Origin of the sequence: Schinkia azotoformans (assembly GCF_035811335.1) — a bacterium.
Classification (GTDB): domain Bacteria; phylum Bacillota; class Bacilli; order Bacillales; family Bacillaceae_J; genus Schinkia; species Schinkia azotoformans.
On record NZ_JARSMD010000026.1, the window covers coordinates 115,344 to 162,111 of the forward strand.

48 protein-coding genes and 1 tRNA gene (1 of these 49 running past the window's edge) are annotated in these 46,768 nt (G+C 37.7%); 43 read left to right on the forward strand and 6 right to left on the reverse strand.

Translation table 11 applies throughout. The features are described from left to right. From P9E47_RS16495 to glnA, 33 genes are all read left to right on the forward strand, one after another. Positions 1-165, forward strand: the end of a protein-coding gene (locus P9E47_RS16495; RefSeq protein WP_326164059.1) for an FtsK/SpoIIIE family DNA translocase. 2,199 nt of this gene lie to the left of the window's left edge; the window shows 165 of its 2,364 coding nt (coding positions 2,200-2,364); its start codon lies beyond the left edge, outside the window; the stop codon is at positions 163-165. Between the two features lie 95 nt (positions 166-260). Then, the gene (locus P9E47_RS16500; RefSeq protein WP_003333443.1) at positions 261-986 is read left to right on the forward strand and encodes a GntR family transcriptional regulator; all 726 of its coding nucleotides are present in this window, start codon (positions 261-263) and stop codon (positions 984-986) included. 58 nt (positions 987-1,044) lie between these two features. Next, positions 1,045-2,136: a BMP family lipoprotein gene (locus P9E47_RS16505; protein ID WP_003333445.1), complete on the forward strand. Its 1,092-nt coding sequence runs from the start codon at positions 1,045-1,047 to the stop codon at positions 2,134-2,136. A 225-nt stretch (positions 2,137-2,361) separates the two neighbouring features. Further along, on the forward strand, positions 2,362-3,873 hold the full coding sequence (locus P9E47_RS16510) for an ABC transporter ATP-binding protein (RefSeq protein WP_326164080.1): 1,512 nt from the start codon (positions 2,362-2,364) through the stop codon (positions 3,871-3,873). Continuing rightward, positions 3,870-4,913, forward strand: coding sequence for an ABC transporter permease (locus tag P9E47_RS16515; protein ID WP_035193684.1), 1,044 nt, complete (start codon positions 3,870-3,872; stop codon positions 4,911-4,913). Before P9E47_RS16510 ends, P9E47_RS16515 begins: the two co-directional genes overlap by 4 nt. Then, the gene (locus P9E47_RS16520) at positions 4,914-5,879 is read left to right on the forward strand and encodes an ABC transporter permease (RefSeq protein WP_003333448.1); all 966 of its coding nucleotides are present in this window, start codon (positions 4,914-4,916) and stop codon (positions 5,877-5,879) included. 334 nt (positions 5,880-6,213) lie between these two features. Then, positions 6,214-7,488, forward strand: coding sequence for an EF-P 5-aminopentanol modification-associated protein YfmF (gene yfmF, locus P9E47_RS16525; protein ID WP_039957073.1), 1,275 nt, complete (start codon positions 6,214-6,216; stop codon positions 7,486-7,488). Between the two features lie 2 nt (positions 7,489-7,490). Further along, positions 7,491-8,774: an EF-P 5-aminopentanol modification-associated protein YfmH gene (gene yfmH / locus P9E47_RS16530; RefSeq protein ID WP_003330375.1), complete on the forward strand. Its 1,284-nt coding sequence runs from the start codon at positions 7,491-7,493 to the stop codon at positions 8,772-8,774. 52 nt (positions 8,775-8,826) lie between these two features. Continuing rightward, positions 8,827-9,546: an elongation factor P 5-aminopentanone reductase gene (gene ymfI, locus P9E47_RS16535; protein ID WP_003330376.1), complete on the forward strand. Its 720-nt coding sequence runs from the start codon at positions 8,827-8,829 to the stop codon at positions 9,544-9,546. A 58-nt stretch (positions 9,547-9,604) separates the two neighbouring features. Beyond that, the gene (locus tag P9E47_RS16540; RefSeq protein WP_003330377.1) at positions 9,605-9,853 is read left to right on the forward strand and encodes a DUF3243 domain-containing protein; all 249 of its coding nucleotides are present in this window, start codon (positions 9,605-9,607) and stop codon (positions 9,851-9,853) included. Between the two features lie 174 nt (positions 9,854-10,027). Then, positions 10,028-10,822, forward strand: coding sequence for a DUF3388 domain-containing protein (locus P9E47_RS16545; protein WP_003330378.1), 795 nt, complete (start codon positions 10,028-10,030; stop codon positions 10,820-10,822). A gap of 26 nt (positions 10,823-10,848) precedes the next feature. Beyond that, positions 10,849-11,784, forward strand: coding sequence for a helix-turn-helix domain-containing protein (locus tag P9E47_RS16550; protein WP_235786709.1), 936 nt, complete (start codon positions 10,849-10,851; stop codon positions 11,782-11,784). A gap of 133 nt (positions 11,785-11,917) precedes the next feature. After that, positions 11,918-12,496 (forward strand): CDP-diacylglycerol--glycerol-3-phosphate 3-phosphatidyltransferase, encoded by a 579-nt coding sequence (gene pgsA / locus P9E47_RS16555; protein WP_003330380.1) that lies wholly within the window; start codon positions 11,918-11,920, stop codon positions 12,494-12,496. 17 nt (positions 12,497-12,513) lie between these two features. Beyond that, positions 12,514-13,755, forward strand: a complete 1,242-nt coding sequence (locus P9E47_RS16560; protein WP_326164061.1) for a competence/damage-inducible protein A — start codon at positions 12,514-12,516, stop codon at positions 13,753-13,755. A gap of 179 nt (positions 13,756-13,934) precedes the next feature. Continuing rightward, on the forward strand, positions 13,935-14,978 hold the full coding sequence (gene recA / locus P9E47_RS16565; protein WP_003330382.1) for a recombinase RecA: 1,044 nt from the start codon (positions 13,935-13,937) through the stop codon (positions 14,976-14,978). A gap of 294 nt (positions 14,979-15,272) precedes the next feature. Next, a complete protein-coding gene (gene rny, locus P9E47_RS16570) occupies positions 15,273-16,832 on the forward strand; it encodes a ribonuclease Y (RefSeq protein ID WP_003330384.1) in 1,560 nt (519 codons plus the stop codon). A gap of 105 nt (positions 16,833-16,937) precedes the next feature. Next, entirely contained in the window at positions 16,938-17,738 is an 801-nt protein-coding gene (locus P9E47_RS16575; protein WP_326164063.1) for a TIGR00282 family metallophosphoesterase, read from the forward strand. Positions 17,739-17,848: 110 nt separating this feature from the next. Next, positions 17,849-18,109 (forward strand): stage V sporulation protein SpoVS, encoded by a 261-nt coding sequence (spoVS, locus tag P9E47_RS16580; RefSeq protein WP_003211281.1) that lies wholly within the window; start codon positions 17,849-17,851, stop codon positions 18,107-18,109. A 146-nt stretch (positions 18,110-18,255) separates the two neighbouring features. Further along, the gene (locus tag P9E47_RS16585; RefSeq protein WP_326164065.1) at positions 18,256-19,188 is read left to right on the forward strand and encodes a dipeptidase; all 933 of its coding nucleotides are present in this window, start codon (positions 18,256-18,258) and stop codon (positions 19,186-19,188) included. Between the two features lie 220 nt (positions 19,189-19,408). Then, positions 19,409-21,148, forward strand: a complete 1,740-nt coding sequence (locus tag P9E47_RS16590; protein ID WP_003330387.1) for a 2-oxoacid:acceptor oxidoreductase subunit alpha — start codon at positions 19,409-19,411, stop codon at positions 21,146-21,148. A 1-nt stretch (position 21,149) separates the two neighbouring features. After that, positions 21,150-22,016: a 2-oxoacid:ferredoxin oxidoreductase subunit beta gene (locus P9E47_RS16595; RefSeq protein ID WP_003330388.1), complete on the forward strand. Its 867-nt coding sequence runs from the start codon at positions 21,150-21,152 to the stop codon at positions 22,014-22,016. Positions 22,017-22,226: 210 nt separating this feature from the next. Next, positions 22,227-23,774 (forward strand): tRNA (N6-isopentenyl adenosine(37)-C2)-methylthiotransferase MiaB, encoded by a 1,548-nt coding sequence (miaB, locus tag P9E47_RS16600; protein ID WP_003330389.1) that lies wholly within the window; start codon positions 22,227-22,229, stop codon positions 23,772-23,774. Further along, positions 23,767-24,234 (forward strand): RicAFT regulatory complex protein RicA family protein, encoded by a 468-nt coding sequence (locus P9E47_RS16605; RefSeq protein WP_003330390.1) that lies wholly within the window; start codon positions 23,767-23,769, stop codon positions 24,232-24,234. Before miaB ends, P9E47_RS16605 begins: the two co-directional genes overlap by 8 nt. Before the next feature lie 214 nt (positions 24,235-24,448). Next, entirely contained in the window at positions 24,449-25,012 is a 564-nt protein-coding gene (locus P9E47_RS16610; protein ID WP_003330392.1) for an outer spore coat protein CotE, read from the forward strand. A 195-nt stretch (positions 25,013-25,207) separates the two neighbouring features. Continuing rightward, a complete protein-coding gene (mutS, locus tag P9E47_RS16615; RefSeq protein WP_326164066.1) occupies positions 25,208-27,829 on the forward strand; it encodes a DNA mismatch repair protein MutS in 2,622 nt (873 codons plus the stop codon). An 8-nt stretch (positions 27,830-27,837) separates the two neighbouring features. Continuing rightward, positions 27,838-29,712, forward strand: a complete 1,875-nt coding sequence (gene mutL / locus P9E47_RS16620) for a DNA mismatch repair endonuclease MutL (RefSeq protein WP_003330394.1) — start codon at positions 27,838-27,840, stop codon at positions 29,710-29,712. A 108-nt stretch (positions 29,713-29,820) separates the two neighbouring features. Next, entirely contained in the window at positions 29,821-30,777 is a 957-nt protein-coding gene (miaA, locus tag P9E47_RS16625) for a tRNA (adenosine(37)-N6)-dimethylallyltransferase MiaA (RefSeq protein ID WP_326164067.1), read from the forward strand. A 32-nt stretch (positions 30,778-30,809) separates the two neighbouring features. Beyond that, positions 30,810-31,046: an RNA chaperone Hfq gene (hfq, locus tag P9E47_RS16630; RefSeq protein ID WP_003330396.1), complete on the forward strand. Its 237-nt coding sequence runs from the start codon at positions 30,810-30,812 to the stop codon at positions 31,044-31,046. Positions 31,047-31,179: 133 nt separating this feature from the next. Further along, complete coding sequence (spoVK, locus tag P9E47_RS16635) at positions 31,180-32,130, forward strand: stage V sporulation protein K (protein ID WP_003330397.1); 951 nt, start codon at positions 31,180-31,182, stop codon at positions 32,128-32,130. 108 nt (positions 32,131-32,238) lie between these two features. After that, complete coding sequence (gene hflX, locus P9E47_RS16640) at positions 32,239-33,534, forward strand: GTPase HflX (RefSeq protein WP_326164082.1); 1,296 nt, start codon at positions 32,239-32,241, stop codon at positions 33,532-33,534. Between the two features lie 18 nt (positions 33,535-33,552). Next, complete coding sequence (locus P9E47_RS16645; protein WP_003330399.1) at positions 33,553-34,821, forward strand: methionine gamma-lyase family protein; 1,269 nt, start codon at positions 33,553-33,555, stop codon at positions 34,819-34,821. A 106-nt stretch (positions 34,822-34,927) separates the two neighbouring features. Continuing rightward, positions 34,928-35,323, forward strand: coding sequence for a MerR family transcriptional regulator (locus P9E47_RS16650; RefSeq protein WP_003330401.1), 396 nt, complete (start codon positions 34,928-34,930; stop codon positions 35,321-35,323). Positions 35,324-35,376: 53 nt separating this feature from the next. Next, entirely contained in the window at positions 35,377-36,711 is a 1,335-nt protein-coding gene (gene glnA, locus P9E47_RS16655; protein WP_003330402.1) for a type I glutamate--ammonia ligase, read from the forward strand. 25 nt (positions 36,712-36,736) lie between these two features. Here glnA and P9E47_RS16660 read toward each other — a convergent pair whose 3' ends face one another. Beyond that, on the reverse strand, positions 36,737-37,027 hold the full coding sequence (locus P9E47_RS16660; RefSeq protein ID WP_003330403.1) for a hypothetical protein: 291 nt from the start codon (positions 37,025-37,027) through the stop codon (positions 36,737-36,739). Between the two features lie 94 nt (positions 37,028-37,121). Beyond that, entirely contained in the window at positions 37,122-37,745 is a 624-nt protein-coding gene (lexA, locus tag P9E47_RS16665; RefSeq protein WP_003330404.1) for a transcriptional repressor LexA, read from the reverse strand. Between the two features lie 167 nt (positions 37,746-37,912). Here lexA and P9E47_RS16670 point away from each other — a divergent pair, with 167 nt between their 5' ends. The 8 genes from P9E47_RS16670 (at position 37,913) to P9E47_RS16705 (ending at position 44,456) form a co-directional block, all read left to right on the forward strand. Beyond that, positions 37,913-38,155, forward strand: coding sequence for a DUF896 domain-containing protein (locus tag P9E47_RS16670; RefSeq protein WP_326164068.1), 243 nt, complete (start codon positions 37,913-37,915; stop codon positions 38,153-38,155). 136 nt (positions 38,156-38,291) lie between these two features. After that, positions 38,292-40,298 carry a transketolase gene (gene tkt, locus P9E47_RS16675; protein ID WP_326164070.1) on the forward strand — a complete coding sequence of 669 codons (2,007 nt, stop codon included), beginning with the start codon at positions 38,292-38,294 and terminating at the stop codon, positions 40,296-40,298. Between the two features lie 171 nt (positions 40,299-40,469). Further along, positions 40,470-40,922: a sporulation inhibitor of replication protein SirA gene (sirA, locus tag P9E47_RS16680; protein ID WP_003330407.1), complete on the forward strand. Its 453-nt coding sequence runs from the start codon at positions 40,470-40,472 to the stop codon at positions 40,920-40,922. Between the two features lie 88 nt (positions 40,923-41,010). After that, positions 41,011-41,223: a YneF family protein gene (locus P9E47_RS16685; protein ID WP_003330408.1), complete on the forward strand. Its 213-nt coding sequence runs from the start codon at positions 41,011-41,013 to the stop codon at positions 41,221-41,223. Positions 41,224-41,345: 122 nt separating this feature from the next. Further along, positions 41,346-42,416 carry a tRNA 2-selenouridine(34) synthase MnmH gene (gene mnmH, locus P9E47_RS16690; protein WP_003330409.1) on the forward strand — a complete coding sequence of 357 codons (1,071 nt, stop codon included), beginning with the start codon at positions 41,346-41,348 and terminating at the stop codon, positions 42,414-42,416. 312 nt (positions 42,417-42,728) lie between these two features. Continuing rightward, entirely contained in the window at positions 42,729-43,436 is a 708-nt protein-coding gene (locus P9E47_RS16695; RefSeq protein WP_326164072.1) for a cytochrome c biogenesis CcdA family protein, read from the forward strand. Positions 43,437-43,529: 93 nt separating this feature from the next. Next, positions 43,530-43,892, forward strand: a complete 363-nt coding sequence (locus tag P9E47_RS16700) for a response regulator (RefSeq protein WP_003330411.1) — start codon at positions 43,530-43,532, stop codon at positions 43,890-43,892. Positions 43,893-43,964: 72 nt separating this feature from the next. After that, positions 43,965-44,456, forward strand: coding sequence for a CcdC family protein (locus P9E47_RS16705; protein ID WP_233276076.1), 492 nt, complete (start codon positions 43,965-43,967; stop codon positions 44,454-44,456). 45 nt (positions 44,457-44,501) lie between these two features. Here the strand turns inward: P9E47_RS16705 and P9E47_RS16710 are convergent, their stop codons facing one another. Further along, positions 44,502-44,927 carry a DUF2621 family protein gene (locus P9E47_RS16710; protein WP_003330414.1) on the reverse strand — a complete coding sequence of 142 codons (426 nt, stop codon included), beginning with the start codon at positions 44,925-44,927 and terminating at the stop codon, positions 44,502-44,504. Positions 44,928-45,073: 146 nt separating this feature from the next. Between P9E47_RS16710 and P9E47_RS16715 the strand changes: the two genes are divergently transcribed. Together P9E47_RS16715 and P9E47_RS16720 are read left to right on the forward strand one after the other, a co-directional pair. Further along, positions 45,074-45,226 (forward strand): hypothetical protein, encoded by a 153-nt coding sequence (locus tag P9E47_RS16715; protein ID WP_326164074.1) that lies wholly within the window; start codon positions 45,074-45,076, stop codon positions 45,224-45,226. Between the two features lie 128 nt (positions 45,227-45,354). Further along, positions 45,355-45,451 (forward strand) — tRNA-Sec (locus P9E47_RS16720). Positions 45,452-45,835: 384 nt separating this feature from the next. Here the strand turns inward: P9E47_RS16720 and P9E47_RS16725 are convergent. From P9E47_RS16725 to P9E47_RS16735, 3 genes are all read right to left on the reverse strand, one after another. Further along, entirely contained in the window at positions 45,836-46,111 is a 276-nt protein-coding gene (locus P9E47_RS16725; protein ID WP_326164075.1) for an N-terminal phage integrase SAM-like domain-containing protein, read from the reverse strand. Between the two features lie 71 nt (positions 46,112-46,182). Further along, complete coding sequence (locus P9E47_RS16730; protein WP_326164077.1) at positions 46,183-46,308, reverse strand: hypothetical protein; 126 nt, start codon at positions 46,306-46,308, stop codon at positions 46,183-46,185. 115 nt (positions 46,309-46,423) lie between these two features. Next, positions 46,424-46,603, reverse strand: coding sequence for a helix-turn-helix domain-containing protein (locus P9E47_RS16735; protein WP_326164078.1), 180 nt, complete (start codon positions 46,601-46,603; stop codon positions 46,424-46,426). Positions 46,604-46,768 lie beyond the last annotated feature (165 nt).

Sequence of the window (46,768 nt, forward strand, 5' to 3'; positions counted from 1 at the left end):
ACTGCTTCCGTATCGATGCTGCAAAGACGATTCAGAATAGGCTATACAAGGGCAGCAAGGCTTATCGACGCTATGGAAGCTAAAGGAATAGTCGGACCCTATGAGGGTAGTAAGCCGCGGGCTGTATTGGTATCAAAAATTAAAGATGAGGTATCAAATCAATAAAGAGTGAGCATCATGTTCACTCTTCTTTTTTTATGGTATAGTTAAGAATACAGGTCAGAGGTCTGATGTCTCATCATTAACCATGGAGGAAACCAATGAATATTAAACCGGATACTAGACATCTTTATTTACAGGTAGTCGATAAAATTAAAAATGATATAGATAGAGGGCTTTATAAAGAGGATGAGAAGCTTCCGCCGGAATTTGAATTAGCAAAACAGCTGGGAATTAGCAGGGCAACATTAAGAGAGGCATTACGTGTGTTGGAAGAAGAAAGTATCATCATTCGTAGACACGGGGTAGGAACATTTATCAATCCGAAGCCGCTTTTTACTTCAGGCATTGAGGAATTATTTAGCGTAACAGATATGATTAACCGGGCTGGTAAAAAACCAGGGACCATTTTCGTCTCTTCCACATCTAGACAAGCAACAGCAGACGACGTGAGTAAATTTAATTGTTCCTATGACGAGGAAATTGTTGTAATTGAACGTGTTAGAACTTCTGATGATGAGCCTGTAGTCTATTGTATTGATCAAATTCCAAGTTCCATTTTGCCGAAAAATTACACTCATGAATTGGGTTCTATTTTTGAATTATTTGAAAGAGAAGTAGGCTGTCATATTACGTATGCGGTCACAAATATTGAGCCTTTAGGATTTTCTGAGAAAATTTCACCCAGCCTACATTGTGAGGTAGATGCATCTTTATTAGTTATGAAACAAATGCATTTCGATCAAAATGATCGGCCAACTTTTTACTCTTGCAATTATTTCAGAGCGGACAAGTTTAGTTTCCATGTCTTAAGAAAAAGGGCGTAATAATTACATAATTCTTGTGCAAAATAAGAACGAAAATCTATTAAAGGGAGGACTGAACTTGGCTAGAAAAAAAGCTGGTCTTTTGATTTCCGTTCTATTTGCAGCAAGTACGATCCTCGGTGGTTGTGGAACTGCCGATAAAGGAAAAGACAATAAAGAAAACGCAGGTGAAGGAGCACCCGCCGAAGAGGAAAAAGGATTTAGTCTAGCAATGGTAACTGATATGGGTGGGATTGATGATAAATCATTCAACCAGCTAACTTGGGAAGGGATCAAGGAATTTGCTAAGGAAAATAATCTTAAAGAAGGCGAAGGCGGTTATGCATATCTGCAGTCTACTAGTGATGCAGATTATGCCCCAAACTTGAATAAGCTAGTAAGAAGTGGCTACAAGCTAGTGTTTGGCGTAGGCTATTTAGTGACGGATGCGATTTCGGAAATTGCCGACCAAAAGCCTGACGCCCAATTTGCAATCATTGATAGTGTTGTTGAAAAGCCCAATGTAGCCAGCCTCACCTTTAAAGAGCATGAAGGCTCCTTTTTAACTGGTGTGGTTGCCGGATTAACAACGAAAACGAATAAAATTGGATTTGTCGGTGGTGTTGAGTCTCCATTAATCGAGAAGTTCGAAAGTGGTTTTAGAGCCGGTGTTAAAGCTGCAAATCCCAATGCAACGGTTGAAGTTCAGTATGCTGGATCATTCACCAAAGCCGATTCCGGTAAGCAAATAGCTGCGAGCATGTATGCTTCTGGAATTGACATCATTTACCATGCTTCAGGTGGAACTGGAAATGGAATATTCTCTGAAGCAAAAGATTTAAAAACAAAAGATCCTAACCGTGAACTATGGGTGATTGGTGTCGACAAAGATCAGGCACTTGAACATGGAAATGAGGTCACCCTTACTTCTATGGTGAAGCGGGTAGATACTGCTGTTCAGGATCTTGCGAAACGTACAATGGAAGGGGATTTCCCTGGCGGTCAGGTTCTCGAATATGGTCTTGATGTCGATGGTGTTGGCATTGCTGATTCAAAAGAAAATCTTTCAGATGAAGTGCTGAAAGCTGTTGATGATTGGAAACAGAAAATTGTCAACGGGGACATTAAAGTACCACACACTCGTGCGGAGTACGATAAATTTGAAGTATGATGATAATCGGAAAATAGGAAGCGCCTAAGGGATAACTAGGCGCTTTATCTCTTTCGATTAACTTTATTCTGCGAATAAAGTTAAAGCCTCCGGCGGATGCCTCGGATTTTCAAATGTAGTTTTTCGAGCAAGCTCGAAAAAATCCGGGCACAAATACGCCAAGGCGTATTTGATTACACTGTACTTTTAAGAGGAGTGAGGTACTTGAGTGAATATGTAATCGAAATGTTAAATATCCGTAAAGAATTCGGCGGCTTTGTGGCCAATGATAATATTACCTTACAGTTGAAACAGGGAGAAATCCATGCGCTTTTGGGAGAAAATGGAGCTGGGAAATCAACACTAATGAATGTCTTATTTGGATTATACCAGCCGGATGGCGGGGAAATCCGTGTTCAAGGCGAAAAAGTCAACATATCGAATCCGAATATTGCCAATGACCTTGGAATTGGTATGGTGCACCAGCATTTTATGCTTATCGATATCTTTACTGTAACCGAAAATATTATATTAGGGAGTGAACCTTCAAAGGCTGGCAAAATTAATATAAAAAAAGCAGAAGAGGAAGTTAGAGCTTTATCCGAGAGATATGGGCTCGCTGTAAATCCATCCGCAAAAATAGCAGATATTTCGGTCGGTATGCAGCAACGGGTCGAAATTTTGAAGACCCTTTACCGTGGAGCAGAAATTTTGATCTTTGATGAACCTACGGCTGTATTGACACCGCAGGAAATAAAAGAGTTAATTCAAATTCTGCGGAACTTAATTAATGAAGGAAAGTCGATTATTTTAATTACTCACAAACTAAAAGAAATTATGGAAGTATGTGATCGCGTAACAGTTATTCGAAAGGGTAAGGGGATTAAGACTGTAAATGTTTCCGAGACGAATCCGAACGATTTAGCGTCCTTAATGGTAGGGCGTGAGGTTACCTTTAAGACAGAGAAGATATCCACAATCCCCGGAAAAGAAGTTTTAATCATAGAAGATCTAGTTGTTAAAGATTCAAGAAATGTAACAGCTGTTGATCACTTGAATTTAACAGTCCACGCAGGCGAAATATTGGGGATTGCCGGTGTCGATGGCAACGGGCAAACAGAATTATTAGAAGCGATTACAGGATTAACGAAGGTTGATGCAGGGATCATCACGCTAAATGAAAAAAACATAACGAACCTTCCACCAAGGAAAATAACCGAAATAGGGATGGCTCATATTCCGCAAGACAGACACAAACATGGCCTTGTTTTAGATTATCCAATTGGTATGAATATGGTGTTGCAAACGTATTATAAACGGCCTTTTTCGAATAAGGGCATCTTAAAATTTGATGTAATAAGCAAAAAGGCTCGGCAGCTTATCGAAGAGTTTGATGTCAGAACCCCTGATGAATTCACAATAGCTCGAGCATTATCGGGCGGAAATCAACAAAAGGCGATTATTGCCCGTGAAGTAGACCGTAATCCTGAATTATTAATTGCTGCCCAGCCCACACGTGGTCTCGATGTAGGTGCGATCGAATTTATTCACAGACGGTTAATTGAGCAGCGGGATCATGGCAAGGCTGTCTTATTAATTTCTTTTGAGCTTGATGAAATTATGAATGTAAGTGACCGAATTGCCGTTATCTATGAAGGGAAAATTGTCGCCACAGTTGACCCGAAAGAAACAACGGAACAAGAATTGGGTTTATTGATGGCTGGGAGTAAGCGCACGGAAGAAGGTGTTCCTTCATGAATAACCGCTTAACAAATGTACTTGTACCTGTATTCGCTGTTTTATTAGGAATTATTGTCGGAGCCATTGTCATGCTTGTTAGTGGGTTTAACCCCATTAGTGGCTATAGTGCTTTACTATCAGGTGCATTTGGTGACCAGTATTATATCGGTGAAACAATTAGACAAGTCACCCCTTATATCTTAGCTGGTCTTGCTGTCGCCTTTGCTTTTCGTACAGGCTTATTTAACATTGGAGTGGAAGGACAGTTAATGGTAGGGTGGCTTGCTGCCGTATGGGTTGGAGTGAGTTTCGAGGCACCGAAAATAATCCATCTACCGCTGGCGATCCTTGCCGCAGCCCTTGCAGGAGCAATTTGGGGAGGAATTCCCGGATTTTTAAAAGCTCGGTTTAAGGTTCACGAGGTTATTGTGACGATTATGATGAATTACATTGCATTGCATGTAGTAAACGCCATCATTCGCTCCGTTTTATCAGATCAAGGATATAAATCTGAGAAAATATTAGCTTCAGCATCATTAAGGTCGTCACTCTTACAAGCACTTACAGATTATTCTACCATGCACTATGGCATTCTTGTTGCGATTTTAACAGCTCTCATTATGTGGTATTTGCTTGAAAAAACGACAAGAGGCTATGAATTAAAAGCCGTTGGTTTTAATCAACATGCATCAAAGTATGCTGGTATGAATGTTAGTCAAAACATTATATTATCAATGGTCATTTCTGGAGCATTTGCAGGTATGGCAGGTGCAATGGAGGGTTTAGGAACCTTCGAAAATATTTCTGTTAAATCTGGCTTTACAGGAGTTGGCTTTGACGGGATTGCCGTTGCTTTATTAGGTGGGAATACAGCCTTTGGCGTTATTTTAGCCGCAATCCTTTTTGGAGCACTTAAGGTAGGCGCGTTAGAAATGCCTTCAGCTGCTGGTGTGCCTATTGAATTAGTGGATATTGTCATCGCTTTGATTATTTTCTTTGTTGCATCCAGCTACTTAATTCGTCTCGTACTGACTCGCTTGAAGAAGGAGGGAAAGTAAATGAGTTTGATGGACATTTTAGCAATCATCATCCCTTCTGCACTTTTCTTTTCTGCTCCGCTTATTTTTACAGCTTTAGGTGGAGTGTTTAGTGAACGGTCAGGTATTGTCAACATTGGGCTAGAAGGCTTAATGGTCGTTGGAGCCTTTACAGGTATTGTTTTTAATTTAACATTTGCGGATCGTTTAGGGGAGCTTACCCCATGGTTATCTGTCTTAGCGGCGATGATTATTGGTGCACTGTTTTCTTTAATACATGCAGTCGCATCGATTACGTTTAGAGCTGATCAAGTTGTCAGTGGGGTCGCCATTAATTTCCTTGCTCTTGGGGGCGCTTTATTTTTAGTTAAAAAAATATATGGCAAAGGACAAACTGATCAAATTTCCTCTGATGCCGTTTTTAATAAAATTGATGTTAAGTTTCTTTCTGATATTCCAATAATAGGACCATTATTATTTAGCAATGCCTATGTAACCTCTTATATTGCCATATTAGTTGCGATTATTTCCTGGTATGTGATTTATAAAACCCCTTTTGGTCTCCGGCTACGGTCAGTTGGGGAACACCCCCTTGCTGCGGATACAATGGGTATTAATGTTTCGAGGATGCGCTATATTGCAGTAATGATCAGTGGTGCTCTAGGTGGGATTGGAGGGTCCATATATGCCTTGATTATATCACGAGACTTTAGTCATGCTACCATTAGTGGACAAGGCTTTATGGCACTTGCAGCCATGATTTTCGGGAAATGGCATCCGATAGGTGCTTTAGGGGCGGCGCTTTTTTTTGGATTAGCCCAAAGCTTAAGCTTTACCGGACAAATGATTCCAGGATTAAGAGACTTGCCCACTGTCTACTTATTAATTGCCCCCTATGTATTGACGATCTTGGCATTAACCGGTTTTATCGGTAGAGCGGATGCGCCTAAGGCCTCAGGAACACCCTATATAAAAGGGAAACGGTAGGTAGAAAAGCGGAAGTGCCTTGCTCATCGCCGTACAAATTGGAGGGCACAACGACAGCGATAAAGGAAACTTGAATTGCGTTAGCAATTCTTAGTTGACTTATCGTAGGGAGGAGACCTGAAGTTTGCTAGGCGATAGGCGCTGGAGCTAGACAATGATGTGAACTCCATTCGGGGTTCTTTTTTGCTTTCACTAGAAATAATTAGTAAGATAGCATTATATTGGGAATACTTATGAGTTTATTTTCGTAAATTTAGACAAAACATAGTGACATATAAGTTAGTAATAGTTATTGAAGCGTGTAGCTAAAAGAGGAGGAAATTAGATGAATCTTATGAAGGAAGAAAGTGTACAATTGGATGGATTTACACTTCATGGGATCGAAACGTTAAAATATAAAACGAATACAATCGTTCTTAAGATGAAGGCCCCACTACAGGAAGATACAGTAACGACAAGAGCGCTTCTTCCCTATGTTCTACAAAGTGGTACTGAAAAATTCCCTTCCACTCTTAAACTGCGAACGAAACTAGATGAACTATATGGTGCATCATTAAATATTGATGTAGCTAAAAAGGGTGAATACCAAATCATTACGATTAGAATGGATATCGCCAATGAAAAATATTTAACAGATCAAACACCATTATTAAAAAACGGATTGGAACTTATCGCTGAGATTCTTTTATCACCTGTTATGGAAAATGGCGTTTTCTTAGGTTCCATTGTTGAAAAAGAAAAAAGAGCACTGAAATCTCGGATCCAGGCTGTATATGATGATAAAATGCGATATGCCAATATGCGCCTCATTCAAGAAATGTGTGAAGAAGAGCCCTATCGCTTAAATGCTCACGGAAATATCAATGACCTAGATAAAATATCAGCCCAAGTATTATATGATTATTATCAAAATGCATTACAAAATGATGAAATCGATCTTTATATCGTTGGTGATATCAATTTAAATTCTGTGAAGGAAGCAGCTGAAAAGGCATTTCGTTTACCGGCTAACCGTGAAAAGCGATTCGTTAAAACGAATGTCGCTCACAAAAAAGTAAGCGATGTAAAAGAGATTATCGAGGAACAGGATATTAAACAAGGAAAACTGCATATTGGCTGCCGTACAAATGTAACGTACCATGATGATGATTACTTTGCCCTGCAGCTCTATAATGGTATTTTTGGCGGTTTCTCTCACTCTAAGCTATTTATCAATGTACGGGAAAAAGAAAGTTTAGCGTATTATGCTGCATCCAGGTTCGAAAGCCATAAAGGGCTATTAATGATCATGAGCGGGATTGAGTTTGCCAATTATCAAAAGGCCGTCAATATTATTAAAGAACAAATGGAGGAAATGAAAAAAGGCAATTTTACGGATGATGAATTCTCCCAAACAAAAGCAGTCTTAAAAAATCAAATTTTAGAAACGATTGACACTCCGAATGGATTAATAGAAGTGCTTTATCATAATGTTGTTGCGGGATTCAGCCGCCCTTTAGATGATTGGCTAACAAAAATTGATGAAGTTACTAAGGATGAAGTGGAAGCGGTCGCTAAAAAAGTCAATCTTGATACGATTTACTTCCTTAGGGGATTGGAGGGAGCATAAACATGGAGAAAATTGTTTTTGATCAACTTAAAGAAACCCTTTTTCACGAAAAAATGGCCAATGGATTAGATGTCTATCTCCTGCCTAAAGAGGGTTTTAATAAAACCTATGCTACGTTTACAACGAAATACGGTAGTATTGATAATCGCTTCGTACCAATAGGTGGGTCGGAGCAATTGAAAGTACCGGACGGAATTGCTCATTTTTTAGAGCATAAGCTTTTTGAAAAAGAAGATGGCGATGTATTCCAGCAGTTTAGCAAACAGGGTGCCTCTGCCAATGCTTTTACATCATTTACGAGAACGGCCTATTTATTTTCAAGTACTTCCAACGTGAAGGAAAATTTAGAAACCTTAATAGATTTCGTGCAAAGCCCGTATTTCAGTGATCAAACCGTTGAGAAGGAAAAAGGGATCATTGGTCAAGAAATTACGATGTATGATGATAATCCTGATTGGCGTGTTTATTTTGGCTTGATTGAAAATATGTATAAAACGCATCCTGTTAAAATTGACATTGCCGGTACGATTGAATCGATTTCGAAAATTAACAAGGATCTGTTATATACTTGTTATGAAACGTTTTATCATCCGAGCAATATGCTCCTGTTTGTCGTTGGTCCTATTAATGAAGAGGAAATGATGAAGTTAATCAGAGATAACCAAAACAAAAAAGAGTTTAAGGAAGCAAAAGAAATTAAACGCTTTTTTGAGGACGAACAAGTTGAGGTGGCAACGGCGAAACAAGTATTAGAAATGCCGGTTCAAACCCCAAAATGTCTTGTTGGTTTTAAAGCAAAGAATCCTACGCGTTCTGGGAAAGAGTTATTAGAGCGGGAGTTAACAATAAATGTTTTATTTGATTTATTATTCGGAAAAAGCTCGGAAAATTATGAGCAGCTTTATAATGATGGTTTAATCGATGATAGTTTTTCTTTTGATTACACGGAGGAATACGGCTTTGGTTTCGCGATGATCGGTGGCGATACAGAAAATCCAGAGCAGCTTGCGGGCCGTCTAAAGGATACCATGCTTCATTTTGATATTAACAGCATTTCTGAGGATTATTTATCAAGAATTAAAAAGAAAAAAATTGGTTCCTTTTTGCGTGCTTTGAATTCACCTGAGTACATTGCCAACCAATTTACAAGGTATCAATTTAATGAAATGAATTTATTTGATATCGTGTCTGTATTAGAAGGGATTCAAATATCCCACTTACAAGAAGTGGCTAATGATCTTTTTGATGAGAAGTGTTTTACCATTTGTGAGGTAGTACCTAAATAAAGAAAAGTGCGCCCATGATATATTTGGGCGCTTTTTTGACGGAGGAACCTATATGGAAAAATGGGCGTTAATTACAGGGGCCAGTGGCGGAATTGGCCAAGCCATTGCACGGACTTTAGCGAATGAGGGGGGATATAATCTTTACTTACATTATCATCAAAATGAACAAGGAGTTCATGAGTTGGCAGGCAGTTTGTCAGTACAATCTAAATTCATCCGTGCCGATTTATCAAGTGTAGAGGGATTTTATCAGTTAACTAAAGCTATCACTCATTCCGTCGATGTGTTAATTTTAAATGCCGGTCTCAGCCATGTTGGATTAATTACGGATGTAACTGATGAGGAAGTACAAAAAATGGTTCAGCTCCATATTACAAGCCCTTTTTTAATCGCAAAGCATACTATCCCTTCTATGGTAAGGAAAAAGTATGGAAAAATCATTGTGATTTCTTCTATTTGGGGTTCAGTTGGTGCGTCCTGTGAAGTCCTTTATTCAATGGTAAAAGGCGGTCAAAATACATTTGTTAAAGCATTAGCGAAGGAATTGGCACCTTCGGGTATTAATGTGAATGGCATTGCCCCAGGAACGATCGATACAAATATGCTGACGTTTTTTTCCGATCAGGATAAACAAGCGATGTTAGATGAAATACCGATGGGGCGATTTGGGAGACCAGAAGAAATTGGCCATGCCGTTTCCTTTCTAATCTCAGAAAAATCCTCCTATATAAACGGTGAAATTTTAAACATAAATGGTGCATGGTTTACGTGAATAATTTCTTGAGAACTTGGCATTATATAAAAGAACAAATCCTTAAGGAGTGATTATGATGTCAGTACTCGATAATTTTGAACAGTGGAAAGACTTTTTGCAAGACAGAATGAACCAAGCTAAGAACAACGGTATGGATCAAAACACAATTTCAGACATTGCAGCTGAAGTTGGAGACTATTTAGCTGGTGAGGTTCAGCCAAAAAATCCAGAGCAAAAACTGTTAGCAGAGCTTTGGAATGTTGCTTCTGAAGAGGAGCAACAGGCAATTGCTAATATAATGGTAAAATTAGTGCAAAAGTCATAATGAGCTCTTTTTTACAGGCTCATCCTTTTAAGAGAGGCTTCTAAAATAGAACCTCTCTTTTGCGTTTTTTGTCGGGATTTGTTTATTATTCTTTTCTATTCCAATAAAATCATTTATTATAGTAGTAGTTGAAAAGCAAACAGGAAAAATCAACCAGAATAAAGGAGGAAGTCCATGGAAAAAGAAGAGTGGTATTTAGAGTATGAGATTGTTGTCAATCGTCCAGGACTCCTTGGTGATATCTCGTCTTTATTAGGTATGTTATCCATTAATATTGTTACAATAAATGGTGTAGAAACTATGCGCCGCGGACTTTTAATTAAATGTGAAAAACAACAGCAAATTGAACGGCTCGAATCCATTCTTAATACAATTGAAAATATAAGAGTAACGAAATTGCGAAAGCCCACATTAAGAGACCGTTTGGCAGTAAGGCACGGCCGCTATATTCATCGTGAAAAGGATGATAAAAAAACATTTCGGTTTGTGCGTGCTGAAATTGGAATTCTCGTTGATTTTATGGCTGAACTGTTTAAGAAAAACGAGCATAAGTTAATTGGCATTCGTGGAATGCCAAGGGTTGGAAAAACTGAATCAATCGTTGCTGCAAGTGTGTGTGCTAATAAAAGGTGGGTATTTGTGTCTTCAACATTATTAAAACAAACCATCCGCAGTCAATTACTTGAAGACGAGTATTACAATGACCATCTGTACATAATTGATGGGGTTGTGTCTTCTAAGAGAGCACCGGAAAAGCATTGGCAGTTAGTCCGGGAAATTATGCGAATGCAGGCAGTAAAGGTTGTGGAACATCCTGATATTTTTGTAAGGCATTCTGAATATACGCTAGACGATTTTGATTACATTATTGAACTTAGAAATGATCATGATGAGGAAATCACATATGATGTTGTCGACCAACAACTTTCTACTGATTCCGGCTTTGGCTTCTCAGCCTTTGATTTTTAACTTTATTCACGAGAAATAAATGGATGGTGTTATCATTGACTGAACTGGGAAAACGTTTAGAGGAAGCTCGAAAACAAAAAAACATGACCCTAGATGAATTACAAACGATTACTAAAATACAAAAAAGATACTTACAAGCAATTGAGGCTGGAAAATATGACATCCTTCCCGGGAAGTTTTATGCAAGGGCCTTTATTAAGCAGTACGCTGAAGCTGTTGGGATAGACCCAGATAAACTTTTTGATGAGTATGCCTCAGAAGTTCCGAAAACTGAAGCAGAAGTGTCAAGTGGACTATCAAGAGTCCAAAAGAAACAAACCTCTGTTTCGAATACTTCTTCCCTGTTTTTTTCCTTGCTACCAAAGATATTGGTTGTTGTCTTAGTGATTAGTGTGCTCGTTTTTATTTGGTTATTTTGGCAAAAACTAGATCTAGCAGATAAAGACGAAGGAAATGCCAGTGGGCCTGTTGTTGAAAGTCAAGAGGATGAAAATGTAACCATTGTAAATCCAAATGATGCAAATGAGGCCCCTGAAGAGCCACAACAGTCGGAAGAAGTACCGGCTGATCTTGATGAAACACCGAATGGAACAGAGCAAGAAGTACCAGAAGTAGAAACGGTACAGCAACAATTAGTACAGGTTGACCAGCGAAATGGGAATTCCCCTACGACGACTTATGAATTGAAAGGTGCGGAACAATTTACAGTTGAATTGACCTCAACAGGTAGAAGTTATGTCGGGATTAAAAATGGTATGGGGAAATCCTTTTATGGCGCTGAACTAAAAGAGGGAGAGAAAGTTTCTTATGATTTCTCCGCAGAACAAGAAATTGAATTTAACATTGGGCGGACTTTAGACGTGGCTGTTAAAATTAATGGACAGGATTTTGAATACCCATTTCCACCAAATGAAAAGGTACATCAAAAAATCAAGATTATATTTAATAAAGCAACACAATAATGGTGATTTAGGCTGTCTAAAATGTGTCTGGCATCCACGAGTAATACCAAATGTAGCTACGTACTGGTATTGTGGATGTCAAAGTTTTTAGGCAGCCCCTTTCATGCACAAATAAATGAACGGAGGAACAATCTTGAATTTACCTAACAAAATTACAATTTCAAGAATCATACTTATTCCAATTTTTTTAATTTTTATGCTGGTTCCTTTTAATTTTGGTGAAATATATATTATTAATGAATCCACCCCTGTTTCTCATTTCATTGGTGCACTTATTTTTATACTCGCGTCTACAACAGATTGGATCGACGGCCATTTAGCGAGAAAGCATAACCTTGTTACGAATCTGGGAAAGTTTCTGGATCCATTGGCTGATAAACTGCTTGTTTCTGCTGCGTTAATAGTATTAGTTGAATTACAGCTTGCTCCTTCATGGATGGTTATTGTTATCATTAGCCGTGAATTTGCTGTTACAGGGTTACGATTAGTGGCCGCCGGGGAAGGGGTAGTAATGGCAGCGGGACAAATGGGGAAATTGAAAACTGTTTTTCAAATTATCGCGATTTCCGCTCTTTTACTTCATAATGTTCCTTTTATTGGCTTTGGAATTCCTTTAGGTGATATCACTTTATGGATCGCTGTTATTTTAACAATTATTTCTGGTTGGGATTATTTTGCTAAAAATATGCACGTTTTTAAAAGCTCAAAGTAAAAGGGGGGAATACTTTAATGAATGCTGAGATTATTGCTGTTGGAACGGAGCTGCTTCTAGGTCAAATTGCCAATACGAATGCTCAATTTCTTTCGATAGTGCTTGCCCGTATTGGAATAAACGTATTTTATCATTCTGTTGTCGGTGATAATCAAGCACGGTTAATTGAAGTGATTGAAACAGCAAACAAAAGGTCGGATTTAATTATTTTTACAGGTGGACTTGGGCCGACCAAAGATGATTTAACGAAAGAAACAGTGGCTTCAGTTCTATCCCTAAGGCTAGCCGAGGATTCAAATGTTCTCAATAAGATTGATAGCTATTTTAAGAGACAAAATAGGCAGATGACTGAGAACAATAGAAAACAAGCTTTAGTTATTGAGGGTTCAACCGTTCTTCAAAATGATTTTGGAACGGCGCCCGGTATAGCTTTATCTAAAAATGATCGAATTTATATGCTTTTTCCTGGACCACCATCTGAATTAAAACCGATGTTTAACAATTATGGTCGGCCTTTTTTGCTTGAACAACTCGAAATTAAGGAGCATATCGAATCAAGAGTCTTAAAGTTTTTTGGTATTGGTGAGTCACAGCTTGAAACTGAGGTTTTGGACTTAATTGATGCCCAGTCCAATCCTACAATCGCCCCTTTAATAGAGGATGGGGAAGCGACTTTAAGGCTAACGGCTAAGGATTTATCCTTCGAGAAAGCTACAAAGATGCTCGATGAGGTTGAAAGGGCAATTCAAAATCGTGTCGGTCAGTATTTTTATGGATATAACGGCTCGACCCTTTATAAGGAAGTCTTTGAGTTATTGAAAACAAAGAAGATGACAGTTTCAAGTGCTGAAAGCTTAACCGGCGGTGGTTTTGCAAATGAATTAACTAATTTTGCGGGTTCCTCTAGTATCTTTAAGGGAAGCATTGTCTGCTACGATACAGAGGTTAAACGAAATATCTTGAAGGTCCCAAATGACGTTATTGCGGCTCACGGAGTTGTAAGCCAGGAATGCGTCCAATATATGGCCGAAAATGTTAGACAATTATTAAATACCGATATTGGAATTAGCTTTACGGGGGTAGCAGGACCTGATAAACAAGAAGGGAAGCCGGTTGGAACTGTATTTGTTGGTATAGCTATCAATGGGAAAAAGACAAAAATTTTTACGCTAAACTTAGCAGGGAGCCGCAGCGGGATTCGAACAAAATCCGTAAAGTATGGATATTTCCATTTATTAAAAATTTTATCGAGAATCTGAAAAATTAAAAATTCAGAGGGTTTTCCTTCTGAATTTTTAATTTTGCTCTAGAGAAAATTGGATTTCTTTATACTTTTTACCATGAAAATTTAACGAATAAACGTTCGATAAAAAGTTGGCAAAATGAAAAAAAACAGGTATGATAGTGGTAGTTTAGTAGAAGGAGGAATTAATTTTAAATGAGTGATCGTAAAGCTGCCCTCGAAAGGGCATTAAAAGACATTGAAAAACAGTTTGGTAAAGGCTCGATTATGAAACTAGGAGAGCAAGCTGAAAGAAAACTAGCAACGGTATCAAGCGGTTCATTAGCACTTGATATTGCGCTTGGAGTAGGCGGATATCCGCGTGGAAGAATTATCGAAGTGTATGGACCAGAAAGCTCAGGGAAAACAACTGTAACTCTCCACGCGATTGCAGAAGTACAAAAGCTAGGTGGTACAGCGGCGTTTATCGATGCCGAACATGCGCTTGATCCTGTTTATGCAGAAAAGCTAGGTGTAAATATTGATGAGCTGCTTTTATCCCAACCGGATACAGGGGAGCAGGCATTAGAAATTGCTGATGCTCTAGTACGCAGCGGTGCAGTTGATATAATCGTAATTGACTCTGTTGCGGCATTAGTGCCAAAAGCTGAAATCGAAGGCGAAATGGGTGACTCCCACATGGGGTTACAAGCGCGTTTGATGTCACAGGCATTACGTAAATTATCAGGTGCCATTAACAAATCCAAAACAATTGCTATATTCATTAACCAAGTTCGTGAAAAAATTGGAGTTATGTTTGGAAACCCCGAGACTACTACTGGAGGTAGGGCGTTGAAGTTCTACAGCTCTATTCGTCTGGAAGTTCGTCGTGCTGAAACAATTAAACAAGGCAACGAGATGGTCGGAAGCAAAACAAAAATAAAAGTAGTAAAAAATAAGGTAGCGCCACCATTTAAAACAGCAGAAGTAGATATTATGTATGGAGAGGGTATTACTAGAGAAGGAGAACTGATAGATATTGCATCAGAGCTTGATATTATTCAAAAAAGCGGTGCATGGTACTCCTATAATGAAGAGCGCTTAGGTCAAGGTCGAGAAAATGCAAAGCAATTTCTTAAAGAAAATCCTGACCTTTATGTAGAAATACGCGATCTAGTGCGTGCTCACTATGGATTAGATAATCCGGTGGCAGTAGCAGAAGCAGAAAACGCAGCTGCCCAAGAAGAATTATTTGAATAATTGTATTGCAAAAGAAGCGTTCGTTACAGGATGCTTCTTTTTTGTTGTCTAGCGCAAGCAGCAGGCGCTTACGCTTTTCTATGCTGCCTATAGACATTACTTGACAATGGCCATATCCACAATTACAATTAGTATGTATAATTTCACTATTTTTAGATATTGAAAATTATGGAAACTATGTGCTGTATGTTGAAATTATGATGTAAGGAGCGCAAAACTTACATCGGAAAAAGAATGAATTTGATCATTCATGAAAGAAAGATGTACAAGTCGATAGCAAGAGGAGGTGAAATGATGGACCTAATTACTATCATCTCCATTTTGCTGGCCATACTTGTCGGTGCAGTTGTTGGTTATTTTGTTAGAAAATCCATTGCGGAAGCTAAGATTACAAGTGCAGAGCATGCGGCGCAGCAAATTATCGAAGATGCTAAACGTGATGCTGAAGCATCTAAGAAAGAAGCGCTTCTTGAAGCAAAGGATGAAAATCATAAAATTCGTACAGAAGCGGAGCGAGAAATCCGTGAACGAAGGAGCGAGTTACAGAAGCAAGAAAATCGTTTGATGCAAAAGGAAGAGACTCTTGACCGGAAAAGTGAAAGCTTAGATAAACGCGAAGCAACACTTGAAAAGAAAGAAGATTCTCTTGTTAAAAGACAACAGCATATTGAAGAGTTGGAAAGCAAAATGGATGAAATGGTTCGTCAACAACAAGCGGAACTCGAACGAATTTCTGGATTATCTAAGGATGAAGCTAGACACATTATCATTGAAAATCTTGAAAAAGAGCTTTCATATGAAACTGCAGTTATGATAAAGGAAAACGAGAATCGCATTAAAGAAGAATCAGACAAAAAAGCGAAGGAAATCCTATCATTAGCCATCCAAAGATGTGCTGCGGATCATGTTGCAGAGACAACAGTTTCTGTTGTTAACTTACCTAATGACGAAATGAAAGGACGTATTATCGGACGTGAAGGACGAAATATACGGACGATTGAGACGTTAACAGGAATCGATCTGATTATTGATGATACTCCGGAAGCTGTAATTTTATCCGGCTTTGATCCGATTCGTCGTGAAACTGCAAGATTGGCTTTAGAAAAACTAGTTCAAGATGGACGTATTCATCCAGCTCGAATTGAAGAAATGGTAGAGAAATCTAGACGAGAAGTTGATGAATATATTCGTGAAGTCGGAGAACAATCTACGTTTGAGGTTGGTGTTCATGGTTTACATCCTGATCTAATCAAAATCTTAGGTAGATTAAAGTATCGGACAAGTTACGGGCAAAACGTATTGAAGCACTCTATGGAGGTAGCTCACCTAGCTGGTTTAATGGCTGCTGAATTAGGTGAAGATATCACTCTTGCCAAACGAGCAGGTCTACTTCATGATATCGGAAAAGCAATTGACCATGAGGTCGAAGGAAGTCACGTTGAAATTGGTGTTGAACTTGCAACGAAGTATAAAGAACATCCAGTAGTAATCAACAGTATTGCATCCCACCATGGTGATACGGAAGCTACATCAATCATTGCCATTTTGGTAGCTGCTGCTGATGCCCTCTCTGCTGCAAGACCAGGTTCTAGAAGTGAGACACTCGAGAACTATATTCGCAGATTAGAAAAGCTAGAAGAAATTTCTGAGTCATATGAGGGTGTAGAAAAATCATTTGCAATTCAGGCTGGTCGTGAAATTAGAATCATGGTGAAACCTGATACGGTTGATGACCTACAAGCCCATAAATTAGCTAGAGATATTCGAAAGAGAATTGAAAGTGAATTGGACTATCCTGGTCATATTAAAGTGACCGTTATACGTGAAACTCGAGCAGTCGAGTACGCAAAATAGAAAGAAGTGGTGAATTTATTCACCGCTTCTTTTGTTTTTGACAATAATAAAACATTATGTAAAACTTACAATTATTATGACTTGAAAGAAGATAGGAGTTACTAAATGAGAATTTTGTTTATTGGAGATGTTGTAGGTTCACCCGGAAGAAATATGATTAACACTTACGTACTTAAATTGCAAAAAAAATATAAGGCCCATGTAACCATTATTAACGGAGAAAATGCAGCCTCGGGAAAGGGAATAACCGAAAAAATATATCGTTCATTTTTAGAAGTTGGTGCCAATGCTGTAACACTTGGAAACCACTCTTGGGATAATAAAGAAATCTTTGAGTTTATTGAAGACGCAAAATATTTGGTAAGGCCTGCTAACTTCCCTGATCAAACACCAGGAAAAGGCTATTGTTTCTTAAACCTGAATGGAATCGAAATAGCTATCATAAATTTGCAGGGAAGAACGTTTTTGCCGCCGCTCGATTGTCCATTTCAAAAAGCGGATGAATTAATAAAAGAAATACAAAAGAGAACCAATATTATTTTTGTAGATTTTCATGCTGAAGCAACAAGTGAAAAACAGGCCATGGGCTGGTACTTGGATGGGAAGGTTTCCGTAGTAGTTGGGACCCATACACATGTGCAAACGGCGGATAACCGAATTCTTCCCAATGGAACTGCCTACATAACAGATGTAGGGATGACAGGGCCGTATGACGGCATTCTTGGGGTCGAAAGGGAGGCTGTATTAAAAAGATTCTTGACGAGTCTTCCGGTAAGATTTGAAGTAATGAAAGGCCGAGAGCAACTAAGCGGGGTTGTTGTCGACGTAGATCCGAAAACAGGAAAAGCACAAAAAATCGAACGAATATTAATAAACGAAGATCATCCGTTTTTGAGTGAATTTTAAAACTTTTTAGAAAAATAATAGGGATTAAGCAGGAATAACTGGGAATTTCGTGAATATAGTAGAGAGGAAAGATTAAATGATCTACTTATTCATACGAGGAGGAACCAGGAATGGAAATATTAAAAGTTTCAGCAAAATCTAATCCTAATTCTGTAGCTGGAGCACTTGCGGGGGTTTTACGTGAACGAGGCGCCGCTGAGATACAAGCAATTGGTGCAGGTGCCCTAAACCAAGCCGTAAAGGCGGTTGCGATCGCACGAGGGTTCGTTGCACCAAGTGGAGTCGATTTAATATGTATTCCTGCTTTTACAGATATTTTGATTGACGGCGAAGAGAGAACAGCAATTAAATTAATTGTTGAACCTCGCTAGATTTTTTTGAAAACTAAAAATAATAATTTCCGTAGGGGCGTCTATTGACTTGCAGCCAAATAAATACTAATAGTTGTTTATTAGTATGGGGTGCTTGGAGAGTTTAGACAGCCCCTTATTTTGCATGGAAAAAGGAGGACTTCCTTATGATGAAAATCTTTGATGCCCACTGTGATGTTTTGTATAAAATGTGGCTTAATAACAAAATTTCTTTCAAAGACAGTGATATCCTTCATGTAAACTATGAAAATTTAGTGTTTGCAGGAAGCAAAGTCCAATGTTTCGCCATTTATATACCGGAAAGCGTCAGGTTTGAAGATCGGTTTAATGTTGCCTTAGAAATGGTTGATATTTTTTATGAAAGAGTTTTAAATGACATCTGTCCAAAGATGAAACTGGTGCTGGAAAAAAAAGATATACTTCAACTGCATGAAGATGAAATTGGTGCAATTTTAACTTTAGAAGGTTGTGATGCAATCGGCCATGACTTGGTAAGACTAAAAACACTTTATAGGCTCGGAGTCCGTTCAGTTGGTTTGACTTGGAATTTCGCAAATGCCGTGGCAGATGGATGTCGTGAACAGAGAAATGGAGGTCTTTCGAATTTCGGGATCGAGGTGGTGCAATTAAATAATGACTTAAAAATGTGGACAGATGTTTCCCATTTAAGCGAAAGATCCTTTTGGGATACAATTGAGCTAGCACAGTTTCCAATCGCCTCACATTCCAATGTTTATTCCTTATTTCAACATCCACGCAATTTGAAGGATGACCAAATAAAGGCAATAATTGAGAAGAAGGGGATAATTGGCATCTCCTTTGTTCCGTATTTTCTTAGTGAAAATTATCAGAATACACATATTAAAGATATCCTCAACCATATCGATTACATTTGTTCTTTAGGGGGCGAAAAAAATATTGGCTTTGGTTCTGATTTTGATGGAATTGATGATACTATCAATGGTTTAGAGGATTATCGAGGCTATAAGGTGCTTGTTGAAGAGTTACAAAAACAATATTCAAATGAGCAGATTTCTAAATTTTGCTATCAAAATTTTGTAGATACCTTTCCAAATTAAACCCTACGAAATTTATATACACAAAATTGTCAAAAATGTGTTTCTAAGGGTTGATTTTTTCATTTTATACGTCTAGAATTGAATACGTTTAGTACCCTTCCATACACTGAATATTAATCAAATAGCTTAGTTAATTTTACATAGGTGCTATATGGAATCGTGCTACACTTAAAATCGTTGAAACATTTATCATAAATGTACATCAAAAGGGGTGTAAGAGATGATCAATCAACTTTCATGGAAAGTTGGCGGACAACAAGGGGAAGGAATCGAGAGTACTGGGGAAATTTTTGCTATTACTCTTAATCGATTAGGTTACTATTTATACGGTTATCGCCACTTTTCTTCCCGTATCAAAGGCGGCCATACAAACAACAAAATTCGTGTAAGCACGACCGAAGTTCGATCTATCTCTGATGATCTTGATATCTTAGTAGCATTTGATCAAGAGACAATCGATGTGAACTTTCATGAATTACGTGAAGGCGGCGTTGTAATCGCTGATTCAAAATTTAACCCTGTAATACCTGAAAACTCAAATGTAACTTTCTATTCAGTGCCGTTCACAGATATTGCTACTGAATTAGGTACTTCTTTAATGAAAAACATGGTTGCAGTTGGTGCATCATGTGCTGTACTTGAATTAGAGGTTGAATCATTCAGAGAAGTAGTTGAAGAGATTTTTGGCAAAAAAGGGCAACAAGTTGTTGAAAAAAATATGGAAGCCATCCAAAAGGGCTATCAATATATTAAGGATCAAGCAGGTGAATCGCTATCTACAATGAAGCTTGATAAGGCTGATGGTAAGAAGCGCTTATTTATGATTGGTAATGATGCAATCGCAATGGGCTTTGTTGCCGGTGGCTGTCGTTTTATGTCTGCCTATCCAATTACACCAGCTTCAGAAATTATGGAGTATTTAATCAAAAAGCTTCCAGAATACGGTGGTACTGTAATTCAAACAGAAGATGAGATTGCTGCGATTACAATGGCAATCGGTGCTAACTATGGTGGTGCTCGTGCCATTACTGCTTCTTCAGGCCCTGGACTTTCATTAAAGGCTGAAGGTATTGGTCTTGCAGGTATGACTGAAACACCTGTCGTTATCGTTGATACACAACGTGGGGGTCCAAGTACAGGATTGCCGACTAAAGTTGAACAATCTGACTTAATGGCCATGATCTATGGAACTCACGGGGAAATTCCTAAAATCGTTCTTGCACCAAGTACTGTTGAAGAAGCGTTTTTTGATGCAGTTGAATCATTAAACCTTGCTGAAGAATATCAATGTCCTGTTATCTTATTAACAGACCTTCAATTATCTTTAGGTAAACAGACAGTTGAACCTTTAGATTTCTCTAAAGTAGAAATTCGTCGTGGGAAGCTTGATCTTAATGCTGAGCTTGTTGCTGATGGGCCAGATGGAAACTTCAAGCGTTACCGTGTAACTGAAGATGGAATTTCACCACGTGTAGTGCCTGGAATGAAAAATGGTCTTCACCATATGACTGGTGTTGAACACAGCGAGATCGGTAGACCTTCGGAAGCTCCGAAAAACCGTAAAGAGCAAATGGACAAGCGTTTCCGTAAGCTCCAAAACTTAAAAGTTAAAAATCCTGTTCATAAAAATGTAAAACATGATGAAGCTGATGTATTAGTGCTTGGATTTAACTCAACTCGCGGTGGTATCGAAGAAGCAATGGTTCGTCTTGAAAATGACGGTCTTAAAGTAAACCATGCTCAAGTACGTTTAATTCACCCATTCCCAGTTGAAGAAATTCAACCGTTAGTTGATTCAGCTAAGAAAGTTGTCGTTGTTGAACATAATGCGACTGGGCAGTTAACACAAATCCTTAAGTTAAACGTAGGAAATCACAACAAGGTAGAAAGCTTATTAAAGTATGACGGAAATCCATTCCTACCTAGTGAAATTTACAACAGTATTAAGGAGTTGTTATAAGATGGCAACATTTAAAGATTTTCGAAATAGTGTAAAACCAAACTGGTGTCCAGGATGTGGAGATTTCTCCGTTCAAGCTGCAATCCAACGTGCTGTTGCCAATGTAGGTGTCGAGCCGCATGAATTTGCGCTTGTCTCAGGAATCGGATGTTCCGGACGTATTTCAGGATATATTAATTCTTATGGAATTCATGGAATCCATGGCCGTTCATTACCAATTGCCCAAGGTGTAAAAATGGCTAATAAAGATTTAACAGTTATTGCTGCCGGCGGTGACGGTGATGGTTTTGCAATTGGTATGGGTCATACTATTCACGCAATCCGTCGTAATATTGACATGACATACATTGTAATGGACAACCATATTTATGGTTTAACAAAAGGTCAAACATCACCTCGCAGTGATTTTGGTTTTAAAACAAAGAGTACGCCTAAAGGTTCTATTGAACAATCTATCCAAGCTATGGAAATGGCGTTAACAGCTGGTGCAACATTCGTAGCACAAAGCTTCTCAAGTGATTTAAAAGAATTAACTGCTATCATTGAAGCAGGTATTCAACATAAAGGTTTCTCTTTAATTAACGTATTCAGTCCTTGTGTAACTTACAATAAGGTGAACACATACGATTGGTATAAAGAAAACCTTAAGAAATTAAGTGATATTGAGGGTTATGATCCTTCAAATCGTAATATGGCAATGCAAACATTGATGGATAATCATGGTCTTGTAACTGGAATTATCTATCAAAACAAAGAACAAAAATCTTATCAAGAGTTAGTTCATGGTTATAGTGAAACACCACTTGTTCATGCTGACCTTAAGATTTCTGAAGACCAGTTCAATGAATTAGTAAAAGAATTCATGTAATATAGAAAAGCTCAAAGCTAGTTTAGCGAAGTTTACGAGTCGCTGGGTGCTGGAGCTAGACAAAAAGCTGATCCTTTGGGTCAGCTTTTTTGGTTACTGTGATGTGTGGTATTGTTAATTTGCGGTTAAACATATATACTATGTAATTGGTGTATTATTTATTCTAAAAACTTCAAAATAGGGTTCAATAAATATAGGAAGGAGATTTACATGAACGAACAACAAAGATTGCAAGGTCAACAAATAAAGACAGCTGATCCTTCGGACAAAAAATCCGAAAAGGATTATGCTAAATATTTTGAGACAACCTACCAACCACCATCATTGAAGGATGCTAAAAAACGTGGTAAAGAAGAGGTTATCGTCCATCGTGGCTACGATATCCCTGAAGATATGATGGAAGTCGGTAAAGAAAAGAAGTTCTACATTCGTACGTACGGCTGCCAAATGAATGAACATGATACTGAGGTCATGGCCGGTATTTTAACAGAAATGGGCTTTGAAAACACGGATTCTACTGAAGAAGCAGATATTATCCTATTAAACACTTGTGCAGTTCGTGAAAACGCTGAAAATAAAGTGTTTGGTGAAATTGGACATTTGAAACAATTAAAACGAGAAAAACCGGATCTAATTTTAGGTGTTTGCGGCTGTATGTCCCAAGAAGAAGGTGTTGTTAACCGACTCCTTCAAAAACATCAGCAAGTAGACCTGATTTTTGGAACACATAACATTCACCGTCTTCCACAGCTTCTAAAAGAAGCGATGTTTGGCAAGGAAAGAGTAGTTGAGGTTTGGTCTAAAGAAGGCGATGTAATCGAAAACCTGCCTAAAATTAGAAATGGTAAAATAAAAGCATGGGTTAATATCATGTATGGCTGTGATAAATTCTGTACGTACTGTATCGTACCGTATACAAGAGGGAAAGAAAGAAGCCGCCGTCCGGAAGATATTATTGATGAAGTTCGCGATTTAGCCCGCCAAGGTTATAAGGAGATTACCTTATTAGGGCAAAACGTAAATGCCTATGGAAAAGATTTTGAAGATATGAAATATGGTCTGGGTGATTTAATGGATGAAATCCGTAAAATCGACATCCCGCGTATCCGCTTTACAACAAGCCATCCACGTGATTTCGATGATCATCTCATTGAAGTTTTGGCTAAAGGCGGTAACTTAATGGACCATATCCATTTGCCAGTTCAATCTGGAAGTACAGAAATGTTAAAAATTATGTCTCGAAAATATACGAGAGAACAATATTTAGAGCTAGTTCGCAAAATTAAAGAAGCGATTCCCAATGTTTCATTAACAACCGATTTAATCGTTGGATTCCCAAATGAGACAGATGAACAATTTGAAGATACCTTGTCATTATATCGTGAAGTAGAATATGATAGTGCTTATACATTTATCTATTCCCCACGTGAAGGTACTCCAGCTGCCGATATGGTTGATAATGTTCCAATGGAAGTGAAAAAGGAACGTCTGCAACGATTAAATGCTTTAGTGAATGAAATTTCTGCTAAGAAAAACAAACAATATCAAGATAAGATTGTTGAGGTTCTTGTTGAAGGGGAAAGTAAAAACAACCCGGAAATTTTAGCAGGATATACTAGAAAAAATAAACTCGTTAACTTCAAAGGTCCTAAGTCTGCAATTGGTCAAATTGTTAAAGTAAAAATTACAGATGCTAAAACATGGTCATTAAATGGAGAAATGGTAGAAGAAACGGTGGGGGTAACTTATAATGGCTAAATTTACGAAATCACAAGTAGTAGAAAAAGCGGAAGAGCTTGCAAAATTAATTGCTGAAACAGAGGAAGTTGAATTTTTTAAGAAAGCTGAAGAAGCAATCAATAAAAATGAAAAAGTTCGCAGGTTAATGAGTGATATTAAAAGTTATCAAAAGCAAGCGGTGAATTTCCAACACTATAATAAACCTGAGGCATTAAAGAAAGTTGAAGAAAAATTGGATGCTTTAATGGCTGAATTAGACGAAATTCCTGTAGTTACAGAATTCAAGCAATCACAAGTAGTTGTGAATGATTTATTACAACTTGTTTCAAGCACAATCTCACAAACAGTAACAAATGAGATCATCTTATCTACTGGCGGTGACCTTTTACAAGGAAAAACTGGTTCAGAGCCTGGCTGCCATCAAGAGGGCGGTTGTGAGCATGATCATTTAATTCCTGAAGAAATGAAACAAAAATAGGCTCATATAATGTAGGAGATCGGCTAAATCGTCGGTCTCTTTTTTAATGCAAAAATAAAAAGATGTAATTGGGCACATATCTCAAATTCTGCGCATAGAATGAACTAAAGGTCCGAATAATTCGAGAATTTATCGATAAAGAATTTTTTTGCACACTGGTCATTCGCCCTGCATAAGATGAAATGGAACATAAGAATGAGGAGGTAGTGCTCATATGTCAACAAGAGGAGAGCATGAATTTCGATTTAGAGAGATAATTACAAAAGCAGTTTGCGGTAAAGGTCGTAAGTTTACTCAATGTACGCACACAATTACACCTTCTCACAGACCAACTAGTATTCTTGGTTGTTGGATTATTAACCATGAATATGACGCTAGGAAGGCTGGGGATCATGTAGAGATTGAAGGTTGCTACGACATTAACGTATGGTATTCTTTTAGTGACAATACAAAAACAGAGGTTGTTACAGAAACTGTACATTATACAGATGTTGTTCGTCTATCATCTAAAGATGAAAACTGTATATCCGATGATTTGGAAGTCATCGCAAGAGTATTACAGCAGCCTAATTGCCTAGAATGCTCGATTTCACCAAACGGCAATAAAATCGTTGTTCAAGTTGAACGCGAGTTTGTTGCAGAAGTCATTGGTGAAACGAAGGTTTGTGTAAAAGTTTATCCTGGTGTTGGTGAGGATGAAATTGTAGAGGATGAAATTGTAGATGAGGAGTTCGAGGATTTAAATCCGGACTTTTTAGTAGCTGGTGAAGAAGAATAGGAACTAGGAAGATACACCTTCCTAGTTTTTTTGTACTGTCTAGGATTATAATTGAGGGTAGGCAGTATAAGAAAGAATATCGAGGGCCTTTAGTCATACTTTTAAGTTCTTCCACCATTTTGAGTGGTAAGTCGTGTCTTTCTAATGCTATAATTTAAAGAGACTTTTTTTAGAAGGAATATTGGGGGATTTTACATGGCACAATATACGCCAATGATACAACAATACTTGTCAGTAAAGGCACAATATATGGATGCCTTTTTATTTTTTCGTTTAGGTGATTTTTACGAAATGTTTTTCGATGATGCCATTAAAGCGTCGCAGGAATTGGAAATAACTCTTACAGGCCGGGATGGAGGAGTAGAAGAAAAAATTCCTATGTGCGGTGTTCCGTACCATTCTGCTGAAAATTATATAAATCAATTAATTGAAAAAGGCTATAAGGTTGCAATCTGTGAACAAGTGGAAGACCCGAAGTCGGCCAAGGGAGTGGTGCGCCGAGAAGTTGTCCAGTTAATTACTCCCGGCACGGTTATGCAAGGAAAAGTGATTGATGAAAAAGAAAATAACTATATTGCAACAATTACTGATTTTAATGATGGAACATATGGATTTGCGTATATCGACCTCACTACCGGGGAAGGCCAAATTACGATGATAACTGGTGATTGGCTTGATGTTGTCAGCGAAATTTATTCCGTAGGGACAAAAGAGGTTGTTGTTTCAGCTCATCATTCTGAGCAGCAATTACAGGAATTAAGGGACAGAGCGAATGTAACAATCTCTGTTGAAGAGGATCTCACAATTCCGGAAGCCTTGTATGAAACTAGCAAATTACTCGAACAAACGAAGCTTAAGGACACATTGGGCCGTCTTTTGCAATATTTGCTGAAATCGCAAAAGCGTTCACTCGACCATATTCAACCTGTTGTCTATTATGAAGCGAACCAGTATATGAAACTGGATATCCATTCAAAACGTAATCTTGAACTTGTTGAAACCATCCGTACAAAAGGAAAAAAAGGCTCATTTTTATGGCTTTTAGATTCAACTGTAACAGCAATGGGTGCTCGAAGACTGAAACAATGGATTGAACGGCCTCTTCTCTCAAAGGTAGAAATAGAAAACCGTTTGAACATGGTAGAAACCTTATTGAAAAACTTTTTTATCCGCCAAGAATTACAAGAAGCTTTAAAACCTGTCTATGATTTGGAACGGCTCTCAGGGCGTGTGGCCTATGGAAATGTCAATGCCCGTGATTTAATTCAATTAAAAAAATCATTACAGCAGGTTCCTATCATTTTAGGATTGGTTGAACGGCTTCAAAACTCTTATGTGGACTCTCTTTTGCAAAATATGGATCCCTGTGAATCACTATACCAATTAATCGAAAGAGGGATAAATGAAAATCCTCCACTTTCAATTAAAGAGGGGGACATTATTAAAGATGGTTATCATGAAAAGCTAGATACGTACCGAGATGCCGTCAAAAACGGAAAGCAGTGGATTGCCCAGCTTGAGATGAAAGAAAAGCAGGAAACAGGGATTAAGACACTGAAAATAGGTTATAACCGTGTGTTTGGTTATTATATTGAAGTCACCAAAGCGAATATCCATCTGTTGCCGGAAGGACGTTTTGAGCGTAAACAAACACTCGCTAATGCTGAAAGATATATTACTCCCGAACTAAAGGAAAAAGAAGCGATCATCCTAGAAGCAGAGGAAAAAATCGTAGACTTAGAATATGATTTATTTGTTCAAATACGAGAGCAGGTCAAAACGTATATTCCAAAGCTGCAGAAATTAGCTAAGATCATTAGTGAAATTGATTGTTTACAAAGCTTTGCTCAAATCAGTGAAGAATATCAATATACGAAACCGGAGTTTTCTAATGATAGAAAAATCGTCATCAAGGAAGGCCGCCATCCGGTTGTTGAAAAAGTATTGAATTCACAGGTGTATGTTTCAAATGATTGTTATTTAGATTCAGAAAGTGAAATGCTCCTTATCACCGGCCCTAATATGTCGGGTAAAAGTACGTATATGCGGCAAATTGCATTAACCGCCATCCTGGCTCAAATCGGATGTTATGTTCCTGCACAAAAAGCAGTCCTCCCTATTTTTGACCAAATTTTTACTAGAATTGGAGCAGCTGATGATTTAGTTTCAGGGCAAAGTACGTTTATGGTCGAAATGCTGGAGGCAAAAAATGCAATTACGAAAGCGACGCAAAACAGCCTTATTTTGCTTGATGAAATTGGACGAGGTACATCAACGTACGATGGCATGGCATTAGCGCAAGCGATTATTGAGTATATTCATCATGAAATAGGGGCAAAAACATTATTTTCTACCCATTACCATGAATTAACGAGCCTTGAACAATCACTTGAAAGACTAAAGAATGTACACGTTAGTGCGATCGAAGAAAATGGAAAAGTGGTCTTTCTTCATAAAGTAAAAGATGGTGCTGCAGATAAAAGTTATGGGATCCATGTTGCTGAGCTAGCAGAGCTCCCTAAAAGCTTAATCAAACGAGCCAAAGAAATATTGGACGAGCTTGAACATGGACAAAAAACAAAGGAACCTTCTGTTCCAATTAAGGAACTTCCTATTCCATCTGATGAAAACGCGGGGCAGCTTTCATTTTTTACTGTCATTCAAGAAAAACAAGATCGGAAACCAAAGCATACCACCAATAAACAGGAAGAAGATGTACTAAAAACATTGCAGTCCATTAATCTGTTGGAAATGACACCGCTTGATGCAATGAACGAGCTTTATAGACTGCAAAAATTAATGAAGTCAAAAATTTAGGTGATATTGTGGGAAGAATAAAGCAATTAGATCATCAATTATCCAATAAAATCGCAGCCGGAGAAGTAATTGAACGACCAGCATCTGTTGTTAAAGAACTTGTTGAAAATGCAATTGATGCAGGTTCTACTAGAATAGAAATTCATGTAAAGGAAGCCGGATTATCGGAAATTCGAATTATCGATAATGGTGATGGCATTGAACCGGAAGATTGTTTGTTGGCATTCGAGCGCCATGCTACAAGCAAAATCAAGGATGAAAATGACTTGTTTCGAATTCGGACACTTGGGTTCCGCGGAGAGGCCTTACCAAGTATTGCGTCTGTTTCTGTATTGGAAATGAAATCCTCAACAGGTGAAGGACCAGGAACGTATATAAAGCTAAAAGGTGGACATATTGAAATCCATGAATCGACGGCCAGTCGAAAAGGAACCGAAATCATTGTAAGTAATTTGTTCTTTAATACACCGGCACGATTGAAATATATGAAGACCGTCCATACTGAATTAGGTAATATTACGGATTATCTCAATCGAATTGCTCTCGCTCACCCGGAGATTTCCTTGCAATTAACACATAATGGCAATAGAATCCTATTTACTAGCGGAAATGGCGATGTCTTACAGGTTCTAGCCTCAATCTACGGGATGTCGATTGCCAAGCAAATGCTTCCATTAAAGCTTGAAAGCATTGATTTTGAGGTGAAAGGATACATCGCCAGACCTGAAGTAACAAGGGCATCAAGAAACTATATCTCAACCATCATTAACGGTCGTTTTATTAAAAATTATGCACTCGCAAAAGCAATTCAGGAAGGGTATCATACACTATTACCAATAGGCCGCTACCCAATTGTATTGCTAAATATTGAAATGGACCCATTATTAGTTGACGTCAATGTTCATCCAGCTAAGCTCGAAGTACGCCTTAGTAAAGAACATGAACTATGTGACCTAATTACTGAGGGGATCAAGACTGCTTTTCGAAAACAAACGTTGATTCCAGATGTTTTAAAACCGAAAAAAGAGCCTAAGCGGCCTGTGTCGGAGCAACAAACGATATCGTTTGAGCACAGATTCCCTGACACCCTTATAATGGAGCGGCCACTGCAAGAGGTAATCGAAACCAAGGCCAATCCATTTCATGAACCAGCAGAAGAAGTAGAAGCGGAAGAAGAGGCTTTTGGTCATGATGAAGGTAGTATCGATGTAGATATAAAAATTCCTGGCCAGGATTCAGATTTTGACCTTCCTAGCGATTTTGACTTTGCTTCTTTAAAACCGGAGATTGTAGAGCCTGAACGTGTTCCACCGCTCTATCCAATTGGACAAATGCATGGAACCTATATTTTGGCCCAAAATGAAAAAGGCTTATATCTTATCGATCAACATGCTGCTCAGGAACGGATTAAATATGAATATTTTAAAGAAAAAGTAGGGCAGGTTGAACCGGAAGTTCAAGAATTGTTATTTCCATTAACCCTTGAATATTCTAAAAACGAAACTTTTATTATTGAAGAACATCTAAGTCTTTTAAAAAGTGTGGGTATATTTTTAGAGCCATTTGGCGGAGGAAGCTATATCATTCGTTCCCATCCACAATGGTTTCCAAAGGGTGAGGAAAAAGAAGTCATTGAAGAGATCATCCAGCAGGTCCTCACTAAGAAAAAAGTAAGCATTCATGAATTGCGCGAAGCAGCAGCGATTATGATGTCTTGTAAAGGATCGATAAAAGCGAATCGACATCTACGTAATGATGAAATCTTCGCTTTACTTGAAACATTGAGAAAGACAACGGATCCGTTTACTTGTCCACATGGAAGACCGATTATTATTCACTTTTCGACGTATGAGATGGAAAAGATGTTTAAACGGGTGATGTAGAAAAGTTCTTTTGCAATCTAAAAAGGTGAATGAAAGTTTGTATTAATGCCAACAATTGTTTATTATGGATTTAGAGACCATTTCTTACTTACTAAGGTGACCTTTATAATGAAAAAGAAAGTAATAGCGATTATCGGGCCAACAGCAGTTGGAAAAACAAAAATGAGTATTGAATTAGCTAAAGCGCTTGATGGTGAAATCATAAGTGGAGATTCAATGCAAATTTATCGGGGGATGGACATTGGTACAGCGAAGGTAACTAAAGAGGAAATGCAAGGCATACCCCATTATCTTATTGATATTAAAGATCCTCTTGAGGAATTTTCTGTTGCAGAATTTCAAGGCCGGGCAGCTAATTTGATTGATGAGATTAGCGGGAAAGGAAAAACACCTATTATTGCCGGTGGAACAGGACTTTATATCCAATCTATACTTTATAATTATAATTTTTCAGTTGCAGAATCCAACCCTGAATACCGTTTATTCCTAGAAAAACGGATTGAAACAGAAGGAATCGATGGTGTATATAATGAACTGAGGATGATTGATCCTGAAAGCTGTGATCGAATCCACCCCAATAATGTAAGGCGTGTGATCAGGGCGTTAGAAGTATACCATGAAACGGGTTTAACGATGACTGAGTATCTACAAGAGCAGGAATATGAAGCCCCTTATGACCATCAAATTATCGGCTTAACAATGGAGCGCAGTCTCCTTTATGAACGTATAAATAAAAGGGTAGATATGATGGTGAACCAGGGCTTGATAAAAGAAGTAAAGGCATTGTATGAAACTGGAATTAAAGATTGTCAATCGATCCAAGCAATCGGTTATAAAGAGCTATATGATTATTTTAATGGAAAAGTTTCAAAGGAAGAAGCCATTGAGCTATTAAAAAGGAATTCAAGGAGATATGCGAAAAGGCAGTTAACTTGGTTCCGAAATAAAATGGATGTCGAATGGTTCGATATGTCTGGGGCTGTTTTTGATGCTAATCTATTTGAACAGAAGATTCAAGAAATTTTAAAATTAGTAGCAGGAAAGCTTCAGCTTAAAGCGAAATAGATTATTAAAGAAAGAGAAGAGGAGGACTGTTCATGAAACAATCCATAAACATTCAAGATCAATTTTTAAATCAGCTTCGCAAAGAAAATATTGCCGTTACCGTTTTTTTATTAAATGGTTTCCAGTTGCGAGGCACAATAAAAGCATTTGATAATTTTACTGTTTTATTGGATACAGAAGGAAAACAGCAAATGATTTATAAACATGCTATTTCCACTTTCTCACCTCAAAAAGCTGTGCAAATTGATTTAGAGGGAACACAACAATAATTATGAAAATAAGGCTGCTATCCTATTAAAGGACGCTGCCTTATTTTTTTTTGATTTTTTCACTTTTTTATAGGCATTTGTCACAATTTTTCCATCTCTAACGTATAATATTCATGAATGAGAGGTGACTCATATGGAGCAGCCAGTAACATTGAATAAAAACGGTCAGATTAACATTGTGTTAAACAATGAGAATAAGACATTTAAGATTACGAAGGTTTCAAAGTCACTTGAAAAACAGCAGGAAATGATCCATTCCAAGCATGAGCCGCTCAAAAGAATTGAAGCTGAAATGAGTGTTCTTGTTGGAATGGAGGAAATGAAAAAAATTATTAAAGAAATTTATGCATGGATCTATATTAATAAAGTTAGGGAAGAACATGGTTTACAAGCGGGGAGCCAAGTACTACATATGTTGTTTAAAGGCAACCCGGGAACAGGAAAAACAACAGTAGCAAGGTTAATCGGAAAATTGTTGAAAGAAATGAATGCCTTATCTAAAGGACATTTAATTGAAGCTGAACGAGCAGATTTGGTCGGTGAATACATTGGCCATACTGCTCAAAAAACGAGAGATTTAATTAAAAAAGCGATGGGTGGCATTCTGTTTGTGGATGAAGCCTATTCCTTGGCTCGTGGTGGTGAAAAGGATTTTGGCAAAGAGGCGATCGATACCCTTGTAAAAAATATGGAAGATAAGCAGAATGCCTTTATCTTAATTTTAGCAGGGTATGCAAAGGAAATGGATCAATTTCTTAATTTAAATCCCGGCTTGCGCTCTCGTTTTCCGCTCGTTATCGAATTCCCTGACTACACGGTTGACCAGTTAATGGAAATTGCTAAGAAAATGATGACAGAACGCCAATACGTTTTTTCGAAGGAAGCAGAGTGGAAGCTAAGGGAGCAACTGCAAAATATTAAATATAATCGGTCTCCCCATGTTTTTAGCAACGGAAGGTATATTCGGAATGTGATCGAAAAAGCAGTTCGCACCCAGGCAATGCGGCTTTTAATGAATGATTCCTATGAGAAAACAGAATTAGAAACCATCTTGAGTGAAGATTTAGTTTTTAGTGACTTATAAGGAGTAGGCTGAACAAAACTTCAGCCTACTCTTATTTTAGTAATTCTCATGCAAAGTAGGAACACTAGATGAAAATGTTAGTTAATTTTGTTATATTTAACTTTATTGATGATATTTAATAAAAAAGGCAGGGACTATACTTTGATTGAAAATCAAACTCAAAAAGAACGTGTGTTATTAGTAGGCTGTCAGTTGCCTAACATGGATGATGAACGATTTTTATATTCATTGGACGAATTAGCCTCCCTTACGAATACTGCTAAAGGTGAGGTGATGATGAGTCTTTCACAAAAAAGAAATAAGGTTCATTCTGCAACCTATATTGGAAAAGGGAAAATTGAAGAAATCTCAGCATTGGAAAAGGAATTGGAAATTGATCTAATTATATTTAATGATGAGCTTTCACCATCGCAAACAAGAAATTTATCGGAAAAATTTGAAGCAAGAGTGATTGACCGGACCCAACTTATTCTCGATATTTTTGCATCTAGAGCGAAATCGAAGGAAGGGAAGCTGCAGGTTGAGCTTGCTCAATATGAATATTTGCTGCCAAGGCTTGCAGGGCAGGGGCTTGCTTTGTCACGCCTTGGGGGTGGCATTGGGACAAGAGGACCCGGTGAAACAAAGCTTGAGGCTGATCGCCGTCATATACGTCGCCGTATCGATGAAATAAAAGGACAGCTCCAAACGATTGTGGAGCACAGAAATCGTTACCGGGAACGAAGAAAGAAAAATCAAGTATTCCAAATCTCACTTGTGGGTTATACGAATGCCGGAAAATCGACGATCTTCAATCGATTAACGGAAGCGGGTTCCTTTGAGGAAAATTTATTATTTGCGACACTTGATCCAATGACAAGGAAATTTTTATTACCGTGTGGATTAACAACATTGCTTACAGATACAGTAGGATTTATTGAGGATTTGCCAACATCTTTAATCGCAGCCTTTCGCTCAACACTCGAAGAGGTTAAAGAAGCGGACTTAATATTGCATGTTGTGGACTGTTCCAATCCTGATTATTTTAACCATGAAAAAACAGTCTATCGAATTTTGGAAGACCTTGATGTGAAGGATATTCCGATTTTAACGGTTTATAACAAAAAGGATTTGGTGACTACACAATTTGTTCCATCAACAAATGATATGGTTTTTATTAGTGCCTACGATCAAGCGGATTTAAACACTTTACAGGAAAAGATTGAAACAAAAATCATCAGCCAAATGGAATTTTATCATTTGTTCATTCCAGGAACTGAAGGACGTTTGTTAGCGCAGTTAAAATCAGAGACAGTTTTATTGGAGCAGCTATTTAATGAACAAAAAGAGCTTTATGAATGTAAGGGATATATTAATCCAAGCTTGGCTCTTTACCAACAGACGAAAGATTTACATTTACAATAAAAGAATTGGAGATTTATTATGTACGAAAATTTTAGTTATGGAAATAAGATTAAAGAAGTCGTTAAACAAATTGAAGACAAAATCAAACCGGTTCATTGGGAAGTAGACAAAATCGTCGAGAAAAATCAATATCGTGTATTAGAATCGTTCCGGAATCAAAATGTCGCCGATTTCCACTTTAATCCTTCGACAGGATATGGGTATGATGATACTGGCCGGGATACGCTTGAAAAAGTATATGCCGAAGTATTTGGTGCAGAAGCGGGTTTAGTGCGTCCGCAAATTATTTCAGGGACGCATGCGATTTCGCTTTCTCTTTTTGGTGTATTGAGACCTGGTGATGAACTGCTTTATATTACCGGAAGACCGTATGATACACTAGAAGAAATCGTTGGAATTCGCGGTAATCAAAATGGTTCACTTAAAGAGTTTAATATTTCCTATCAGACAGTACCATTAACAGAAGTCGGAGAGGTTGACTTTCCAAGCGTTTCAAAAGCGATTAAACCGAATACAAAATTAATTGGAATCCAAAGATCAAAGGGCTATGCCACTAGACCATCTTTAACAATTGAACAAATACAGGAAATGATTCGGTTTGTAAAAGAAATTAAACCGGATGTCCTTGTTTTTGTTGATAACTGTTATGGAGAATTTGTAGAAGAACTTGAGCCTTCTCATGTAGGGGCTGATTTAGTTGCGGGCTCCTTAATTAAAAACCCTGGTGGTGGTCTGGCGAAAACTGGAGGATATATTGTTGGGAAAGAAGCGTTGGTGGAGCAATGTGCCTATCGGTTAACGGCACCGGGGCTCGGTCGAGAAGCGGGTGCTTCTCTTTATAGTTTACTAGAAATGTATCAAGGCTTTTTCCTTGCACCACATATTGTTGGCCAAGCATTAAAAGGTGCCATTTTTACATCAGCACTGTTAGAGGAATACGGATTCAATACATATCCTAAATGGAATCAAAAAAGAACAGATCTTATTCAATCCGTTCAATTCCATAACCGTGAAATGATGATTGCCTTTTGCCAAGCCATTCAATTCGCTTCACCCGTCAATGCCCATGTAAGACCGGAACCAAGCTATATGCCTGGTTATGAAGATGATGTCATTATGGCTGCAGGCACGTTTATACAAGGTGCCAGTATTGAATTGACTGCTGATGGACCAATGAGACCACCATTTGAAGCCTATGTTCAAGGTGGGCTTACCTATGAACATGTAAAAATTGCTCTTATCACAGCTATTAACCAATTAATGGAGAAACAACTAATCAATAAATAATTCTTATGTTAGGAAACCTAACATCAAATTGACACGTAACCTAACATCGTGTAATATAAAAACATCAATTGAGCTAAGGAAATATCGTTTGAAAGGGGCACCCGTAATGAGTGATGGCATTCGCCGAACGCTTGCCTTATTCCCTATAGGAATCGTTATGCAACTTACTGAATTGTCCGCACGTCAAATCCGTTATTACGAAGAAAATGAATTAATTCATCCAGCAAGAACAGAAGGAAACAGAAGGATGTTTTCATTTAATGATGTTGATCGCTTATTAGAAATCAAATCATTGATTGAACAAGGCGTGAATCTAGCTGGAATTAAACAAATTTTTGCAGTGAAAACGGATGTTAAGTTTAGTGAAAAAACTGAACAGTCTGCTGAGGTTAAGCAGGAAGTGTCGGATGCTGAATTAAGAAGACTGCTCCGTAAGGAATTAATTCAAGCCGGTCGCTTTGGAAAACAGCAGAAGAATGGAACTTCAAGCTTCTTTTATTAAGGATGTAGTAAAATTTTAACCATATATACATTGACTTTTGGGAGGAACTAGTGGTGGCAAAATTTTCAAAAGAAGATATTAAAAGATTGGCAGAAGAACAAAACGTAAGATTCATTCGTCTGCAATTTACGGACATGCTGGGAATTATAAAAAACGTTGAAATCCCTGTAAGTCAAATTGACAAAGCTCTTAACAATCAAATGATGTTCGATGGATCTTCCATTGAAGGGTTTGTACGTATTGAAGAATCTGATATGTATCTATATCCTGACTATGATACTTGGATGGTATTCCCATGGACAGCTGAAAAAGGGAAGGTTGCCCGTTTAATCTGTGATATTTACAATACGGATGGTACGCCATTTGAAGGAGATCCACGTGGAAACTTAAAGCGTCAGCTAAGAAGAATGGAAGAGCTTGGTTTTACATCCTTTAATATTGGACCAGAGCCAGAGTTCTATTTATTTAAGTTAGACGAAAAAGGGGAACCTACATTGGAGTTAAATGATAAGGGTGGATACTTTGATTTGGCTCCAACCGATCTTGGTGAAAACTGCCGCCGTGACATCGTTTTAGAGCTTGAAGAAATGGGATTTGATGTGGAAGCTTCCCACCATGAATGTGGACCTGGTCAACATGAGATCGATTTTAAATATGCTGAAGCTGTTAAAGCATGTGATGATATTCAAACTTTCAAATTAGTCGTAAAAACAATTGCCCGTAAGCATGGATTACATGCAACTTTTATGCCGAAACCAATTTTTGGAATCGCTGGTTCCGGTATGCACTGTAACGTTTCTCTTTTCAAAGGAAAAGAAAATGCGTTTTTTGATGAAAACGGCCCATTACAGTTAAGTGAGACTGCTTACCATTTTATCGCTGGTACAATGAAACACGCGGAGGCATTCACAGCTGTTTGTAATCCAACTGTAAATTCATATAAGCGTCTTGTACCTGGATACGAGGCTCCATGTTATGTAGCATGGTCAGCAAAAAATAGAAGCCCATTAATCCGTATCCCATCTGCAAGAGGAATGAGTACAAGAATTGAAGTTAGAAGTGCCGATCCATCTGCAAATCCATATTTAGCAATGACTGTAATCTTGGCATCTGGACTGGATGGAATTGAAAATAAACTAGTTGCTCCAGGCTCGATAGACCGTAATATTTATGTGATGGACAAAGCAGAACGGTTAGAGAATGGAATTATTGATTTACCATCCAACCTTGGACTTGCACTAGAAAAGCTAAAAGCAGACGATGTTATTATGGATGCTTTAGGTGGACATATTTCAGAACACTTCATTGAGGCAAAAGAAATTGAGTGGGATATGTTCCGCACGACAGTTACTGCCTGGGAACGCGAACACTACATGACACATTATTAAAAATCAGAACCCACCCTCAATACCGTTACTGGTGTTGAGGGTTTTTATGATTCCGAAAAGAAATAAAAAGTGTTTTCAAAGATGCATAGGAACCAATAGCTGCATAGCCATAGAACCACCCCATAAAGATTCCGGCAAATAGATGGTGGCGATGACTTATAAAAATGGAGAAGATTAATCCTACGACAAGTGCAACTGTTGGTACATATTTTTTTGGTACATTGACAAAGGTTTTAATAAGCTGAGTAATGCTCATTACAATCGGTACGGCAATAACAGCATCCCAAAAGTTTGTATGTATCGTTGGGAAATCCATAATAAAAATGCACCTCCTATGAATAGGATTTCATATTATTACAAAAATAAACACCTTAAAAAAATATCTAAGGTGTTAAAAGGCTTTTATTAAATTAATCAATGTTTCGATAAAGTCCAATGACTTTACCAAGTATCGTAACATTACGCACAATAATTGGATCCATAGATGAATTTTCCGGCTGCAAGCGAATAAAATCTTTTTCCTTGAAGAAACGTTTAACAGTAGCTTCATTTTCTTCCGTCATGGCTACGACGATTTCACCGTTATTAGCAGTATGTTGCTGGCGAACGATGACTAAATCACCGTTAAATATCCCTGCCTCAATCATGCTTTCCCCTTCGATCACAAGAATAAAAAGATTGCCATCATGGGGAACTAATCTTTCAGGTAGAGGGATATAGTCCTCAATGTTCTCTATCGCCGTAATTGGAATACCTGCGGTAACTTTTCCGATAATAGGGATATTTACAATTTCACCTTTAGGATTAATATTTGTGTCTTCATTCATTAGTATTTCAATAGCCCTTGGTTTCGTTGGATCTCTACGAATATATCCTTTTTTTTCAAGTCTAGCTAAATGGCCGTGAACGGTAGAGCTTGAGGCTAATCCGACTGCTTCACCAATTTCTCTAACCGAAGGTGGATACCCTTTCTCGCTTACCTGCTGTTTTATAAATTCAAGGATATCTTGTTGTCTTTTCGAGATCTTTGTCATAATTTAACACCTCATTCATCCCATATATTAATAGAATTATAACAAACTTGGTAACAAATTACAAACGTAAGTTCGAAAGTTTTTCGTTTCAATATGGATTTCTGGACATTAGGAAAACATTGTAGTAAAAATAATGAAGAATATTGGAGAAAAAGGAGTAAATCACATTGATTTCTAAAGAAAAACTTAATCGGATCAATCAATTATCGAAAAAGGCTAAAACAGAGGGGCTTACAAAGGAAGAAACAGTAGAACAGAAAATGCTAAGAGAAGAATATATAAAGAATTTCCGGAAACAGTTTAAGGATACACTTCACAACGTAACCGTTGTTGACGCAAAAGGAAATGATGTAACACCAGAGAAGCTTCGTGCTAGTAAAAAACAAAGAAATAATCCCAGACTTCATTAGAATTGAATTTATTACTATAAAATATAGCCTATTAACAAAGAATAAAGGTATAATAGTGTTGGAATTTTGTTGAACTATTGGTTTTTGCAGTATATTATGGAAAACGAGTATTAAAACGTGGAAGGATGAAAACTCAATGTCATTATCTATCGAACAATTAGCGATCAGTTCGATTCGTACATTATCAATTGATGCAATCGAGAAAGCAAACTCAGGACACCCTGGTATGCCGATGGGTGCCGCTCCAATGGCCTATAGGCTTTGGACAAAATTTATGAAACATAATCCGGCAAATCCCGAATGGTTTAACCGTGACCGTTTTGTATTATCAGCAGGTCATGGCTCAATGTTGCTTTATAGTTTACTACACCTTTGTGGATATGGTCTATCCATTGATGATTTGAAAAATTTCCGTCAATGGGGATCAAAAACTCCAGGGCATCCTGAGTATGGTCATACAAAAGGTGTTGAAGCAACAACAGGTCCACTTGGACAAGGTGTTGCAACAGCAGTAGGGATGGCAATGGCTGAAAGACATTTAGCTGCAAAATATAATAAAGAGAACTTTGAGATTATCAATCATTTTACATACAGCATCTGTGGTGATGGCGATTTAATGGAAGGTGTTTCTGCTGAATCAGCATCACTAGCAGGACATTTAAAGCTTGGTCGTCTAGTTATTTTATATGATTCAAACGATATCTCTTTAGACGGCGACTTAAACCGTTCTTTCTCTGAAAACGTAATGAAGCGTTATGAAGCCTATGGCTGGCAGGTTTTACGTGTAGAAGACGGAAACAACCTTGATGAAATCGAGAAGGCGCTTGAAGAAGCACGTGCAGATTTAGATCGTCCAACTTTAATTGAAGTAAGAACGACGATCGGCTACGGTTCTCCTAATAAAGCTGGGAAATCAGCTTCACACGGTGCGCCACTAGGTCAAGAGGAAGCAAAATTAACAAAAGAATCCTATCAATGGACATTTGAAGAAGATTTCCATGTACCAGAAGAAGTATATGATCATTTTAATAAAGAAGTAAAAGAAGCCGGCAGCCAGCATGAAGAAGCATGGAACAAACTATTTGCTGATTATACAAAAAAGTATCCTGAGTTAGGTCAACAATTACAATTAGCTATCTCTGGAAAACTTCCTGAAGGATGGGATAAAGAACTACCAACTTATGAAGTAGGAAGTAAATCAGCTAGCCGTGATTCATCCGGCCAAACGATAAATGCGATTGCAAAGGCTGTACCACAATTTTTTGGTGGTTCTGCAGATTTAGCAAGCTCAAACAAGACAGCTATGAAGGAACAAGGTGATTTTTCTTCCTCCGATTATAGTGGACGTAATATCTGGTTTGGGGTTCGTGAATTTGCGATGGGTGCAGCATTAAATGGTATGGCATTGCACGGAGGCGTTAAAGTATTTGGAGGAACATTTTTTGTCTTCTCTGATTATCTGCGTCCAGCCGTTCGTTTAGCAGCGCTTATGGGCTTACCAGTAACCTATGTATTTACACATGACAGTATTGCTGTTGGGGAAGATGGACCTACACATGAACCAATTGAGCATTTGGCAGCTCTTCGTGCGATGCCAAATCTTTCAACAATCCGTCCAGCAGATGGCAATGAGACAGTAGCAGCTTGGAAGGTGGCACTTGAAAGCGAAAATAGACCAACAGCGCTTATTTTATCTCGTCAAGGTCTGCCAACTATTGAAGGTACAGCTGATCATGCCTATGAAGGTGTTAAAAAAGGAGCTTACGTTATAAGCAAGGCTGGAAAAGAAACAGCCGACGCTCTGATTTTAGCTACAGGTTCTGAGGTACAACTAGGCATTGAAGCACAAAAGGTTCTTAAAAATGAGGGTATTGATGTGTCTGTCGTAAGTATGCCGGCATGGGACCGCTTTGAAGAGCAATCTTCTGAATATAAAGAATCAGTTTTACCAAAGAATGTTAAGAAAAGATTGGCAGTTGAAATGGCTTCTTCATTTGGATGGAATCGTTATATTGGTGATGAAGGGGACATTATCGCTATTGATAAGTTCGGGGCCTCTGCACCAGGCGAGAAAATAATGGAAGAATACGGATTCACTGTTGAAAATGTAGTAGCAAAAGTAAAAGCAATGCTTGGAAAATAAAAATAACATGGGAAGGCTGACCCCAATAAAAGAGTCAGCCTTTTCTTGTGACTTATGAGTTTCTCTTCTTTACGACAAAACTAGTGGATTCTTTCAGCAGTAGTTGACAATCATTTCTCTCTACTTCGTCTATACTTTGTAATAGAAATGGTAGAGTAGGGGGAATATTGAATGAGGAACTATTATATCTATCTTCTTAAAGAAGATGTAGCCTACGAATATTTTGGAAAAGAAATCTTAATATTTAATTTATTCCTTGAAAAATTACAAGAGCAGAGTCCAGCGCATTTACAAATACTGTTAAATCAAATTCGCTATATTACTAATCCGATATCGGTTATTGAAATCAACAGATATATTGAAAAAAATTTACCTGTAGAAGCGGTTTATAAACAAAACACAACTGAATTTTTATATCATGCGGCAAATACTAGTAAAAATTATTCTTATGCGAAGCTTGAAATTTTCAATCGTTATTTAAAATTGTCATCTGAGGGCAGTTATGACGCAGAAACACACTTTTTCGAGGTGCTTCGCAAATATAACTCATGCTTTTTAGCAATGGATTTTGAGAACCGCCATTTTGGGTGGTTAAACCCGATTAAGCAAGAACGGTACATTTAATAAAGTAAAATTTTGAAAACTATTGTGTATTCGTGGATGTTCTAGTACACTGTAAAAATAGGACAACTATGAGGAGGAAAGATTTTTTATGTGGTATGCAGTTACAGCTATTCTGGCCTTATTAGCAGGTGTTGCGATCGGCTTTTTTATTGCCAGAAAATACATGGAAAATTATTTGAAAAATAATCCACCAATTAATGAACAAATGCTAAAGGTTATGATGGCGCAGATGGGCCAGAAGCCTTCTCAAAAGAAAATAAATCAGATGATGTCACAAATGAACAAGCTTCAAAAGAAATAATAGTGAACGTCTAAATAGGGGCTATCTCGTAAAGAGATGGCTCCTTTTCGATTTGATAAGGAACTGCTCCAAGTACTATAATGGGGGAGTAGGGTTAAATATAAATTAAAGGATGACATTTTATGCAAGTTTCTATACCAACGATTTCTATAATAGATGCATTGAAAGAGGATGCTATCTTTATCGATGTAAGATCTCCTGGTGAATATGAGGAATTTCATATCCCAAATGCGATAAGTGTCCCCTTGTTTTCAAATGAGGAAAGAGCACAGGTCGGGACAACTTATAAACAAATAGGCCAAGGGAAAGCCATTGAATTAGGGGTTCAAATCTTTTCAAAAAAGCTGCCTGAATATTATCAAACATTTAAGAATATAGCGAACAATAATAAACATAAAAATATTATTGTCTATTGTTGGCGTGGTGGGATGAGAAGCGGAACTGTTGTTTCTTTTCTTGGGACGTTAAAGCTCCCATTAATTCAACTCGTAGGCGGTATCCGCGAGTTTAGGAAGTTAGTTCAAGCTGAGCTTGAATACTTTTCAACTATCGAAAAACAATATATCGTTCTCGAAGGGAATACGGGTACACACAAAACAGATATATTAGAAGCTCTCCAGAAAGAAAACTATCCGGTATTAGATTTAGAAGGTCTTGCTGGCCATCGTGGGTCGACTTTTGGAGGAATTGGCTTACAACCGAAATCACAAAAAGAATTTGAACGTGATTTAGTTTTTCGATTAAGGGAATTACAGGATTCACCATATTGTATTATTGAGGCTGAAAGCAAACGGGTCGGCAGAATTATCCTTCCTGATTTTATTTTAAAAGGAAAAGATGCGGGAGTAAGAATTCATATTCATTCACCAATTGAAAGCCGGATCAAAGCTATTTGTGACACATATCAATTTGAAAATTATCACGACGAATTTATTCATGCCATCGAAATTCTAAAAAAACGAATGAAACCTAATTTGTATAATCAAATTACGGAAAGTTTTAATAATCGCCAATATGAGTTGTTTGTAAAGCTTATATTAGAAGAATATTATGATCCAAAATATACTTTTGCTGCAGATCAATATGAGACACCTGTTCGTTTTGTACAAATCCAGGGTCTAGAAGACGGCATAGAAATTGTTAAAACTGAATTAAATTCAATCGTGAAAGGAATGGGGCTGTTAACAACATAATGTTGGCAGCCTCTTGACACAAAACTTTTAGATTAAAATGTTATGAATTTCACTGTAGATTTGGTAGACTAGTATAGACTCAATTTGTAAACTTTATTCAGTAGAAGTCAACCTCTTCCAAAAGTGAGAAGGATGAATTAAATCCAGTATTAAATGCAGTGTGGGTTTAAACCCTTACTGAATAAAGTTGAGCCTCCGGCGGATGCCTCAGATTTTCAGTGGTAGTTTTTCGAGCATGCCAGCTCGAAAATATCCGCTGGGCACAAATACGCCAAGGCGCATTTGAACTACTTTTTAGGAGTTGTTTAATGAATGGCTGACGTAAACGTTTTTCTAGCGTTTGGAGCAGGATTTTTATCTTTTATTTCACCTTGTTGTTTACCTTTATATCCTGCATTTTTATCTTACATAACAGGTGTTTCAGTAACTGAATTAAAAGAAGAAAATGCGATGATGCAAAGGCGGACGATGCTCCATACCATATTCTTCTTAATCGGTTTCTCAAGCATATTTATTATGTTAGGGATGTCAACTTCCTTTATCGGAAAGTTTTTTATGCAATACAATGATTTAATTAGACAAATCGGTGCAATTTTAATTGTCTTTTTCGGTTTTGTCATTGTTGGTGTGCTGAAACCCGATTTTTTAATGAAGGATCGTAAAATAGCCTTTAAAAATCGGCCTACAGGCTTTATTGGATCGATCTTAATCGGAATGGGCTTTGCAGCAGGCTGGACGCCTTGTACAGGACCTATTTTAGCAGCTGTTATCGCTTTAAGTGTTTCCAATCCTGGATCAGGTATGTTGTATATGATCTCCTACACACTTGGATTTGCAATTCCATTTTTCATTCTGTCATTTTTTATCGGAAGAATGCAGTGGATTAAGAGAAACAGCGTTAAAATTATACAAATTGGCGGTTATGTCATGATTGTGATGGGGATTTTCCTATTCTTTGACTGGATGACAAAAATTACGACATATTTAATAGGGATTTTTGGTGGGTTTACTGGATTTTAATTGTGGTAAATAATGAATGAGTATAATATAATGTACTAGTCTTATTTTTTATAAAGATATTATGTTGCAAAAGTTTTGTAGGGAGATGAAAAAATGGCTAGAATATTAATTGTAGATGATGCGAAATTTATGAGAATGACTCTTACAAATATTTTGCAAAAAGGGAATCACCAAGTTGTCGGTGAAGCTGACAATGGTCGCATTGGAATTGAGTTATATAAAGAACTTAAGCCAGACATCGTAACGATGGATATTACTATGCCAGAAATGAATGGTTTAGAAGCTGTTAAACATATTAAATCATTGGATCCAAATTCAATCATCATTATGTGTTCTGCGTTGGGTCAACAAAAACTTGTTGTAGAAGCGATTGAATCTGGTGCCAAAGATTTTATTGTCAAGCCGTTCGATGAAAGCCGAGTTCTTGAGGCAGTATCTAGAGTATTGGAAAAATAAAAATAGTTCATATAACCACTTTTAGATCCAGTCTTCGGTCAATAAGTGGTTTTTCTATCCTATGGTGATGAAATGAGTGATAATAGCATGTTAATGGCGGTATCTACAGTTGGCGCTTTAATGATGGCTGTATTTGCATTGTTTGTACGAATGAAGGCTGCCAAAAAGCCAACTAATGTAAAAAAAATAATCTTGCCACCCGTTTTTATGAGTACAGGATTCCTAATGTTTACTGTCCCTATGTTTCGGGTGACACCAGCCGAAATCCTTGAGGCCTTTTCAGTTGGTATGCTTTTTTCCTTATTTTTGATTAAAACCTCAAAATTTGAGGTGCGTGATAATCAAATTTATTTGCAAAGATCAAAAGCGTTTATTTTTATTTTAGTTGGGTTATTGTTGTTGAGGATTATTTTGAAATCCATTCTTGGGCACTATATTTCACTAGGGCAGACAAGCGGAATGTTTTTTATTCTCGCATTTGGCATGATCCTGCCATGGAGAGTAGCCATGTTATATTCGTATAAAAAACTTGAAAAAACATTACCAGAAAATAAAAGGTTATAGAAAAAAGAGGTTTACCGCTCGGTTAACCTCTTTGTTGATGAAATGTTAAAATAAACTTTCGTATGGTGTAATATCGATTTGTTTTTTTTCTAAAGTTTTTCGTAAAAATTTATGGTCACGCTTTGGTGTTGCTTGAATATAACCTTTTACGATTAAGCTTTCTGTAATCGCATCGGCTTTTTCCTCTAAAGCGAGTTCTCCTATTTTAGCTGCAATCTTCTGTCTTGCGACATCCCGGAAAAGTTCAGGAACCGGTTTAACAAGCTCCTCTAGTAATTCTTTCTCTTTATCCGGCCATAGATGCTTTGTTTCTTTAATATAATGTTCTTCCCAATCTATAATCGATTTTCCGTCTTCTTTCGGCAGACGTTTTAAGAATTTCCGAAACATAAAAAAGCCGCCAATAAAAAGCATAACGACTAAAAAGACAGTCCAAAAAAGAATGAGCCACTGTGTCCAATTTGCAAATATATTTTCACCTCTAATTTATCCGAACTATTGCAATCCTTATTTTATCAGGATTTTGGGAATAAAACCAATACTATCTATGATTATGTAAGTGATGAATAAATATTGGCAGAAACAGGGACTCTATAATTGTGAAGGGAGTGATTACCATGACGAATAAAAAACGACGTAATAACCCACAAGGTGGGAGCCAAAAAGGAAAACCATACAGTGAGGCAATGAGCGCCGGTGACAATGTAATGACCGCTGAAGAAATGGAGAAAGCTATTAATCCAACAAGAACTAAAATGAGCGATGGTTAAATAAAAGAGTGGTATAAAACGTCGTTATTTGAGCGACGTTTTTTTAGTTATTTTAAGATAATATAGATGCTATTTCATTGCTTAAATCTATTAAAACTAGTATAATACAAAATGTAATATAATTCGATGGGGTCGGATGGGGTACTGGTGTCCTCCGCGGTCTTCAAAACCGTCCGTGACTGCCGTGCGTAGTCAGGTGAGTTCGATTCTCACACGGTCCCGCCAAACCTTACATATCAAGGGATTGAAGCTTCTCGCTTGTGATGCAGCAAGCTTGGTTTCGATCCCTTTTTATAACCAAGGTGCCATTTAGGTGCCAAATGAGCAAATTGGCTATTCGTGATCATCTTCGTCATCAAATATTTCAACAGCCTGTTCCTGAAAAGAAGGAATGGCATGGCTGTATATATCTAATGTGATTCCAATTTTGAGTGGCCTAATCGTTCGCTGACAATTTTTGGATGTACACCTAAACGGGCCCCCGTATGGCCTGCTGTGTATATTATTGGGTAATAGATAGTGCTCGATTTTGCTGCTTCAAAAAGTTGTTCTAATTCCTCTTTTGTATAGAAAGTCTGTCTGAACTTTGGGGCTTTGGTGGCTTGGCCTTCATGGTGACATTTTGTTCACAAACTCCCAATCTACCGCATCATTTAATGCTTTCGATAACAATCGATGATGATGTTTGACTGTTTGAGCAGATAAATCCTCTAGTTTATCTACATAATAATTCTGTAGTTGTAAAGAGGTTAACTCTTGTAGCTTGATATGTCCCAATATCGGTTTTAAATGAACACGGATGATTTGCTCATACCCTCTGTAGGTATTCGGTGAAGTATTTGATTTGACATACGACTTAAGCCAATAATCTAGATAATCACTCAAGGACAGGTCCTCTTTAGAATCATCGTTGTTGCCTACTTCTTTTTGAAGTTCTGCTATAGGAAGATCTAGAGCTACTTTGGCATCCCTTTTAATTTTGAAGTTTTTTGTACCTTTCGCTTTCGATTTCCTTTCGTACCCACTTCAATTGTAATATAATAGACACTTGTCTTTTTGTCTTTGGTTATGCGACCAGTCATAGGTCAACTACCTCCTTGAAAAGACTGGGTACCTAAACTCGAATCACCATTATTAATATGACTTGGTGTTTATTAGTTTAAACCTTGATGGAATGAGTTAGGAGCCGTACTATTTTTATTTTTCTCCCTCTAACCATTTCTGAATAGATATTTTTGGTATGAGAATTCTGGTACCAACTCTCACCGTATGAAACTCCCCAGAATTTACGAGCTCATAAGCTTCTGCTCTGCTGATTCCTAAAAACTCCATGATATCTTTAACTGTTAGCACATCCTTTAAATTTTCATATCGCATCCCAATTCCTCCTTATAACATAAAAAAACACCTTGAACTAGTTGCTTTTAGGCAACTAAGCTCGAGGTGCTTCCTCTGAGTTTATATATTTGACTCAACTTTCGCACCAATAAAGTAGGTGATAAATGTTGATTGTAATAGGCCTGCGGCCTATTCATTAGTTTG

Excerpts from the sequence above, each read along its gene's own strand:
- hfq (WP_003330396.1), top strand. The coding sequence starts at position 30,810 with ATGAAACAATCCATAAACATTCAAGATCAATTTTTAAATCAGCTTCGC.
- sirA (WP_003330407.1), top strand. The coding sequence starts at position 40,470 with ATGAGGAACTATTATATCTATCTTCTTAAAGAAGATGTAGCCTACGAA.
- mnmH (WP_003330409.1), top strand. The coding sequence starts at position 41,346 with ATGCAAGTTTCTATACCAACGATTTCTATAATAGATGCATTGAAAGAG.
- yfmH (WP_003330375.1), top strand. The coding sequence starts at position 7,491 with ATGGAGAAAATTGTTTTTGATCAACTTAAAGAAACCCTTTTTCACGAA.
- miaB (WP_003330389.1), top strand. The coding sequence starts at position 22,227 with ATGAACGAACAACAAAGATTGCAAGGTCAACAAATAAAGACAGCTGAT.
- hflX (WP_326164082.1), top strand. The coding sequence starts at position 32,239 with ATGATATTTAATAAAAAAGGCAGGGACTATACTTTGATTGAAAATCAA.
- P9E47_RS16545 (WP_003330378.1), top strand. The coding sequence starts at position 10,028 with ATGGAAAAAGAAGAGTGGTATTTAGAGTATGAGATTGTTGTCAATCGT.
- mutS (WP_326164066.1), top strand. The coding sequence starts at position 25,208 with ATGGCACAATATACGCCAATGATACAACAATACTTGTCAGTAAAGGCA.
- P9E47_RS16575 (WP_326164063.1), top strand. The coding sequence starts at position 16,938 with ATGAGAATTTTGTTTATTGGAGATGTTGTAGGTTCACCCGGAAGAAAT.
- P9E47_RS16695 (WP_326164072.1), top strand. The coding sequence starts at position 42,729 with ATGGCTGACGTAAACGTTTTTCTAGCGTTTGGAGCAGGATTTTTATCT.
- P9E47_RS16645 (WP_003330399.1), top strand. The coding sequence starts at position 33,553 with ATGTACGAAAATTTTAGTTATGGAAATAAGATTAAAGAAGTCGTTAAA.
- spoVK (WP_003330397.1), top strand. The coding sequence starts at position 31,180 with ATGGAGCAGCCAGTAACATTGAATAAAAACGGTCAGATTAACATTGTG.
- P9E47_RS16705 (WP_233276076.1), top strand. The coding sequence starts at position 43,965 with ATGAGTGATAATAGCATGTTAATGGCGGTATCTACAGTTGGCGCTTTA.
- P9E47_RS16735 (WP_326164078.1), bottom strand. The coding sequence starts at position 46,603 with ATGCGATATGAAAATTTAAAGGATGTGCTAACAGTTAAAGATATCATG.
- P9E47_RS16520 (WP_003333448.1), top strand. The coding sequence starts at position 4,914 with ATGAGTTTGATGGACATTTTAGCAATCATCATCCCTTCTGCACTTTTC.
- P9E47_RS16685 (WP_003330408.1), top strand. The coding sequence starts at position 41,011 with ATGTGGTATGCAGTTACAGCTATTCTGGCCTTATTAGCAGGTGTTGCG.
- P9E47_RS16515 (WP_035193684.1), top strand. The coding sequence starts at position 3,870 with ATGAATAACCGCTTAACAAATGTACTTGTACCTGTATTCGCTGTTTTA.
- recA (WP_003330382.1), top strand. The coding sequence starts at position 13,935 with ATGAGTGATCGTAAAGCTGCCCTCGAAAGGGCATTAAAAGACATTGAA.
- ymfI (WP_003330376.1), top strand. The coding sequence starts at position 8,827 with ATGGAAAAATGGGCGTTAATTACAGGGGCCAGTGGCGGAATTGGCCAA.
- P9E47_RS16595 (WP_003330388.1), top strand. The coding sequence starts at position 21,150 with ATGGCAACATTTAAAGATTTTCGAAATAGTGTAAAACCAAACTGGTGT.
- spoVS (WP_003211281.1), top strand. The coding sequence starts at position 17,849 with ATGGAAATATTAAAAGTTTCAGCAAAATCTAATCCTAATTCTGTAGCT.
- P9E47_RS16585 (WP_326164065.1), top strand. The coding sequence starts at position 18,256 with ATGATGAAAATCTTTGATGCCCACTGTGATGTTTTGTATAAAATGTGG.
- P9E47_RS16500 (WP_003333443.1), top strand. The coding sequence starts at position 261 with ATGAATATTAAACCGGATACTAGACATCTTTATTTACAGGTAGTCGAT.
- P9E47_RS16605 (WP_003330390.1), top strand. The coding sequence starts at position 23,767 with ATGGCTAAATTTACGAAATCACAAGTAGTAGAAAAAGCGGAAGAGCTT.
- P9E47_RS16715 (WP_326164074.1), top strand. The coding sequence starts at position 45,074 with ATGACGAATAAAAAACGACGTAATAACCCACAAGGTGGGAGCCAAAAA.
- lexA (WP_003330404.1), bottom strand. The coding sequence starts at position 37,745 with ATGACAAAGATCTCGAAAAGACAACAAGATATCCTTGAATTTATAAAA.
- P9E47_RS16510 (WP_326164080.1), top strand. The coding sequence starts at position 2,362 with ATGTTAAATATCCGTAAAGAATTCGGCGGCTTTGTGGCCAATGATAAT.
- rny (WP_003330384.1), top strand. The coding sequence starts at position 15,273 with ATGGACCTAATTACTATCATCTCCATTTTGCTGGCCATACTTGTCGGT.
- P9E47_RS16590 (WP_003330387.1), top strand. The coding sequence starts at position 19,409 with ATGATCAATCAACTTTCATGGAAAGTTGGCGGACAACAAGGGGAAGGA.
- tkt (WP_326164070.1), top strand. The coding sequence starts at position 38,292 with ATGTCATTATCTATCGAACAATTAGCGATCAGTTCGATTCGTACATTA.
- P9E47_RS16730 (WP_326164077.1), bottom strand. The coding sequence starts at position 46,308 with ATGACTGGTCGCATAACCAAAGACAAAAAGACAAGTGTCTATTATATT.
- miaA (WP_326164067.1), top strand. The coding sequence starts at position 29,821 with ATGAAAAAGAAAGTAATAGCGATTATCGGGCCAACAGCAGTTGGAAAA.
- P9E47_RS16540 (WP_003330377.1), top strand. The coding sequence starts at position 9,605 with ATGTCAGTACTCGATAATTTTGAACAGTGGAAAGACTTTTTGCAAGAC.
- P9E47_RS16660 (WP_003330403.1), bottom strand. The coding sequence starts at position 37,027 with ATGGATTTCCCAACGATACATACAAACTTTTGGGATGCTGTTATTGCC.
- P9E47_RS16610 (WP_003330392.1), top strand. The coding sequence starts at position 24,449 with ATGTCAACAAGAGGAGAGCATGAATTTCGATTTAGAGAGATAATTACA.
- P9E47_RS16650 (WP_003330401.1), top strand. The coding sequence starts at position 34,928 with ATGAGTGATGGCATTCGCCGAACGCTTGCCTTATTCCCTATAGGAATC.
- P9E47_RS16560 (WP_326164061.1), top strand. The coding sequence starts at position 12,514 with ATGAATGCTGAGATTATTGCTGTTGGAACGGAGCTGCTTCTAGGTCAA.
- P9E47_RS16700 (WP_003330411.1), top strand. The coding sequence starts at position 43,530 with ATGGCTAGAATATTAATTGTAGATGATGCGAAATTTATGAGAATGACT.
- yfmF (WP_039957073.1), top strand. The coding sequence starts at position 6,214 with ATGAAGGAAGAAAGTGTACAATTGGATGGATTTACACTTCATGGGATC.